This window comes from Fuerstiella sp., assembly GCA_022447225.1.
Taxonomy (GTDB): Bacteria; Planctomycetota; Planctomycetia; order Planctomycetales; family Planctomycetaceae; genus S139-18.
Genome location: JAKVAZ010000014.1, coordinates 115343 through 173013, shown reverse-complemented (window position 1 = coordinate 173013; position 57671 = coordinate 115343). Strand labels below are relative to the sequence as shown.

Annotated in this window: 38 protein-coding genes (2 of these 38 running past the window's edge); 20 read left to right on the top strand and 18 right to left on the bottom strand. The window is 55.0% G+C overall.

Annotated features, from left to right (window positions below):
• Positions 1–617: the beginning of a hypothetical protein gene (locus tag MK110_16480; GenBank protein MCH2212900.1), read on the bottom strand. Its footprint begins 895 nt before the window's first position; only the first 617 of its 1512 coding nucleotides appear in the window; it begins with the start codon at positions 615–617; the stop codon falls past the left edge of the window.
• Positions 618–655: 38 nt separating this feature from the next.
• Positions 656–1021 (bottom strand): cupin domain-containing protein, encoded by a 366-nt coding sequence (locus MK110_16475; GenBank protein MCH2212899.1) that lies wholly within the window; start codon positions 1019–1021, stop codon positions 656–658.
• Positions 1022–1433: 412 nt separating this feature from the next.
• Here MK110_16475 and leuC point away from each other — a divergent pair, with 412 nt between their 5' ends.
• The 5 genes from leuC to MK110_16450 all read left to right on the top strand — a co-directional run bounded on the left by leuC (position 1434) and on the right by MK110_16450 (position 9599).
• Positions 1434–2852, top strand: a complete 1419-nt coding sequence (leuC, locus tag MK110_16470; protein MCH2212898.1) for a 3-isopropylmalate dehydratase large subunit — start codon at positions 1434–1436, stop codon at positions 2850–2852.
• Between the two features lie 103 nt (positions 2853–2955).
• Positions 2956–3555: a 3-isopropylmalate dehydratase small subunit gene (leuD, locus tag MK110_16465; protein MCH2212897.1), complete on the top strand. Its 600-nt coding sequence runs from the start codon at positions 2956–2958 to the stop codon at positions 3553–3555.
• A gap of 13 nt (positions 3556–3568) precedes the next feature.
• The gene (locus tag MK110_16460; GenBank protein MCH2212896.1) at positions 3569–4546 is read left to right on the top strand and encodes a dihydrodipicolinate synthase family protein; all 978 of its coding nucleotides are present in this window, start codon (positions 3569–3571) and stop codon (positions 4544–4546) included.
• A gap of 49 nt (positions 4547–4595) precedes the next feature.
• Positions 4596–7919, top strand: a complete 3324-nt coding sequence (locus MK110_16455) for a PSD1 and planctomycete cytochrome C domain-containing protein (protein MCH2212895.1) — start codon at positions 4596–4598, stop codon at positions 7917–7919.
• 441 nt (positions 7920–8360) lie between these two features.
• Complete coding sequence (locus tag MK110_16450) at positions 8361–9599, top strand: DUF1501 domain-containing protein (protein ID MCH2212894.1); 1239 nt, start codon at positions 8361–8363, stop codon at positions 9597–9599.
• Positions 9600–9705: 106 nt separating this feature from the next.
• Here MK110_16450 and MK110_16445 read toward each other — a convergent pair whose 3' ends face one another.
• Positions 9706–12705, bottom strand: a complete 3000-nt coding sequence (locus tag MK110_16445) for a PSD1 and planctomycete cytochrome C domain-containing protein (GenBank protein MCH2212893.1) — start codon at positions 12703–12705, stop codon at positions 9706–9708.
• A gap of 433 nt (positions 12706–13138) precedes the next feature.
• Here MK110_16445 and MK110_16440 point away from each other — a divergent pair, with 433 nt between their 5' ends.
• From MK110_16440 to MK110_16425, 4 genes are all read left to right on the top strand, one after another.
• On the top strand, positions 13139–14146 hold the full coding sequence (locus MK110_16440; protein ID MCH2212892.1) for an NAD-dependent epimerase/dehydratase family protein: 1008 nt from the start codon (positions 13139–13141) through the stop codon (positions 14144–14146).
• 26 nt (positions 14147–14172) lie between these two features.
• Complete coding sequence (locus tag MK110_16435; GenBank protein MCH2212891.1) at positions 14173–15048, top strand: NAD-dependent epimerase/dehydratase family protein; 876 nt, start codon at positions 14173–14175, stop codon at positions 15046–15048.
• A gap of 232 nt (positions 15049–15280) precedes the next feature.
• Complete coding sequence (locus MK110_16430; protein MCH2212890.1) at positions 15281–16267, top strand: amidohydrolase; 987 nt, start codon at positions 15281–15283, stop codon at positions 16265–16267.
• A gap of 164 nt (positions 16268–16431) precedes the next feature.
• Positions 16432–18210: an MFS transporter gene (locus MK110_16425; GenBank protein ID MCH2212889.1), complete on the top strand. Its 1779-nt coding sequence runs from the start codon at positions 16432–16434 to the stop codon at positions 18208–18210.
• A gap of 186 nt (positions 18211–18396) precedes the next feature.
• On the opposite strand, the gene MK110_16420 is transcribed toward MK110_16425, so the two are convergent.
• The 3 genes from MK110_16420 to MK110_16410 form a co-directional block, all read right to left on the bottom strand.
• Positions 18397–21867, bottom strand: coding sequence for an efflux RND transporter permease subunit (locus MK110_16420; GenBank protein ID MCH2212888.1), 3471 nt, complete (start codon positions 21865–21867; stop codon positions 18397–18399).
• A 2-nt stretch (positions 21868–21869) separates the two neighbouring features.
• Entirely contained in the window at positions 21870–23144 is a 1275-nt protein-coding gene (locus tag MK110_16415) for an efflux RND transporter periplasmic adaptor subunit (GenBank protein MCH2212887.1), read from the bottom strand.
• Positions 23145–23599: 455 nt separating this feature from the next.
• The gene (locus MK110_16410; protein ID MCH2212886.1) at positions 23600–24592 is read right to left on the bottom strand and encodes a hypothetical protein; all 993 of its coding nucleotides are present in this window, start codon (positions 24590–24592) and stop codon (positions 23600–23602) included.
• A gap of 498 nt (positions 24593–25090) precedes the next feature.
• Here MK110_16410 and MK110_16405 point away from each other — a divergent pair, with 498 nt between their 5' ends.
• Positions 25091–25513, top strand: a complete 423-nt coding sequence (locus tag MK110_16405; GenBank protein ID MCH2212885.1) for a secondary thiamine-phosphate synthase enzyme YjbQ — start codon at positions 25091–25093, stop codon at positions 25511–25513.
• 31 nt (positions 25514–25544) lie between these two features.
• On the opposite strand, the gene MK110_16400 is transcribed toward MK110_16405, so the two are convergent.
• On the bottom strand, positions 25545–25730 hold the full coding sequence (locus tag MK110_16400; GenBank protein MCH2212884.1) for a hypothetical protein: 186 nt from the start codon (positions 25728–25730) through the stop codon (positions 25545–25547).
• Positions 25731–25789: 59 nt separating this feature from the next.
• On the opposite strand from MK110_16400, the gene MK110_16395 reads away from it, so the two are divergent.
• Positions 25790–27049 (top strand): sulfate adenylyltransferase, encoded by a 1260-nt coding sequence (locus MK110_16395; GenBank protein ID MCH2212883.1) that lies wholly within the window; start codon positions 25790–25792, stop codon positions 27047–27049.
• A 39-nt stretch (positions 27050–27088) separates the two neighbouring features.
• A complete protein-coding gene (locus MK110_16390) occupies positions 27089–27619 on the top strand; it encodes a UvrB/UvrC motif-containing protein (protein MCH2212882.1) in 531 nt (176 codons plus the stop codon).
• A gap of 146 nt (positions 27620–27765) precedes the next feature.
• Here MK110_16390 and MK110_16385 read toward each other — a convergent pair whose 3' ends face one another.
• On the bottom strand, positions 27766–28794 hold the full coding sequence (locus tag MK110_16385) for an NAD(P)-dependent oxidoreductase (GenBank protein ID MCH2212881.1): 1029 nt from the start codon (positions 28792–28794) through the stop codon (positions 27766–27768).
• 291 nt (positions 28795–29085) lie between these two features.
• On the opposite strand from MK110_16385, the gene MK110_16380 reads away from it, so the two are divergent.
• A complete protein-coding gene (locus MK110_16380; protein MCH2212880.1) occupies positions 29086–29847 on the top strand; it encodes a hypothetical protein in 762 nt (253 codons plus the stop codon).
• Between the two features lie 133 nt (positions 29848–29980).
• On the opposite strand, the gene MK110_16375 is transcribed toward MK110_16380, so the two are convergent.
• Complete coding sequence (locus MK110_16375) at positions 29981–32017, bottom strand: TolC family protein (protein ID MCH2212879.1); 2037 nt, start codon at positions 32015–32017, stop codon at positions 29981–29983.
• A 425-nt stretch (positions 32018–32442) separates the two neighbouring features.
• Between MK110_16375 and MK110_16370 the strand changes: the two genes are divergently transcribed.
• The gene (locus MK110_16370; protein ID MCH2212878.1) at positions 32443–34380 is read left to right on the top strand and encodes a translocase; all 1938 of its coding nucleotides are present in this window, start codon (positions 32443–32445) and stop codon (positions 34378–34380) included.
• Positions 34381–34521: 141 nt separating this feature from the next.
• Here MK110_16370 and MK110_16365 read toward each other — a convergent pair whose 3' ends face one another.
• The 7 genes from MK110_16365 to MK110_16335 form a co-directional block, all read right to left on the bottom strand.
• Entirely contained in the window at positions 34522–35337 is an 816-nt protein-coding gene (locus tag MK110_16365; GenBank protein ID MCH2212877.1) for a rhomboid family intramembrane serine protease, read from the bottom strand.
• Between the two features lie 172 nt (positions 35338–35509).
• Complete coding sequence (locus tag MK110_16360) at positions 35510–36607, bottom strand: hypothetical protein (protein ID MCH2212876.1); 1098 nt, start codon at positions 36605–36607, stop codon at positions 35510–35512.
• On the bottom strand, positions 36607–37128 hold the full coding sequence (locus MK110_16355; GenBank protein ID MCH2212875.1) for a zf-HC2 domain-containing protein: 522 nt from the start codon (positions 37126–37128) through the stop codon (positions 36607–36609). The genes MK110_16360 and MK110_16355 overlap by 1 nt, the downstream gene beginning before the upstream one ends.
• Before the next feature lie 297 nt (positions 37129–37425).
• The gene (locus MK110_16350; protein ID MCH2212874.1) at positions 37426–38898 is read right to left on the bottom strand and encodes a DUF1501 domain-containing protein; all 1473 of its coding nucleotides are present in this window, start codon (positions 38896–38898) and stop codon (positions 37426–37428) included.
• 65 nt (positions 38899–38963) lie between these two features.
• Positions 38964–41342: a DUF1549 and DUF1553 domain-containing protein gene (locus tag MK110_16345; GenBank protein ID MCH2212873.1), complete on the bottom strand. Its 2379-nt coding sequence runs from the start codon at positions 41340–41342 to the stop codon at positions 38964–38966.
• A gap of 185 nt (positions 41343–41527) precedes the next feature.
• The gene (locus tag MK110_16340; GenBank protein MCH2212872.1) at positions 41528–42958 is read right to left on the bottom strand and encodes a DUF1501 domain-containing protein; all 1431 of its coding nucleotides are present in this window, start codon (positions 42956–42958) and stop codon (positions 41528–41530) included.
• Positions 42959–43387: 429 nt separating this feature from the next.
• On the bottom strand, positions 43388–44689 hold the full coding sequence (locus tag MK110_16335) for a PQQ-binding-like beta-propeller repeat protein (GenBank protein MCH2212871.1): 1302 nt from the start codon (positions 44687–44689) through the stop codon (positions 43388–43390).
• Positions 44690–44891: 202 nt separating this feature from the next.
• On the opposite strand from MK110_16335, the gene MK110_16330 reads away from it, so the two are divergent.
• From MK110_16330 to MK110_16320, 3 genes are all read left to right on the top strand, one after another.
• Entirely contained in the window at positions 44892–45902 is a 1011-nt protein-coding gene (locus MK110_16330; protein ID MCH2212870.1) for a M14 family metallopeptidase, read from the top strand.
• Positions 45903–45955: 53 nt separating this feature from the next.
• Complete coding sequence (gene solA, locus MK110_16325) at positions 45956–47071, top strand: N-methyl-L-tryptophan oxidase (protein ID MCH2212869.1); 1116 nt, start codon at positions 45956–45958, stop codon at positions 47069–47071.
• A 323-nt stretch (positions 47072–47394) separates the two neighbouring features.
• Complete coding sequence (locus MK110_16320; protein ID MCH2212868.1) at positions 47395–48372, top strand: quinone oxidoreductase; 978 nt, start codon at positions 47395–47397, stop codon at positions 48370–48372.
• 21 nt (positions 48373–48393) lie between these two features.
• On the opposite strand, the gene MK110_16315 is transcribed toward MK110_16320, so the two are convergent.
• Complete coding sequence (locus MK110_16315; protein MCH2212867.1) at positions 48394–51228, bottom strand: PSD1 and planctomycete cytochrome C domain-containing protein; 2835 nt, start codon at positions 51226–51228, stop codon at positions 48394–48396.
• Between the two features lie 516 nt (positions 51229–51744).
• On the opposite strand from MK110_16315, the gene MK110_16310 reads away from it, so the two are divergent.
• From MK110_16310 to MK110_16300, 3 genes are all read left to right on the top strand, one after another.
• The gene (locus tag MK110_16310; protein ID MCH2212866.1) at positions 51745–52689 is read left to right on the top strand and encodes a sugar phosphate isomerase/epimerase; all 945 of its coding nucleotides are present in this window, start codon (positions 51745–51747) and stop codon (positions 52687–52689) included.
• 347 nt (positions 52690–53036) lie between these two features.
• Entirely contained in the window at positions 53037–54935 is a 1899-nt protein-coding gene (locus MK110_16305) for a DUF1549 and DUF1553 domain-containing protein (GenBank protein MCH2212865.1), read from the top strand.
• Positions 54936–54995: 60 nt separating this feature from the next.
• Positions 54996–56411 (top strand): DUF1501 domain-containing protein, encoded by a 1416-nt coding sequence (locus tag MK110_16300; GenBank protein MCH2212864.1) that lies wholly within the window; start codon positions 54996–54998, stop codon positions 56409–56411.
• Between the two features lie 126 nt (positions 56412–56537).
• Here MK110_16300 and MK110_16295 read toward each other — a convergent pair whose 3' ends face one another.
• Positions 56538–57671, bottom strand: the 3' portion of a protein-coding gene (locus MK110_16295) for a hypothetical protein (GenBank protein MCH2212863.1). 348 nt of this gene lie beyond the right edge of the window; 1134 of the gene's 1482 nt are visible here — the last part of the coding sequence; its start codon lies off the right edge, out of view; the stop codon is at positions 56538–56540.

The window sequence follows — 57671 nt, the reverse complement described above, 5'->3', positions numbered from 1 at the left end:
TCCCGCGCGGCGTAGCGTGCAAATGATTCAAAGACTTCCGTGGCCCCCGTAAACCGGACGAGTCCCGCGGCAGCGGCGTCAACCTTCACTTCGTCCCAGTTGTGCATGGCAGCATGAAAATCTTCACGAGCCCTGCTGACATTGGGTACGGCGGCCTCATCCACCGCACGCATTGTCCAGTCGTTTTCCTGAACGTCGCGTACCTGAGAACTCTTAAATTCGTCCAGAGCCCAGAATATCGGCAACCAGCGATCAGCATTGGGAGAAGAAATGCTGGCCAGATGCGACGCATGAACAACCAGCACCGCATGGAATTTGAATCCCACCGCAGGTCTGGGCTGGACATTGCGAATCGCTGCCAGAAACAGCGCGGTGAGAACTTCGCGGTAACCCGTCCCCGCACGAACACGCTGACCAACTTCTTCCATTAATCGCGAGCGAGGTGTGTCCTCGATCAGTCTCACCAGCGGCTCCACCTCCGGCTGAAACTTCACAACTCCGTCGTCAAGACTCATCCCGGCACGAGAAACCTCGCCAAGCCCGGGCAGCAGTGATACGGAAGAAAGTGAACCGACCGTCTGTGTCAGAAATCGACGACGCGGGTGGTTTACGGCCATGACAGTTACTCCAGCCTGCAGTGGATTCATTCCAGGCTTTAATCGAACCATTCATCAGCAGGATCAAATTCAGGCAGTACCACAATCAGGACTTTCATTTTACCGACAGCTCGATGCCGTGTTCCCGGAGGAATCACCACACTCCATCCCGGTCGGACGTCCTGTCTTTTGCCGTCCAGTTCCATCGCCGCATCAGGTCCGCATTCCAGAATGTAGTAAGTTTCGGTCAGTGTTTTATGGTAGTGGATGCGGGCATCTTCACTGATGTCGGTCACATGAATCGTCCCTGGAAACTCCGGCACATCCGCGTATCCGCGTCGGGCCTGACCGCAGGGACAGGCAACCGCAGCAACCTCAGCAAAGTCCACCGTGGGACATCCGGCAATTCGATCGATTTCTGACATCAGTCACAGTCCGTCAATTTCAAAGCGAATCAGACTGGGCGTTATTCTCATGACTGGCATTCTGCATCGCAAGCCGACGGCGGCAGTTGCCGCCGTTCAACCTGTTTTGCTTACTCAGTTCATCACCGGGGACCAATGAAATTCCGGCGACATGTCCCAAATTCAAGTCGACAGGGTTCATGGCTCAAAACTCACCAAAACAGCGTTATACTGCACCGTTCTCATGCATTCGTCTGAATTCCGGACGGGTGTGCCAGGTTATGGAGATGGGCGGGGCGTAATCGACGGATGCTTCTCTGTCAGATTGGCACCGGATCTCAATCACCTTTTCAAAACACACAACAATTACACACCTCATTTAAAAACTCAGAGGACACCAGTCCCGTTCGAATTTTAACACTGAATGATTCCTATGTCTGATCATCGCAATCTATTCAACAAAGTCTGGGATCTGCATACAGTCCGTACGTTGCCGAACGGACAGACTCAATTGTTCGTGGGTCTGCACCTGATTCACGAAGTCACCAGCCCTCAGGCATTTGAAATTCTGCGGGACCGGGGACTGAAAGTCAGCTGTCCGAAACAAACCGTGGCCACGGTGGACCATATCATTCCCACAGCCGGTCAGGCTCGACCGTTTCAGGATGATCTGGCCGAACAGATGATGTCCGCCATCGAACGCAACTGCGATGAGTTCGGTGTCACATTGCTGAACCTGGATGACAATCGGCAGGGAATCGTACATGTGGTCGGCCCCGAGCAGGGTCTGACGCAACCTGGCATGACGATCGTTTGTGGTGACAGTCACACCAGCACGCATGGTGCGTTTGGCAGTATCGCGATCGGAATCGGCACCAGCAATGTGGCTCAGGTCCTGGCCACTCAAACAATGTTTCTGAGACGACCGAAAGTTCGTCGAATCATTGTCAACGGCGATTTGACTCCAGGTGTCTATGCCAAAGACGTGATCCTGTACATCATTCAGCAGCTGGGTGTCGAAGGTGGAGTGGGATACGCCTATGAATATGCCGGATCGGTATTCGAGAAGATGTCGATGGAAGAACGAATGACGGTCTGCAATATGAGTATCGAAGGAGGAGCTCGTTGCGGTTACATCAATCCGGACAGGAAAACAGTTGAGTACCTTCGCGGACGTCCGTTTGTGCCCGCCGGAGAAGAATTCGAACGGGCAGCGGCGTGGTGGTTGAGCATAGCCTCCCCCGATGGTGCCGAATTCGATGATGAAGTCGTTTTCGATGCGGACGCGATCGAACCAACGGTCACCTGGGGTATCACACCGGCTCAGTCCGTGGGCGTCAGTCGGCAACTTCCCAGGGTCAAAGACAGTGCGCCCGGTGAACAAACATTGATTCAGGAAGCCATACAGTTCATGGGACTGTCTGAAGGTTCCCCGATCGAAGGCACAAAGATCGATGTTGCCTTTATCGGATCATGTACGAACTCCCGAATCTCTGATATTCGCGAGGCGGCACAGGTCGTCAAAGGTCACTCAGTGGCCGAAGGGGTCAAGGCCATTGTGGTGCCGGGCTCACAACTGGTTCGTGAGCAGGCCATGGACGAAGGCCTGCATGAAGTTTTCGAAACCGCCGGATTCGAATGGCGGGAGGCAGGCTGCTCCATGTGTCTTGCCATGAATCCGGACAAGCTGCAGGGTCGTGAAGTCTGTGCCTCCTCCAGTAACCGCAATTTCAAGGGCAGACAGGGCAGTCCCACCGGACGCACACTGCTCATGAGTCCGGCCATGGTTGCCGCTGCGGCGATCAAGGGTCGCGTGACTGATATCCGGCAGTTTGCCACGGCCGGAGTCTGAATTTCTCTTCCCGGCAAACGGTCTTTGTCAGGCTATAGCGAAGTGTCCGTTTCCTGGCTCTCCACACAATCATCTCCATCCCCCACACAGATTTGCAAACGCAATGTCCAACACTGAAATCAAAACGGTTACCGGCACCGGTATTCCCCTGATGTTCGACGATATTGATACCGATCGCATCATTCCTGCTCGGTTTCTTCGCTGCGTGACCTTTGACGGTCTGGGCGAGCACGCCTTCGAAGACGATCGCCAGCAGGACCCCAATCATCCGTTCAATCAGTCACAGTATCAGGGGGCGTCAATTCTGGTGGCCGGACGTAACTTCGGATGTGGGTCTTCACGCGAACATGCACCGCAGTCTCTGATGAGATGGGGTATCCGGGCGATTGTTGCGGAATCGTTTGCCGAAATCTTCTTTGGCAACTGCGGATCTTTGGGCGTCGCGGCAGTGTGTGCCACCCGTGATGACCTGAAAATACTGGCGGATGCCGTCGAACATGATCCGTCCACCCGTTTAACTGTGGACCTGCAGACTCTTACGGCAACCGCAGGAGACAATTCAGTGTCTGTGGAAATGCCCGACAGTGTGCGCGACGCCCTGGTCACCGGAGAATGGGATTTTCTGGCCCAGCTGCTGAGTGCTCAGGATCAGATCACGGCCCATTCGGCCACAGTACCGTACCTGAACGGTTTCCATTCCTGAAGGATCCCCCCAGATGTCATCGGAAACGCTGCTCGCGCCGGCACTCACATCGGTCCCTGCGATAATTCCCGGCCGAAAAATCACCGGAATCTCAGCGGTTCTACTGCCGTTTCTGGAGGGCGCAACTATTGACTGGGATTCATTCGAAACTCACGTTTCACGAACCCTGGATGCCGGTCTGATTCCTGCCGTCAACATGGACACCGGGTACATCAACCTGATTGATGCACCCACGCAGCTGGAAGTCCTGCAAAGAACTCAACGACTGACCGGAGACCGCAGATTCGTGGCCGGCGCCTTCGTATCCGATCAGCCTGAATCGTCATTCAATGCCGGAACCTACCAACAACAGACGGATCTGATCCATCAGCATGGAGGCACGCCGGTCATCTTTCCGTCTTACGGACTCACTCAGCAGTCCGACGAGGACATCGTGGACGCCTACCGACAGATTGCAGCCGGCTGCGATCACTTCATCGGATTTGAACTCAGCAAAGCATTTGCTCCCTTCGGAAAAATCTATTCTCTGAATGTGTACCGGGAGCTACTGCAGATTTCACAATGTGAGGGGGCAAAACATTCGTCCCTGCAAAGAATTCCGGAATGGGAACGTCTGCAGCTCCGCGACCAAATCCGTCCCGATTTCAAGGTGTTTACCGGTAACGATCTCGCCATCGATATGGTGAAGTACGGCAGCGATTACCTGCTGGGACTCAGTAGTTTTGCACCTGATCTGTTCGCTCTCCGCGATTCCTGGTGGCAGTCCGGTGACTGTCGGTTCTATGAACTAAACGATGCCCTGCAGTATCTGGGCGAATTCACATTCCGGTCGCCCGTGCCTGCCTACCGACACTCCTGTGCTCAGTTTCTCAAGCTGCGCGGTCAGATCACCGACAGTGAACCCCCACAGGGAGCCCCATCCCGACCGGCCGGCGATCTGGAGACTCTGCAAAAGCTGCTGACCCGGCTGAAGGACGTCAGCAACCGCTGAATTCAAACTGTGTATACAATCAGCGTGCAAACTTTGACATAATCAAAGGATGACCCGACACCTCTTTACCTTTGGTTTGTTCACCGTCCTTGCGTGTCTTGCCCCGCACACGGTTGCCGACGTTCAGGATACGCATCCCGCGGCCGCCGACATTGCCTTCTTTGAATCCCGTATCCGACCGAAGCTGATCAAACACTGTTACGAATGTCATTCGACCGCCTCTGCCGAGGCCAAAGGCGGTTTGCTTTTAGACTCTCGTGACGGACTGCTGAAAGGCGGTGAATCCGGAGCCGTCGTTGTGCCAGGAAAACCGGCCGAAAGCCTGCTGCTGGAATCCCTCAAGTACGAATCACTGGAAATGCCGCCGGCAGCTCAGTTGCCGGATGCCGTCATCGCGGACTTTGAGGAATGGATTCGAAGAGGAGCCGCCGATCCTCGTGATACGTTGCCAACCGCCTCCGAAGCGGCCGCAGCAGCATGGAAAATTCAGTTTGAAGAGCGTCGCAGCTGGTGGAGCCTTCAGCCCCTCCGACCGGTGACTCCCCCGGAACCTGACAATCCTCAGTGGTCCGGCGAGCCCATCGACCAGTTCATCCTCGCCAGGCTCCGGAAGGCCGACCTTCCACCTTCCGAACCCGCCACGCCCCAGGTTCTGCTGCGACGTCTGTCGTTTGTGCTCACCGGACTGCCGCCGAAACCGGAAGTTGTGATTGAATTTCCGGCTCGGTACGCAGCGGATCCCCGACGGGCGCTCACCGAACTGGTGGATACGCTGCTGCAGTCACCGCACTATGGAGAACGGTTTGCCCGACACTGGATGGACGCGGTGCGCTATACCGATACGTACGGCTACGAGTGGGACAACCCGGCAAGGGGTTCCTGGGAATATCGGGATTATCTTATTCGCGCATTCAACAATGATATCGGCTTTGACCAGTTGATTCGCGAACAGCTTGCCGGCGACCTGCTGCACGAATCCCGAATCAACGAACGGGCTGGTGTGAATGAGAGTCTGATCGGTCCCATGTTTTATCATCTGGGTGAACATCGACACGGCAGCAGTCTGGATTTTAACGGCCTGCACCAGGACATGGTCGATAACAAGATTGATGCATTTTCCAAAGCATTTCTGGCCACGACCGTCTCCTGCGCTCGCTGCCACGATCACAAGCTGGATGCCGTTTCACAAAAAGACTACTACGCTCTGGCCGGCATTTTCATGTCGCCTCGATGGACGTCTCGCGTTATCGATGCGCCGCACAAACACGATTCGGCCATCGCCGCCCTTGCGAAACTTCGAGACCAAATCCATCGTAAGCTTGTGACGTTGTGGTCGTCAGCTGACCGCCGACCGCTGGTCGCGTCAGCGGCGCTCAGACAGTGGGCCGTCGATCACGCAGACGAAATCAAAACCTCGGACATGAATCAGGTTGTGTTCCCGATCGCCCGTCTGGCGGCCTCAACCGACACGTCAGTCACTTCAGACTGGACGACACTGGAACATCAGTGGAGGTCAGCAAGGACAGAGCGACTCACCGACAACAAACAAAACCACACGCTCCTGTCCGATTTCAGCCAACCCGGTTTTCCTGACGGCTGGACGACCGAAGGTGACGGAATCACCCACGGCTATGTCAAGTCCGGAACACCGCTCGTCAGCCTCTCGGGTGACTCACTGATCCGGGAATTGCTGCCGCAGGGTTATCACACTCACGCGCTGTCATCGAAACTTCCCGGAGCCGTTCGCCTGCCGCCGCAGCATCGTGTTGATCGCAAATACGTGAGTCTCCGGCTGCGTGGTGGTGAATGGGCCGGACGGCTGACGATGCCTCAGAATGCATTCCAGTCGGAAGCCGTGAAGTTCTTCAATTCCGGATTGCAGAGCGAATGGGATACGATTGCAGACAACGCACTCAAGAATGGTGTCAGTCGCGTGATGACGGAATTCATGACAGCGTCGCTGAATCCGAATTTTCCGCCGAGAACCGGTCTGGCCAGCGCCGGCAAAATAAAACTGGACACCAGCGATGACGGCTTCGACAAACGCAGCTGGTTGAGCATCACCGGCATTGTTGTTCACGATGTGTCCGACGCACCGGCCGATCCGCTGGATCACTTCCGGTCGCTGTACGAATCTTCCGGTCCGCCAGCCACATGTCATGACGCCTGGAACCGAATTGCTGACTGGTTCAACAGATCAGTCCTGCGGTGGACTTCAAACGACCTGACTCCGGGCGATATCCGACTGATCAACTGGCTGATTGAATACGAGTTTCTGCCAAACGACCCGACGGACGCTCCGGAGGTCTTCGCACTCGTGAAGGACTATCGCAAAATTGAAGCGGCAATTGATTTTCCGCGTACAGCCAACAGTATGGACGAACGTAATGTGGCCGCGATGGATTATCGGTTGAACGTCCGCGGGAGTCCGGACGAAGACGGCCCAGCCGTAGCGCGAGGTTTTCTGTCGGTGTTCAACGGAAAACATCGAGTGAACGACAGTCCGCACAGCGGAAGACTGGAACTGGCCGAATACCTCAGCAGTCGCCACAACCCTCAAACAGCCCGTGTGTACGTGAATCGAGTGTGGCAGTGGGTGTTTGGACAGGGAATTGTGGCCACTCCGGACGACTTCGGACAACTGGGTGACCAGCCGTCGCATCCCGAATTGCTGGACTGGCTGGCCACCGAATTCATGGACAACCGCTGGTCCACAAAACGGCTGGTGCGCCGCCTGGTGCTGAGTCAAACGTTTCGACAGTCGGGCCTCCACCCGCAGTCCGCTGCGGACCAGGATCCGGACAACCGACTGCTGCATCATTATCCGACGCGCCGACTGGAAGCAGAAGCTGTCCGCGACAGCATGTTGATGGTTTCCGGAACACTGGATCCCAAACTCTACGGCCGCCCGATCAATCCTCCGCGTCTGGTCGAAGACGGTGCCAAACGGTTGTATTCCGGTCCGGTTGACAGCCACGGTCGGCGGTCGTTGTACATGGAAATGTCCATTATGGACCCGCCCAAATTTCTGGTGGCATTCAACCTGCCTGAACTCAAACTGCCGGCAGGACGTCGCGACGTCACCAACGTACCCGCTCAGGCTCTGGCTCTGCTGAACGACCCGCTGGTGATTCAGCTGGCAAATGCCTGGGGACAGCGAGTCATTCAGGACGGTCATACAAATCTATCCGATCGCGTACAGGCAATGTTTATCAGCGCCGTCGGACGCAGACCGGCCCCGGCGGAAGTCGAACGGTGGACGAAAGCTGTGCTCAGTTTTTCGGCGGGCGATGATCCGATGACCGATGAACGGGCCTGGTCCAATCTGGGTCACGCCTTCTTCAATGCCAAAGAGTTCCTGTATTATCGATAGGTCAACAGCCAAATCGATCATGTGAGTGTGGTTGTTAACCGGCCCGGTGGTTGTTTCAGCTGCGTTTATTGGGCGGTACTGTAATCGGGATAAAAAAGCCCTCCTGTCTGAGTCGACTGCATCAACTGTCAGCCGCCTTTTGCCAACGGAACGGTGGATGCGGCCTGGAAGCAGTAGACAACCGACCTGTTTCACGGCCACAATACACGGGTAACGTTTCAGAAACAGGAATTGTGAAAACCCTGTCAGCGGGTGTCTCTTGTGACTCATTCCAGTCAAAACTTCTGTAACGTGTTTTCGCGTCGGTCGTGGCTGAGTGCTGCCGCAGCGAGTGTCGCGGGTCAGTCAGTTTTGCACGGCAGTCCTGTGCAAACGAAGTCACCTCGGTCAGTCATCTACATCTTTCTTTCGGGCGGTCTGGGTCAACAGGACTCATTCGACATGAAGCCCGCAGCGCCGCTGAAAATTCGAGGTGAATTCAACCCCATTGCCACTCAGACCCCGGGGCTGAAAATCTGTGAGCACATGCCTCTGCTGGCCGCCCGCAGTCACATGTGGAGTGTTGTGCGCAGTCTGAGTCATCCGTACAACGAACATTCTCAGGGACACATGGTAATGCTGTCCGGGCGGACGGATTTACCGGCCGGCTTCAACGAATTGTTGCCACAGCCCACCGATCACCCTTCGATCGCGGCATTGCTGGGAGCGCTGCTTCCGGAACGCGGAGGACTGCCTTCGTCGGTTGTGCTGCCGGAGAAACTGATTCATCGATCGGGGCGTGTCCTTCCCGGACAATTCGCGGGAGTAATGGGCAGCCGGCAGGAGCCCTGGTTTCTGGCGTCCAGTCGTTTCAACGCCACCACCTACGGTGCCTGGCCGGAGTATGAATTTCATCACGCGCGCGGCGCAGAGAATTCGGATAATCTGGAGTTCCGCACACCCGGTCTGGCCCTTCCCGGGGGACTCACAGAGTCTCAGTTCAATCAGCGACTCAACCTGCTGAACCGGTTTGAGAATCAGACCGGATCGCTCGCCGCAGTGGATGATGTCCGTGCGTACGACCGTTATCGCGAACGAGCGGTCTCCATGCTGGGCGATGGTAAACTCAGTCGGCTGTTCGACATTCATAACGCGGCCCCGGAGACACAGGATCGCTACGGTCGGAATTCGTTTGGCTGGTCACTGATGCTGGCGCGACGGCTGGTGGAAGCAGGTGTGAGTTACGTCCAGGTCAACCTCGGCAATAATGAAACCTGGGACACCCACGGCAACGCATTTCCTAATCTGAAAAACTATCTGCTGCCACCCATGGACCGATCGGTTTCCGCCCTGCTGGACGATCTGGCTCAGCAGGGCCTGCTGAGCTCGACCCTGGTGGTGATGGCCGGTGAGTTTGGGCGAACACCCAACATCACCCGTCTGCCGTCTCACTATGACAAACCAGGCCGCGATCACTGGGGTGCGGTGCAGTCGGTCATACTGGCCGGTTGCGGATTCGACAGTGGAAAAATCATTGGTTCGTCAGACAGTCAGGGAGGCCAGCCTCTGGACGACCGTCAGTCTGCCGAAAATCTGGCAGCCACGATGTACTCGGCCCTAGGAATACCGCGCGATACCCACTGGTATGACCTGCAGGAACGTCCGATCGGCCTGTACGGTGCGGATCCGATCCCTGCATAGTCGTATCCGTCGCCGGCAACGGAGCCAGGATGAAAGCTTTCATGTTCAAACGTAACCCCTGGCTTACGGAACACCGGTCATCTTCGTCGGAGTAATTTGCTTCCGGTCAGTCGACAAAAACAAATTCGTTGAGATTGAACAGCAGCCGGGCCAGGGCCGCGGTTCCGTATTCTTCTGTATAGTTCACCAGGGCCGTATGTTCTGCATCAGCAGGATGTCGCCCGGTACACAACTGAAACGCATAGTGAACCGCATCACTGACTTTGTCGAAATCCTGTTGCAGCCGCATGCTGAAGGATTCAGCCATCACCAGAGTGAAATCGTTGTTCATCAGTGAGAGTGCCTGAAGCGGCGTAAAGGTTTCCGTTCGTCTGGGAGTGCTTTGTGATGAATCTGCACAGTCCAGTGTGGTCATAAACGGATCAGGCTGAGACCGCACAATGAAGCGATAAACTGACCGCCTGTGCGATGATTCATCGGCCGGATCGAACTTGTGATACTCATAGTGAGGCGAATGCTCGGTCTTCTCCAGAGCAAACAGGTAGAACCCCGGCCCTCCCATGGCCGGATTGAGACGGCCACTGACCGCAAGCACCGAATCGCGTAATTCCTCAGCAGACAAACGACGCCGGCTCTGCCGCCACAGAAAACGATTGGAACTATCGATCTGTGCATGACCGTCATGGTGTGCAGACGCCTGCTGCCAGACGGCACTCCGGAGTATCAGTCGGTGCAGATGTTTAAACGACTGACCGTTGTCTCGAAATTCCGTGGCCAGCCAGTCCAGCAATTCCGGATGCGTCGGCAGCTGTCCCATTCGGCCGAAATCATTGGGCGTTGAAACAATCGGCAAACCGAAATGATACTGCCAGATTCGGTTCACCACCGAACGCCAGGTCAGCGGGTTACTTTTGTCCGACAGCCAGTGAGCCAGGGCCGCTCGTCGATCTGCTTCGGTGTGATCCGGATCCAGCCGCACATGCCAGTCCGCGTCGGAACTCAGTGGAACAACGCCGGGTGTGACTTCCTCCAGCGGTTGTGTCACGTTGCCGCGATGCAGAACCCGGACCGTTCGCGGCCGTCCCTTCGTTGGCTTGAACTTTCCCCTGGTTTTGAAGTGTGTAGCAGCCGCGTAGACCATTTTTCTTTGAGGCAGATCATTGAGTTCCTGCTGCGTGTTTTCAATGGTTTCGGTGAATTCGCGGCGTCGGGACTTCCATTCTGCGGTCTGCAGACCGGCAAGAATTCCAGCCAGACGGATTTCAGCTTCCAGCAGCCGTTCAGCCGCTTCCGGATCCCTGGCAACCGGAAATAATCCGTCGGTCAGGTTGGCTTTGGCCCAGCGTACCGGTGCCTGGAAGGAGTCTTTGGCGGTGACGGTGGAGTGCAGCGCTACGTTGACTCCCTCATTGTCAATTGCTTCCAGCTCTGACAATGCAAAAATATAATCTTTACGGCGAACCGCCAGTCGCGTGGCGGTGACTCGAATAAACCGGACAGCCAGATCGTTGGCCGGAATTCGCAGCGGCGCCAAACGTGGATTTGTAACATCGGCCGCTTCAAAACTCACCAGCCGTGTCTTTGACGAGTCATCGATCGGAGAAGTGGAAACTTCAACATGGAAACGCAGCGGAAATCCGAATCCGGCTCCGATGTCGGAAAAATCATCGGCACACGCCCGCAGTCGGACTTCTTTCAAAGACACCACTCGCCCGAGATCCACTTCGACCCACTTCTCAATATCGGCATTTGTTTCAATCTGACTGTGGTATCCGTATTGAGGCGGTCGTAATTGTTCCCTGCGCCCGGCCTCAAAACCGCCCGCCAACTCCTGAGCCTGCTTCAGTTCGTCGCCGCCGGCGGTCCGGATTTCTTTCTGCAAAGCCCGAAGTGATTTGCGGGCCTGGTCATGTCGGGCCGTCAGACTCCGATACTGCTGTTCACTTTCCGGAGTCATATTGAACGGACGGTCAGCTTTGTCCACCGCAGCAAACACAGACTGCAGGCTGTAATAATGTTCCTGAGTGAACGGGTCGAACTTGTGATTGTGGCAGCGAGCACACTGAACGGTCAAACTGCAGAAAGTATTGAGCGTATTGGACACCATGTCGTCACGGTCCAGATTACGGGCAACCTGGCCGTCTATCCTGTCCTCAGACACTTCGGCATGACCAATAAAGTCCCACGGTCCGGCAGCGATAAATCCCAGTGCCCGAATACCGTCAGCCGTACCCGGAAACAAAATATCACCGGCAATTTGCTCCTGGACAAACTGCGAGTAAGGCTTGTCTGCATTAAACGACTCAATGACGTAGTCCCGATACGGCCACGCATTCGGCCTCAGCTTGTCCTTATCGTAGCCACAGGTGTCAGCATACTTGACGACATCCAGCCAGTGACGTGCCCAGCGTTCGCCGTAACCATCCGAGTCCAGCAATTTTTCGATCAGCAGGTCCCATGCTCCGGGATCGGTGTCGTGCATGAAATCCTGAACGGCTTCCGGGGACGGCGGCAACCCGGTCAGATCGTAGTACAAACGTCGAATGAGTGTCCGACGGTCAGCCGGATCAGAGTGAGTCAGGCCCTGCTCAACATGTTTAGCCGCAATAAAGGCATCGATGGGGTTCCGGATCCATCGGGCTTCTGCTGAATCGGCATCGAATTGGGGTATATCGGGTCGACGGAGAGACTGAAATGACCACCAGTCGAAGTCGTAGGCGGCCGTCGGCTTCAGACGGTAATCCTTCGGCCATTTTGCTCCCTGAACGATCCACTGACGCAGGATGCGTCGTTCCGTGTCAGTCAGCGGGTCGGCATTTTTGGGCATTGCCGGTGATTCGCCGTCCACTGGAGACACGGCAGTCAGTAAAGGACTGTCCAGCGGAAGCTCGTCATCAATCACAGCAGCAGCCCGAACCGCGCCTTGGGTTTCCAGGGACAAATCACCTTTGCGGTCGACATCGTTGTGGCAGCTAAGACAACGACGTTCCAGAATTTTGAGAGCCTGCTGAGTCACTTCACCGGCAGCGTCACAGGTCGGAAGTGTAAAATGGGCTGCCGTAACTGCGGCCGTCAGGAAAGTCACGTTGATTGCAGTGCGTATCATTTCGTACTCAGACCTGTGGAATCATACAGCTTCAAACAGTCCGGCTCGCGGCTTCCACAAAGGAAAATCAGCCGGAATCACGTCAACGTGTGTCCCACAATTACAATCACAATCCGGTGCCCTGTCGAGTGAATCTGCACCGAGCAGACAATGAGTCGTCAGGTTGCGCAAAATGCTTATTGGCCATCTGAGGCCTCAGCCGGGACAACACCGGAGACCGCTGCATCCGCAAACACAGGTAAATCCCAGCATTCACAGAGTGCCGGACGAGTTTCCGGCCACCTGGCCAAAGACGGTCGGACGAAAGGTCTCCGGACAGCCTGGCTGATAAATCAATCCTGAATTGGTGTTCACGGCTTGTGTGTGGCAACGCCTCGCGTAGGATGGGCTCTGCAGAAACCGTGGACTCAGGGCGATCAGAAAAGAAACGACCGTGCAGCTGACCGATAGTGACTTAATTCTTGTAACGGGTGCCACCGGCCTTGTGGGCAGCCACTTTGCCGAGCAGGCACGGCAGCAGGGTTTTCGGGTTCGAGCGCTTTGTCGATCGTCCGCCGCCACAGATCTGCTTAACGAATGGCAGGTACAGATCATCGATGGTGACCTGAGCGATACAGAAAGTCTGGCACGGGCCTGCGAGGGAGCAACCGTCATCGTTCACTGCGCCGCCAAAGTGGGTGACTGGGGACCGACCGAAGACTATCGTCGAATCAATGTGGACGGGACGCGTTCACTGCTGGACGCAGCACTCAATGCCGGATCACTTCAGCGATGGATCCAGATCAGTTCACTGGGAGTCTACGAAGGCACTGATCACTACGGAACGGATGAAACAACTCCTCCGAATACCGCAGGCATCGACGGATACACGCTGACCAAAGTGGAGTCCGAACAGCTGGTGACGGACTATATCCGCGATCACACACTGCCGGGTGTCGTGCTGAGACCAGGCTTCATCTATGGTCCGCGGGATCGGACGGTTCTCCCACGACTGATGGAACGACTATCATCAAAGAAGTTTGCTTACCTGGGAGCAACAGACAAACTGATGAACAACACTTTTGTGGGAAATCTTTGTGAAGCCATCTGGTTGGGAATCGAACAGGACGACCAGGTCGGTGAAACCTTCAACATTCGTGACCCCAGAGCAGTGAGTAAGAAAGAGTTCATGGACACAATCTGCACCGCAGCAGGCTATGAGATTCCGGCGAAGGTTGTCCCCCTGCCGGTTGCGAGACTGCTTGCGGCAACGATGGAAGGACTCTGGAAATTGCGGGGAAAGAAAACGGCTCCGCTGGTCAACAGCGCCCGAATCAAATTTCTGGGGCTGAATCTGGACTTCAGTATTGATAAAGCAGTGCAACAACTGGACTACAGTCCATCAGTGGATTTCACCGATGCGATGAAGCTGACAGTCGAGTGGTTTCAGAATCAGGAATAGCCGTCGGCGTCCTGAATGGTTCCGTCTTGAACGAACTGCCCAAACACGTTTTGATCGCCGGATGTGGATATCTTGGCCGACGCGCCGCCGGTCGATGGCAGAGTATCGGAGCGAAGGTCACTGTCATCACTCGCAGCCCGGCGAAAGCCGATGAACTGCGTGCCGACGGCATTGAAGCTCTGGTGGGCGACCTGGCCACAGGACAACTGCCGTCACTTCCGGCTGCTGATACTTTCCTCTGGTCGGTCGGCCTTGATCGGTCGTCTGTCCAGTCACGGGAAACCGTCTGGATCGACGGGCTGCAGTTTCTGTTGAAGCAGCTCCCGACATCAGTCCGACGATTTCTGTATGTATCCAGCACGTCGGTCTACGGGCAGAAGCATGGTGAAACCGTGACCGAATCCACTGTGTCTCACCCGGTCACCGAAAGTGGGAGTTGCTGTCTTCGGGCCGAACAGATGCTGCAGCAGTCGTTTGCTGACAGGGATTGTGCTGAATCGCTTACCGTTCTCAGAATGGCAGGTTTGTACGGACCGAACCGCCTACTGCGACGCATCTCGGACCTCAAAGCCGGCATATCCGTTCCCGGACAGCCCGACAGTTTCCTCAACCTGATCCATATCGATGATGCCGTAACGGCTGTTGTGGAGCTGTCATCTTTGCGTGACGTTTCGCTGCTGAACGTTGTAAACACTGACACGCTGACGCGCCGACAGTATTACTCTGAGCTGGCACGCCTGGTGGACCTCCCGACACCGGAATTTGACACCGCATCCACGAAAATTCGTGGTGGAAACAAGCGAGTTATTAGTGAAGTGCGTGCATCACTGCCGATCAGATTCCAGTTCGACCAGGTCAGACTCGGACTTCGAGACGCCGTTCGTCGTACCGAAACCGCCTGAAATCTCTCGCGGAACTTCAACGGCCGCTCCCTGCGAGCCCGGACGTTGTTTTTAGATTGTGAGCATAGAGTTTAACGGCAATAAGTCATGGGGATGAGTCCCCGGAATCAGAAACGGTCCGGAGATGCGGCGAATTGTCGATTGACCGCAAAGCCGGTATGTTGACGAGGAAATAAACGTTATCCGTTACTGAGAAATTTCCCCGGTTGCGGTACCTGCGGAAAGCGATGTTATGAATTCCACCAGTGAGTGCACCGTTGATCGTGAGTTCTTTGCCCGGGAACTCGATTCATTCCTGCCCGATCGCATCTACGACGCGCACACACATCTGTGGCGTAAAGACTGTGTTCGCTGGTCTGTTGGCAGCGAACCGGAAGACTGCGGTTATGAAAAATACATGTCCGCAATGGACCTGATCCATCCGGGGCGTGAAACAAAAGCGCTGTTCATTCCCTTCCTGACCGCTGATAACAAGGCCAGGATGCAGTTCGCCAATGAATGGGTTTCACAGGAGATGGCCAACGATCGTGAATGCCGGGGCATCTTTTTCATAAAACCGGAAGACGACCCCGAATGGGTGCGTCAGGAGGTCCGTCGTCTGGGGCTTCACGGGCTCAAGTGCTATCACACCATGGCATCCTCTCAGCCGACATTTGAGGCTGATATTGAAGATTTCCTGCCGGAACCTTTGGTTAAAGTTGCCGACGAAGAAGGCTGGTGGATCACGCTGCACATGGTCAAATCACGAGCGGTGGCCGACCCGGCCAACATCGCGTGTATTCGCCGTTACTGCGAATCGTATCCGAATATAAAGATGGTCCTCGCTCATTCGGCTCGCGGATTTCAGCCGGCCCACAATCTGGAAGGACTTCCGCATCTGCGGGGTCTGGACAACCTGTATTTTGATACCAGTGCCAACTGCGAACCAATTGCCCATCAGGCGGTGATACGCATCATCGGACACGACAGGTTAATGTACGGTTCAGATTTGCCGATCAGCCACCAGCGCGGACGCTCACTGTCGGCTGGCGATTCATTTGTGTGGCTATATGAGCAGACACCCGTCTGGGGCGAAAAGCATACGCAAATTGATCCGGTTCTGGTTGGTCTGGAACATCTGCGTTCGCTCAAATGGGCCTGCTGGTCAGAGCGACTGTCTGACCGGCAGGTCGAGGATATTTTTTGGAACAACGCGGCCAGCCTGCTGGGTGTGGGCTGAACGGACCTGTTTCCTGTCTGCCGTTCGCCCGGGCACCGGTACGATGATTGCTGTCAGACAGATCCTGTAACACCGGATCGTATGAGTACTGCTCGTCCGGAACTTGTTTATTTGAAGCACATAAGTGTTCGTCACCCGATTTATCCACTGGACACGAACGTAGCATGGCCACGCATTTGACATCGAACGATAAGCCAACCCGCATTCGACACCTCGTCATCGGGTCGACGTCGCTGATGGCTGTTTTGCTCTACCTGGATCGCTTTTGCATTTCGTTTGTCGAAATGTACATCCAGGAAGATCTGGGACTGACGAACAGACAGGTCGGCTGGATGCTGAGCGCCTTCTTCTGGACATATGCTCTGGGTCAGGTGCCTTCCGGATGGCTGACCGACCTGTTTGGGTCGCGAAAGATGCTGACGCTGTACGTCCTGGCATGGTCCCTGTTTACCGGACTGACAGGTGCGGTCTCCTCATTTGTCGCTGTGCTCGTGCTGCGACTGGGCTTCGGATTTGGACAGGCCGGAGCATACCCCACCGCTTCCAGCATCGTCAGTAAATGGATTCCGTTCTCCAAACGCGGGACCGCAAGCGGGGTCATTGCTCTGGGAGGTCGTTTTGGAGGATTTTTGGCTCTGTTCGCCAGTGGCTATTTGCTGGTCGCACTGACACCTGTCGACACGCGCACGACATTGACTCCTGATGAGATATTGAACGGACCACTGCTTTGCCAGGAACTGAATCGTTCATCACAAAGCACCGAACCCGTCGATGAATTGCGGCAGCGGTGTCTGGAAACGTTTTCGACCTTCAGCCGGAACATCGTGATTCGTCATGCTGAGAAGTATGCTGACGCGATGGACAATGCTCGCCAACAGCTTGAACTGGCAGGAAGCAATCCGGATGAAGCCGTTCCGGAATTAACAGTGATCCCTGTCAGCGAAGCGGAAATCGTGGCGAATGAGCTGAACACAATCATTCTGTCACCCGGTTTTTTTGAGTTGGATGATTTAAACGGGAAAGGAATCTCAGTCGAAAAAGAAGCTCGACGGCTGCTAAACCTCTCCGGCGATATCAGTGACCTTCAGAGCCAGAGGGTCAACCGGCTGGTGCTGGAAGCCCTGCATCGCAGGAGTATCAAAAAAATTTACGGAAACGGCTGGCGACGGATGATGTTCCTGTACGGATCGCTGGGCATTTTTGTGGCCGGCCTGATCTGGTGGAATTGTCGCACAACACCGGCCGAACATCCCCGCTGCAATGATGCTGAAGCTGCCCTGATCGCCGATTCGGCGGTGATCGATCCAGGCAGGAAGTCGTCCGGAGTGCCGCTGCGGGGTTTGGTGTCCAGTGGCAGTATGTGGTGCGCATGTGTCACCCAGTTTTTCACCAATATTGGCTGGGTCTTCCTGCTGACCTGGGCACCACGTTACTACACCAGCGTTCATCTTGTCTCGGTTGAGCAGCGGGCCCTGTTCGTATCAATTCCTCCGCTGCTGGGCTGGGCCGGTATGCTGGCAGGTGGAGTCCTGACCGATACGGCCGTTCGATATCTGGGATTACGATGGGGACGCGCTTTACCGATTTCGTTGTCTCGTTTCGTTGCAATGGGCGCCTACATTGTGTGTTTGTTTGACCCAGGTGTTACCCTCTGCGTGATTCTGTTTTCCACGGTCGCGTTCGCCACGGCTTTGGGCAACCCGGCAAGCTGGGCATTCACTCAGGATGTGGGAGGTCAGCACGTAGGATCTGTCCTCGGCTGGGGAAACATGTGGGGTAATCTGGGTGCCGCCATCGCACCACCAATCGTGATCTGGCTCGTTGGGGGTGCCGACAACTGGAACAACGCATTTATTGCCTGCGGTGCGGCGTTCTTCGCGGCCGGAATCAGTGCCCTGGGGATCAACGCGGCAAAACCAATCAAGTCAGCAGCAACCGACTGATTGAATTCGGAAACAGCTCACCTCCGGCCGTCGGTGACATGTAGCAAATCCCGGCAGATGACCGGTAATCGCTGTCGATGCCTGGTGACGACCGCTGTGTACAACAGGAATCTTTCGACAGTCCGGCACGGATGCCATGCCCATGAAAACCGGAAAGCGACTTTTGGCCCGTCCGGTACGGCCACATTAACGATGGTCGGCCATTAAAGGCATTCGAAGCCCGGACAACAAAGCAGCCAAACGATTTTTGGCGTCCAGGGTGAGTACAAACACGGTCGGCACCAGAAACAGCGTAAAGACTGTTGACACCAGCAGGCCACCCAGCACAACGCTTCCCAGACCTCGATAGAGCTCGCTGCCCGCTCCCGGAAACACGACCAGTGGCATCAATCCGAGAACCGTGGTCAGTGTCGTAATAAAGATCGGTCGTACGCGAGTCTGAATACTCAGCGGAATCGCATCACGGGGGTCCATCTCCTGTTCACGAATATAATTTAAAGACTGATGCACAATTAAAATCGCGTTGTTCACAACTGTTCCGATCAGAATCACGAAACCCAGCATCGTAAGTACGTCCAGCGACTGAAACACAAACAGATTCAGTACAGTCAGGCCCAGGATTCCACCAACGGCACCCAACGGTACGCTGAAAATAATCACAAAGGGATACAGCCAGCTTTCGAACAGCGCAGCCATCAGCAGGTAGGTAATGGCCAGTGCCAGCAACAGATTCCATTTGAGTGCCGCCCAGGTCTGCCGCAGTTTGTCGGCCGTTCCGGAGAGGCGGATCAAGTAGCCTCCATCGAGCGCATCGGATGATACGAGCGGGTTCACGATCGAATCATTGATGCGGTCCATGGCATCTTCAAGAGGCATGGTGATCGGTGGAGTCACCTGAATCGTGATCGCCCGCTGGCGTTCGCGTCGACTGATTTGTTCGGGGCCGCTGTTGAGACTGATTTCGGCAACAGATGATAACGGCACCAGCTGGCCGTAGGCCGTGGAAATCGGCAGCGAATCAAGATCCTGCGTTCGGCGGGCGAATGACTCATCACCGATGATCGTCAGATCGACCCGGTCGCCATCAACAAAAAAGTCTCCCGCATAGGCCCCGTCAACCAATGCATCAACAGTGTATCCAAGTTCGGATGCGTTGATTCCCATTTCGGATGATTCCATCAGCCGCGGTTCAATGTGAATCTCGGGCCCCGACAGATCCAGGCCGGGTCGCGACATGGCCTGCGCAGCCGGCAGCAGATTCCTGACGTCCTCCAAAACCCGCCCCCCGATAGCTACCAGCCGTTCGAGATCCGGTCCGGTGATTTCGATGTCGATCGTTCGTCCGGCACTCAGGCCGCGTTCAAACAGACTCGACTGCTTGGCAACAGCATTTGTCCCCGGAAACTGAGACCCAATGTTCTTCAGCAGAGGAATTAGTTCGGCCGCACGACTGCCATCCTTCGCGAGACATCCCATAAAAACCCGGCGACCACGCACGACATAAAAGTAATAACTGATCACCGGGTATTCGAGTTTTGCGGCTTCAGCAGTACCCGGATCCGCATTCCAGTAGGGTTTCAGGTCTTCTTCGATCTTGACACCCATCTCCGCCAGCTGATTGATATTGTAGCCGGGGGGAGGCGATACCCTGCAAAAGACAAAATTGCGGTCCCCGGACGGCAGGTACTCCACCTTGGGCCAAAACCAGTAACTCAATCCAACAGAGCCTCCGACCATCAGAATGACAACGGACACCGAACGAAAGGTTCCCCGCTGAATCCACCGGTTAATGCCTGTCACCACTGCAACCAGCAGCACACCGCCCCGGCTCAGAAGTCGAGGAAGCCAGCCGGTTGCAGGCAGTGTCTTTGCCGCATCTGCAGCCTGACCTTGCCTGAAGAGTCGTGAAGCGGCGGTGGGAACCACTGTCAGGGAAACGATCAGGGACAGACCAACCGCTGAGCTAATGGCCAGGGCAATGTCCCGGAACAACTGACCCGCCGTTTCCTGCACAAATAACACGGGCACAAAAACGGCGATGGTCGTGAGCGTGGATGCGATCACGGCACCCCAGACCTCATGGGTCCCGTTGATCGCTGCTGCAAACGGCGATTCCCCGGACTGGTAACGGCGAAATATGTTCTCCAGGACAACAACCGCATTATCGACCAGCATGCCAACAGCAAACGCCAGTCCAGCCAGACTAATCACATTCAAAGAACGCCCCAGCAGCCCCAGCAGCAGAAAGGTACCGATGACACTCACCGGAATCGCCAGTCCAACCACCAGTGCTCCGCGGCCAAACCAGAATCCGGCGATGATCACCAGCAGCAACGTGATCAGAACAAACTCCGAAGAAAGATAGGCCGCAGCCAGCGCCGAGGCAGCAATCATTGGTACGAACAGTAGTGTGCGACGTCCCAGATGCAGAAACATCAGCAGCGCGATCATCGTCAGTGCCCCGCCGACGAGGATATTCTGCTGCACCAGACCAATCGCCGAATGGATATAATCCGTTTCGTCGTAATACAGATAGAGTTCCATCCCGCGCTGTTTAAGAATTCCTTCGTTCAGTTCCTCCGTAGCTGCGCGAACTCCGGCCATGACTGACAGCACATTCGATCCTGAAACCCGGCGAACCCCCAGTCCGTTGCTGGAGACCCCGTAGCGTCTGGACACGCTGTCCATCTTCTTGAAGCCGATCTTGACGTCGGCCACATCACCCACATAGATCGGTGCTCCGTCCCGCACAGCCAGTACCTGTCGCCGTACCTGCTCCGGAGTTCGAAACTGACTCAGCGTTCGAATAACCCAGCGACGTTTCCCTTCCCGGAAGTCGCCACCGGAAGTATCTTTATTTTGACTGTTGAACGCATTACGAACGTCGGCAACAGTCAGCTGACGGGCCGCCAGACGTTCGGGATCGACAACAACCTGAAGTTCTTCCTGCCGACCGCCGTACGTATACGCATCTGACACACCAGGAATTCGTTCCAGCCGCGTCTCAATCACATCTTCAGAGAATCTGCGTACCTGCTCGAGATTCAGGTCGGGAGGCAGCAGTTCTTTCAACTGCGGAAAACGATCACCTTGTTCCTGCCACACCTGCTGCAGGCGGTAAACACGCAGTCCACTGTTCATGGCTCTGAGAGATGACGCAAGTAATTCAGCACACTCCGGATGTTTCTGCTGAAATTCCGCAATCCGCTGACGCTCCGGTGGTCGGGCGGTCAGCACCATTCGTCCAATGGCACGATCGGAAACATTCTCCGCCCGAATTACGGGTTGCTGCGCATCGATCGGATAATCCCGCACCTGTTGAAGACGCGTATTCACGCGAAGCATGGCGTCTTCAACGTTGGTACCAACGGAGAATTCCAGGGTGATTTCACCGCGTGAATCGTGGCATTCGGAAGACATCTTCACGAGGCCCTCCACACTTTGCAGCTGTTCCTCCTGTTCCTGAACGATTTCCCTTTCAACTTCCTGGGGACTTCCGCCGGGCCAGCGTGTGTCGACTGTCAAAACCGGGTTCTCAACAGATGGCGCCAGCTGCTTGGGCATCTGAATCAGCGAGATGGCACCAAACAGCACGGTAAGCACTACGCCCACCGACACCTTAACCGGGTTCTGAATGAAGGATCCAATCAGCTGCACAGTCAGTCCGCCGCGATTTCTTTTGGAACTTCAGCAACCGCGATTGAGACATCCTGACCGTCCTTCAGGCGTTCGTTGCCTCGCACCACGACAAGGTCGCCGGCATTGAGATCGCCATCAACCTGAACAAGTCCGGCATCCGCCACACCCAGTATGACGGAAACCGACTGAACCGTATGACCGGCCTGTCCGCTGCCTGCACGAACAACGAACACATACCGCCGACTTCCGTTCAGTACGAGCGCATCCTTCGGGACCAGCGGCATAACGGCCCGGCCCCCTGTGGGAAGCACTGCACGAGCCAGCATACCGGCCATCAGGACCGGGCGCTGATCTTCCACCCGGTTCTGCAGACGAATATTAACGGGAAACGTGCGTGTTCTGCTGTCTGCAATCGGCACAACACGTTCGACCATCCCTGTGAAAACCTCACCGGGCAATTCCTGAAATTCCACTCGAATTTCAGCACCCCGTTTCAGCCTCACAGCCTGTTCTGCCGGAACCCCCGACAATATCTCCACGCGTTCGAGTGCGATGATTTCAGCAATCGGATCGGCGCTGCTGACCCACTCCCCAACCTCTGTATGCTCCGCAGTGACGTATCCGTTAAACGGAGCAAAGATGGTGAACTTCCTGATTCGATCCTCAATCAGATCCACCCGAGATTCCTGCAGAGTAACACGTGCCCGCGCCTGAGCAATCGTTTCCACACGCGGACCGGCTTCGATCCGCTGCAAACTGCTCTCCCGTGCCTGCAGAACCTGGTTTGCAGCTTCGGACTGTTCCCGGGCATTGTCCAGGTCTGTTTCGTTTACAGCCTGTCGCTGAAACAACTGCTGTAGGCGGTTCAGACGCGTCAGTGCGTTTTTTTGAATGGCTTCAGCAGCACGCATACGAGCCCGGGCTTCGGAAATTTCCTCCGGCCTGGAACCGTTCTGAAGTTCGCGAAGTTCTTCCTGACGAAGCGTGAGCTCTGCCTGAGCTGCTTTCAGTTCAATTTCCAGAGTTCCGGTCCGCAGTTTTGCCAGGGGCTGGTTCGCCCGAACATAGTCGCCAACATTGACCAGATATTCGAGCACTCGACCATCCACAGCCGTGCCAACCGTACTCTTGCGGATCGGCATCACCGTCCCCACAACGCGATGGCCACTGTTGACCTCACGTTCAATCACTTCAGCCACCACCACAGAACTTCCCTGTGCAACCACGCTCGAGGGCACCTGAGCAAGAACCAGCAAAACCAGAATTGATGTTGGAGACGTTTGGAGCGGCCGCATGAAGACGGATCGTTGTTCGAGGCAAAGGACATATTTCAAAGGCGGAACAGGCCCTGTCCGCCAGTCTCTGTATTTTGACCATACAGTTCAACACTTTTGATTATTCCCTGAGTCACCCGTATTTGCACGCGCATAGCGATGCCCATATGAAGAGTTTCGCACTGTCTGCCCGTCCCAAATGTAACGTTCCCCCCAATCCGCCGATCGTTCCGGACATCACAATAACTTTTTACACGTTAGATATGAGCGCCAAATCTTTCAGGAAATGTTGGGCTGCACATGTCCTGTGAAAAAATCAATGCCGTCTGTCCGGAACGGATTTCCTGTCCTTGCGGCAACATGGTTCATCTTTGCGGATCCTTCCGGCACAGGACAAGTCGCCCTGATGGGACGACCGGGAAGCTGATTGCCGGCCAGGACGCTGGTTCAGCCTCCCTGCCCTTTCCGGTTCGGTTTCATGTTGATTTTGAAGGATTTTCCAGATCCGGAAATACCCGAGTTACCTTTCTGAGAAGGTATTCACCATAGGTGCCGGTCCAGTCATGGATGCGGGCACCGTCCCAGCGATCTGCAGAATCGTCACTGACGGTCATGTTTGGATCAATCGGTTTGACAACAACATCCCAGCCGGGGTCGAAGAAGAAGGGAAATGACAGTCTGCCGGACAATGCAGCATTGCGGACTCGGTGCGGGGTTGACCGATAAACTCCACCCGTCATTCGATCCAGCATATCACCCAGATTGCAGATAAAGGAATCTTCCACAATTGGCGCGTCGATCCAGCCGGACTGCGTTCTGATCTGCAAACCGCCAGTGTGATCCTGTTTCAGAATCGTCAGCAGTCCATAGTCCGTATGTTCACCAACACTCCACAATTCGTCCAGGTTTTCGCCCAGAGGCGGATAATGAAAAATCCGGAACAGAACGAGTGGGTCGTTGGTGTATCGCTCATGGAAATATCCGGATGTTAGCCCGAGACTGCGGGCAATCGCGTTCATGAGTGAGTGGCCAAGCTGCGTCATCTGTTCAATCCAGCTCAACACGGTTTCACGAAAACCGTCAATGGCAGGAAACAGATTGCGACCGTGCATCGGAACAGCAGCTTTGACTTTGGGATGGTGGTCTTCCAGTTCTGTTCCGAAATAAAGACCTTCCTTTTGATCCGGTTTTCCCGAGGTCAGTTCATCACCAACCGGAAAATAGCCACGCCACGCCGTTCCTCCCCGTGTCATCGCAATGGACATCCTGTCGGACTCATCGAGACAGAAAAACTGCCGACTGAGATCTTCCAGACTTTTCTGAAGACCACGGGAGATTCCATGGCCGGTGACATAGAAGAATCCGAACTCCCGGCAGGCCTTTCCAATCCGGTCCGACACCAGCTGCACAGACGTTTCTGTGGCCTCAGTTCTGAGTGCGGTGATGTCAACAACCGGAATGAAATTCATCTAAAAGGTCCTGTCGGCACAAAGCCGAACGTGCCGGGCACCCGGCAACAGTTTCACGGTCCCGCTCTCAGCCCGCTGACAGCCCCGCGATGTCGGTGACTTCGTCATCTGAGAAACGGCGACTGAAACTTGGCGGATACAGTTCTTCAAACGCTGCAGGCGGAATTTCCGCATCGATGATGCATTGCATTTCCTCCGAACGAAGTCAACGAGTCATTCAGTCCCCTGGAACTTTACATACAGCTGAAGTGTGAATCTCAAGCATCATGCATCGTTTGGTCCGTCAGCTGTTCACATGCTGCAGGTCGTTGCCCTTCATCTTTGCGTTTGTGCGTCAGCGGGCTTGATATGACCGGTCCGTTTCAGCAGTACGGTGACCTGTTGTAAACTCCCGTACCGGTTCACTGCCACGGACACCCCCGGCCCGGAACGGCCTGAATAACTTCGACACCCCTCCGAACTCACCCGGCACGAGAGCATGCGTATCAAAATCTTATCATGAAAACACTCACCAAAGAACTTTGGATGGACATTCCACAGCGGCGTCAGATTGTTTCAATTCATGACGAGATCGAACGACTGGTGAACGAAAGCGGAGTCCAGGAAGGTCTGGTCCTGGTCAATGCCATGCATATTACCGCCAGCGTGTTCATCAATGACAATGAACCAGGACTGCATCGGGATTACGATAAATGGCTGGAAGATCTGGCTCCGTTCAATCCGTCAGCGGAACGATATCACCACAACCGAACCGGTGAAGATAACGCTGACGCTCATCATAAGCGTCAGATCATGGGTCGCGAAGTTGTTGTTGCTGTCACCCAGGGTCAACTGCACCTGGGACCATGGGAACACATCTTTTACTACGAATTCGACGGGCGCCGACGGAAACGAATTCTGATCAAGATCATTGGCAAGTAGAAGACTGCGTACGAACCTGAGGGATACAATCTCAATTCTTCGTGATGAGAAGTGCTTGACGCACCGCTGCGGTTCCTCTACGTTCGCGTTTCAGGTTGAGTCCGGTGATTCCCGGTAACTGTCCGTCAGTCTTGTCTGCTTTCAGCTGCCGGATCGAGGACATGAACTTCGTCGAGGATTCAACCTGCAGATCAACCGTCCGTTCGTGTCGTGTCATTCCGGCAGACTCGACGTTCCGGAGTCCTGAACACGTCCCACCTGTATGGAAAGACATCGATGGTCGACCTCATTGCCCCTCACGGCGGGCTTACCGAACCTGTTTGCTGTACCGTGCCGGAAGCAGATCGCGAATCTTTTCTGGCAGACGCAGGTGGACTGACAGGCGTCCCCGTTTCGGCTGCCGATCTGTCCGGTGTGTATCGATTTGCCGACGGTACACTCAGCCCGCTGACAGGTCCGATGACGTCCGCTCAATGGAATCAGGTCCTCCAGGATTCAACGGTAGATTCTGCCGGCGACAAATACGCATGGACGATTCCGGTCGCCCTGCCGGTCACTTCAGAACTTGCCGGGCAGCTGTCAACAGGGCAAAAGGTTGCCCTGACGTCCCCGGACGGAAATATTGTGGCAACCGTCGACATCAAAGACGTTTATGAGTGGGACAAGCCATATTACCTCAAAAGTGTATATGGAACAGAACGCACCGATCACCCCGGCGCCGATATGGTACTGGTCAATGACGCTGAAAAGACACATCTGATCGGCGGAGAAATTCAGGCGCTCCCGCAACCCAGGAACCCGTCATTCGGACAGTACGTCCTGACACCACGTGAAGTTCGCGCCACTCTGGCAAAGACAGGCTGGGAAGCTGTTGTCGCATTCCAGACGCGCAATCCCCTGCACCGGGCTCACGAATATGCCATGGTCTACGCACTGGAAGAACTACTTCGTGCGGGAAAAAATGCAGGAGCGGTTTTAAATCCACTGATTGGAGAAACCAAGGGTGACGATGTGAGTGCTGAGATCCGTATGCGGACTTACGAAGCTCTCATCGAAGGTCGTGGACTGGGAGAGGGAGACAGCGACACCGATCTATGGGCACATCGTAGTGAAAGTGTGCCTGACCGCGTCAGGCTGCTGGGTCTGGATATCAAAATGTTCTACGGAGGTCCCAGGGAAGCTGTGATGCACGGCATCTACCGCCAAAACATGGGTTACACACACATTGTAATTGGGAGAAAGCATGCCGATGCCCCATTCAAAGACGGATCAGCTATCTGGGGTGATTTCGATGCACAGGAAATCTTTGGACAACTCAATGGTGATCTGAAAATTCAGCCGGTGAATGTCGGATTTGCTGCGTATTATGAATCACTGGGCCGAGTCGACCTGATGTCGAATCATGACGAAGAAAAGCCGGTCTTCATTTCCGGCAAGGCAGTTCGTGAAACATTGCAAAAAGGTGAAATGGTTGATCCAAGGATCATGAGAGAAAGCACGTCTGAAATACTGGCTGCAGCTATGAAGCAGGAGTAACGGAACGGTGGACTGGCGTCCCGGTAAAGGAATTGAGCAATGAAGAAATGCCGACAGTGTGCCAACCAGTCCACATTGCATATCACGGAGGTGATCGAAGGTCAGGCCAGTGAAATTCACCTGTGTGAAAAATGTGCCCGCGACTATCTGGATGATTCAGAATCGCACGAATCTGATTCTATTGCAGCCGACCTGGCTGCCAAGCTGGAAGAACTGCATGTCGCTACCGACGGGGAACTGGATCAGCTGACGTGTTCCGGATGCGGAATCAAGATGAGTGAATTCCGGGAACTCGGTCGGCTGGGCTGTCCCTTCTGTTATGATGAGTTTCGTGAACACCTGCGTCCATTGCTGGAAAATATCCACGAAGAGCCGACTCACTCGGGTAAACGACCTTCGCGCACGTCAGCGTCACTAGATGATCAGTCACGTGTCCTGCAGTTAAGAAACAGGCAGCGTGAAGCGATTCGTCAGGAAGACTACGAATCAGCCGCGACACTTCGTGATGAGATCACCGAACTGGAAGCCTTGCTTCGAGGCGAAGAAATCACCACGCCCGACGAAGACTGAAGCTGTCAGCAGTTAATGACACCGGCTGTTTCACAGTCTGTCAACGCATCAACCGGCAGCGTGCTGTGGTACCGGAAACGATTTTATTCACAGGTCTTCAATGCACGAAAACGTCTGTACGGACTGTTCTGAACATCGGCGACAGGTCAAAATTTCCCGTCTCGTGCATCGAAATGTGTCGGCTTGCCAAGAGTAACACCGTCGTGTTTCAGCCAGTCAGCAGTCCAGTCGATCATTTGTGCGATCGAAGTCTGCGGAACGCCGAAAAGTCCACACGCCTTTTCCGAGCTGGCGAGCCATGCCGTATCAGCTTCTGTACCCTGGAATGTCACTTTACGATTAAACTTCCGGCCAAAAGATTCAGCCAGATCACGAATCCGCACAACCTCGGGGCCGGTCACGTTCAACACAAACGGCGGTGCCGACGAATGACGCAGTGTCTGAATGATATGTGACACCGCGTCTCGCTGCCAAATCACGTTCACGTATCCCGTGTCCAGCCCGACCGGTTTTCCTGCCAGCACCTTCTGTGCAATGTCCACCAGCACGCCGTACCGCAAATCGATTGAATAGTTGAGCCGAATCAGACTGGATTGAGTTCCCCAGCGCTCGGCCGCATCAACGCAGGCCTGTTCGCGGCCCAGACATGATCGCGCGTAGTCACCCGGAGCATCCGTTGGCGTCTCCTCCGCAGCGCCTCCGGATTCCGGTCGGACGAAAGGATACACACATCCTGTCGACAGCGCAACAATACGTGAATGCCGGTAACGTTCGGTGACCAGACGCGGCATCTGAATGTTATATTGTTCCAGCAGGTCCGGTCGATTCTGTGTGCCAAATTTCACCCCGGCCAGATAGAAGACGCCGGCAGCATCCGGAAGTTCACAAAGCTGCTCCGGATCACTCAGATCGACCTGAAAGACATCAAAACCTGCCTGCACGAACTGAACCCGGGTTTTCTGACGGCGAAATCGGGAGACCGTGATAACTCGATCAGACCTCCCCAGTGACATCAGTGATCGCTGGAGCATTCGGCTGAGATGGAAGCCCATCTTTCCTCCGGCCCCCAGCACAATCAGGTCACCAGGGGAGTGTTCGACGGCATCCAGAACCCCTGTGTCGGGCTCCGAAAGTCGATCATCAAGCTGAGCTTCCGTATGGGGTGTGATTCGCACAAAACCAACTCAAAGAAAAACGCGCAAAGACGATTTCATGTCTGCATTCAACCGCTTTCGCGGTTCAAACCGGAGGTTTCAGTAACCGGCTTCCCTTGATGTTAATCAAAATTGAGCACCGGTGCGGCAATCTAAAGGTTGGTTTTCCCTGGACATCTGACCACGGCAGTCTCCTGATACAATTATTGTTTTTTAGCGATGTTTTCGAAGGTGCGTTAAACAATCAGCTCTCCGAAATACAGCAGTCGAGACGGCAACTTCAATAATCCAGACGGATTTAATCGTGGACACGTGACTCAGCCACTTGATGAACGACAGTGGCTGACCAAAATTTCGCTGCCGCTGTCCAGCACGGTCGCGGCACTGCGTCAGCTCCCGTATCACGAGTCAGCCGCAGAATCCGCAAAACAGAGTGCAGGATTTATGATTCGGCTTCCCGACAGCCGTTTGATCAGCGACAAATGTATCAATCAGCGTACCGGGTGCGAGTCACAACAGCATGCATCACTTTGCCGATACAGACGGGAGATCAATATGGCAGTAACACAACCACGTAACAATATGGTGCTCTTGCTTCGAATTGTTTTGTGCGGTCTGGTTCTGCCCGGTATTTCGGGATGTCAGAAGACAAACACAACCGGCCTGAACGAAGAAACCACGACTACAGCCTCCGACGACACGACAGGCACCGGTCAGGCCAGCCTGGCCGACGTCATCAAAGAAAACTCAAGAGGCATCGATGAACTGGGAAAGGCCGCAGCATTAATGACCGAATGCTCGGACATCATCATGCGATACAGTCACTTTACTGACAATCATACAGAGCAGGTGGTTTTATGTCCGGAGTGCGCCACAGGCAGTCCGATCGGCGAAGAACCGACATTTGAGGATCCGGAAGAAGAATACCCGGCGACCATCAATCAGTTGCTCACCGACTCCCGTGAATTACGCAAAGGAATTGGAAGCATCAACATCGGTTTGCAAATTCAGCTGACCGCACTTCGGCGTCACCTGAACAGACTGCGGGAAAACGCGGCACAGACATTGCAGTAAATCCGCAAAACGCATCGATAGCTGCGAGACAGGACAACAAGCCGGAAACCTCGTGAACCAGGTCTGTTTTACGACTCAAACTGCCAGACAGCGGCGACGTCCTGTTCCCCGCCGGAGGTACTGTTACTCCGGTTCAGCTGCTGACTGTTTCTGACTCATCCTGTGTTCCGGTTTCAGCTGCTTTGGCATCAGAAACGGGAAGAGACAGGGGATCGTGGATACTGATATTGAGATCTTCGAGCAGTGTTCCTCGACGGAAACGAATTTCTGAATTGGCTTTGTTGTATTCTGTCATCGCCTGGGCATATTGAGTTTCGGCAATCGCCAGTGTGGAATGAGCGCGAACCAGCAGATCCACGATGTCGCGTCCGGCCACGGAAGCCGCATCCAGGGCACTGACCTGTCGCCGTGCCGCCTGAACACGACGCTCGTTTTCGCTCACGATCTCAGACCAGCGTTCTGCCGAACGAAATGCATGCCACAATTCGTGTGAGATTTCTTTCTTCTGAGCCTTCAGTGTGGCACGTGTCTTCGCCAGTCGATATTCAAGCTGATGCTGGAGACTGCGATACAATCGTCGGTCCAGCGGCACGGAAAACTGCACCCCGGCAAACCAGCCGGTCTGTTCCGCATTCAGAAGATTCTGCGCATAACTGTCACTTCGTGCAGGACCTCCCCGGCCCGACTCATCGAATGCATGATCACCAAACCCGTTCGTGTGGATATTTGACACCAGATCCAGACGCGGCTTCGACAGACTCATGGAAGCGGAACGCTGCAGTTCCAGGCTCTGCATCGTCAGGATGGTTTCGTTCAGCTCGGACCGTCGTGAGAACGCGGTCTGCAGCGAGTGTTCCCAGTCATCGGCAATCGGATCAACTGTCGGAGCCTGAATGGGCTGCATGATGAGCCCGTGTCCGGGATCCCTGCCAATCAGCCGACGCAGCCGGTTCTCTGCCGTAATGATTTCCCGGGATGCATCTTTGACCCGGGCTGAAGTTGCATAAACATTTTCTTCGGCCTGCGCTTCTGATGCCAGTCCGCGTCCGGTGCCGGCTTCAGATTTTGCCTTGAGCTGCTTCCAGACTTTCTCTGCAGCCTCTTGTGTTTTTGTCTCAATTTCATACCTTCGGTGGGCAAAGTGCAGATCCTGATAGACATCCGCGACATCCTTGACCAGCTGTTGCAGCGCAATATGAAATTGATTGTTTGAAATCTTTTCGTTAAGTCGCGTGATCACAATTCCCTGATCGACACTTGGGGCGCGCGTGGCAATCAGATCGATCGGTCCGGCAACTGACGTAAAGAAGTCACCGGCACCGCTCCACAGGGGCTGTGTGAATTCGACAGCCAACTGCCCCTGATACACATTTGGAAACAGGTTCGTGCCAACGTTATTGTCATCAAACCTGATATTGTGGGATAATTCAAGAAGACCACCGGTCATCAGCCGCTGCTGCAGACTGATATCAAGATTTCCTGTGTCACTTTCAAGCACACCGCCCGCGGGAAGACCGGCTGATACCAGATTGTTCTGAATAACACTGTCCTGGCCAATTGTGGAACGAGCGGTCAGCACAGGGACGAAATCTGAAGTCGCGGCCAGGCTTCCACGTGCGGCTGCCACACTGGTTGCCTGAATGGCCGGATCATAGATTGACGCCACCGCCTGCGGAGCATTGAGCAGAGTGCTTCCACTGGAAAGGAACTGGACATCAACGGGAATGACTTCATTATTATCCAGGGCCAGCTGAACAGCCTCCAGCAGTGACACGGGCCAGACTTGCTCCTCTGAAATCTCATCAAAAGTCTGTTCGGTAACCATCCCTGTCAGATAAACGGCAGACGCCCCGGACGATTCTGAGTCTGCGTCGTTGTCCATGAAATTGGCATAGTCTGCAGTGTGTCCATAGCCTGCGGATTCCTCTATTTGCCGTTCAGCCGTCAGCCGCCCCTCAGCAGGGGTATAAAGATTTGTGGCAAAATCGTCCGACGAACCCGTGAGCGCGCAACCCGGCAGAATCTGCAGGACGATCAGCAAACATCGCCGCAAACCGTCAAAGTTCGCACTTTGGTGAGTGATCCGTTTCATCGGAAACGTCATCAGGCCGTGAAGGATTGAGTTACCAGCGTCTCGACCGTTCGGCAACAGTGACGATACGCCTCGCATCGATCCAGCCCAGGTGGAGCGGCAGAAAACCGCAGGGGAACATTCCCGGCAGGACGAATGTGCGCGAATCGAAACAAAAGCATGGGAAAATGGTGCCGACTGGACGGAGAAACCGGTGATTTGAGCCGAAGTTTCAGAGGCTATGGCAATCAGATCTGCGCGCCTATACGACTTAGCCGGCATTCAGGGCGTTCGTAACACGCACATTTCGGTCACCGGCAGAACGTGCCGATTAGTCGGTAATTTCGGTGCAAATCGCTGTTTCGGCATGCTCTGCACAGAACACACCGATGCCGGCATGTCGGTCACTCCGTGAAGATTCGTGGCAGCAGACCGAACACGTCCGTCATACACTGTGGACCAGACGGACATCTTCGTTTTGAAAGCATACAATCAACGTGCAGCAGTTTGTTGAGGAACTGACGTTGGCAAATTCACTTTGGCACTGGTTAAAAACTGGCGGAAGGACACAGGTATCGCGTGTCTCGCGTTGGCAGGCAATGGCCCAGGTCATTGACCGTCGAACCGGTCAGCTTCGTGAAAAATCCGATGAGGAGATTCGCGGACAGGCTCTCGAACTTGCGTGGAAAATCCGGACGGGCTTTCCACTGCAAAGTGCAATAACAGACGTGTTTGGGCTGGTTTGTGAGGCAGCACGCCGCACGGTGAATATGACACCTTATCCGGTGCAGATAATTGGAGGAATTGCTCTGGCCGAACGATGGATTGCTGAAATGCAGACAGGCGAGGGCAAGACACTGACCGCAACGATGCCGACGACACTGTATGCAATGGTCGGCCGCGGATGTCATGTCGTCACGGTCAACGACTATCTGGCTCAGCGCGATGCCGCAGCAATGAAGCCAATATACAGCATGATGGGACTGTCCGTTGGTTGCGTGATATCAGAATCAGAAGATGAAGAACGACAGGAAGCCTACAATTGCGATATCACCTACGGGACCGCCACAGAGATCGGATTCGATTTTCTTCGTGATCGTCTGAAATCGGACACCGTTGGGACACAAAACAGCCTGCCGCGCTACACGTCGCTGTCGTCGGGCAGTGGCCGGAACCGGGTTCAGCGTGGTCAGTACTTCGCACTGATCGATGAGGCTGACAGTGTCCTCATCGACGAAGCTGTCACACCTCTGATCATCGGTCTTCCGGAACCAAATTCGATCTCTGATGTCAGCCTGCTGCACTGGGCGTACTCACGGGTCAATGATCTCCAGGAACACGAGGATTTTGTTTGTGAGCCGGACCGCCGACTGGTAACACTTACCGAGCCGGGAAGCCTTCGCGTCCTGATGTCCGACCGTCCGCAGTGGCTCGGAAGCTTCAGTAATGAGAAATTGCTGTCGCAGGTTGAGACGGCACTGGCTGCGAATCTGTTCTATCAACTCGACCGCGAGTATGTCATGAAGGACGGTGAAGTGACGATCGTGGACGAATCCACAGGTCGTATGATGGATGGTCGTAAGTGGCAGCGAGGCCTACATCAGGCGATAGAGGTTAAAGAAGGAACAGCGGTTTCGGAACTCACCCAGCATGCCGCACAAATCACAATTCAGTCTCTGTTCAGACACTACAGGTATCTGGCCGGAATGACGGGGACTGCAGCGCTGGCGAAAAACGAGTTGTGGAATGCCTATCGCATCGGTGTCGCGGAGATCCCTACAAATCGTCCGTGTCTGCGGCAGGAGCTTCCAACCCGGATCTATGCGACACATTCACAACGCAATCAGGTGCTCACAGAAACTGTGGTTGAACTGGTTCGTCAAAAACGCGCGGTGCTGATTGGTACTCCCTCTGTGAGTGAATCGGAGGCGCTGGGAAATATGCTGAATGCTGCCGGTACCCGATACGTGATACTGAATGCTCGGCACGAGGCCGAAGAAGCCGAAATTGTGGAACTGGCAGGACAACCTGGCCGAGTAACGATCGCGACCAATATGGCAGGTCGGGGCACCGACATTATTCCTCATCAGGAGGTTATCCGGAACGGCGGTGTGCACGTGATTGCCACGTCCGTCCACAGTTCAGCCCGAATTGACCGTCAGCTTGTGGGCCGAACGGCCCGTCAGGGCGACCCGGGAACATTTCAATTCCTGTTGTCTCTGGAAGATCCGTTTCTGAACATCCTGTCGCCCCGGGCCCGGCGGCAGCTGCGAACTCTGATTGAACATCAACAGGGCGAAATCACGGGGCTGAACGTGAAAACTTATTTTCGAAAAGCACAGAGGCAGCTGGAAAAAAATTATGCTCGACAGCGAAAACAGCTGCTCAAAAGTGAGCGCCGGCAAAGTGAAACATTTCGCCGGATTGGTCTGGACCCCTACCTCGAATGTGCCGCGGACTGACGAACGGAAACAGCGCCCGAAGCAGTCGGAAATTTCCGGACCTGTCGGTCGGCAGACTCCGCACGGCACCGGTATTCGATATATGGCCACAGCCAATCTTCTAAAGAACACCAAAGTCGCTCGTTAAAGTCACGACAAACATCAGCGTCGCCGGTCGTTCACGTAGATCCTATAAGTGGTGGAACGTTGGTTCCGGGGATCAATGACTTTGACGGCCGGTGTGGTCGAACCGGACTGTTTGAACAACCAGGCGATCAAAAACCCGGTAACGAATCCTCCAATGTGAGCCCACCAGGCCACTCCCGCGCTTTGTATGCTGATGACCGCAAATGTTCCCTGAAAGAACTGCAGCAGAAACCAGATGCCCAGAAAAACAGGTGCCGGCAACACGATCATCTGGATGAAAAAGAAAATCGGAACGATCGAGAGTACCTGCGCCCGCGGATACAGCACCATATAGGCTCCCATGACTCCGGCAATCGCTCCACTGGCACCAATCGTCGGGACTGTGGAACCGGTATCGATCAGCATGTGAGACGCACTGGCCACCATTCCACAGAAAACGTAGAACAACAGGTACCAGCGGTGTCCCATACGGTCCTCGACGTTGTCCCCGAATATCCAAAGCATCCACATGTTGCCGATGATGTGCATCCAGCCGCCGTGAAGAAAGATACAGGTGAGAGTTGTCAGCCACGGTATGACTCCCGCAGGAGCAACCGGTCGGGAGATTTCGCGAATCCGATCACCAAACGGGGTTTGAACAATCACCCGATCAATCACATCGACCGTCTGATCGGGGTTCACAATACGCGTCGGAATCATGCCGTATCGTTCGACCAGCAAAGATTTTTGGTCCTGCAGCTGAAAATAGAAGACCAGACAGCAGACAGCAATGATGGTGTAATTAATCCAGGGTGTGGTACGTGACCGAATATTGTCGCGAAGAGGAATCATAGAATTTAGTGTATTGTTCCGTTGAAATGATGTTGATCAGATCAGAAACCCGGACACCGAACACATCCCGGGAATTCACGGAAATCAGTGCTCACACGAAGCTGCACACGGCGGCGGTAACAGTCATCGGGTGGAAAAGCGTAGTTGAATGACTGAACAAAAGAACTCCCGGCTACTGCCCGCCGCGACGTTTGATGATACGATCGTTGCCTGGGCCGCGATTTCTGATCTGCCGTGCATCGCCGTCGCGCGGCCTGACCGGGCGCGGACGACCACCTTCCCTGACAGCACCTCGTCGGTACTTATCCCGCAGCTGGTTACCAATTCGGTCAAACGCGGCCAGTCGGGCAGCCAGCTGACCGACTGGAGTATTTCGATCCTGAGATTTCAGACGAACCTGAATCGAATATGTGGCAACTTCGGGAGCCATCATCATGTGTCTGATTCGATCGGGAGTGTCCAGATCGGCAAATTCCTTCTCAATGGCTTCGGGTCCAACAGAATTCCGACGATAAAAATCGACAGAAAGATAGTCGGCCACAGACCTGAGTACAGAAACGCAGATCAGAGCCTGTCGGCGTAAGTCGGCCGGGCGCGGAGGAAGACGATCATCAAAGAGGTCTGCCGTGACCGCATTGTATGTCCGAACCAAGGCATCTTCATTCGGGCTCAGCCTGGGATTTCCTGACGTCCGGCGAACCAGCCCCTTGGCAATAATTAATACCTTCGCCAGCGAACGATCCCCGACATCCACCGAATCCAGCAACTTCTGATCGTCGTTCGGAATCCCCTCCACAGGCAAAGCGTGCTGAAGAAACTGATCAACCTGCTTTCGAGACACCCGAATGGAGCCGCGCGGCCCCGCGACTCGAACAAGAAAGCTGTCCGGGGGAGACGTGTCTGAGAGCTGGTGCTGCGTTTCCTTCAGCCATTCATTCGGAGACAACGTTCGCAACTCCTGACGCTGCGCGTCGTCACGGGTTTCCCACCACAGGTACAGCAGTTTCAGCCGACGGTCGAGATCCTCATCGTCGGTAACTGCATGGTGAACTGCCATAATCTGCTGTCGTTCTTCAGGTCGGTTTTGCAGACGTTCAAACGTCGCCTGAATTCGATGCGCCTCTGAGTATTCCAGATTCGCAAATCGACGTTGTGCAGCAGACAGTCCGGCATCGCTTTGCACAAGCTGTGACGCCACCACGAGTGTGATTGCGACGCCTGCCGTCGCTGACAGACCGGCGACAAAAACATTCGACGTTCTCGAAGACATCATTGTTGCTCCTGTGACAATGATGGCCCGACACTCGGAAATTTCAATTCCCGAAGGAGTTCAACGTCGGGCACGATCGAGTATTCAGGATACCGCTGCAGAACATCGATATCCCGCAACAGTTCGGCAGCCTGAGTCGACTCCGGAGATGCTCCGCTGAGCAGGCTGATTGCCAGTCCGCACGATGTTCCGATCACTCCAATTCCAAACCAGGTCAAAGCGTGGCTGTTGAACCATGATCCGGCGAACCTGCTGACCAGTGCAGAGAATCGCTGCTGCGAATCCATGTCGGCTGCGGCTACCGTTTTCATCGTCTGAGCTGAAAATTCCTGACTGGCTTCGACAGATTCCAGGGCGTCGAGCATTCCCCAGGTGCGGTCCAGTTCTTCAGCCAGCTGCCGCAGTTTTGGATCTTCGCTGAGATGTTTTTCAATTCCTGCAGACTGTTCACCGTCCAGTTCACCGTCAAGATAGGCGACCAGCTGTTCGATGACATTCGGTTTGCGGGGTGCATCGGTCACGAAAATGATTCTGCAAATGGACAGGACATTCAGGTGTTGAACATCAAACAGTGTACCTCAGTGACAGATGAACCAACCACTCTGCGCACTGAATTCCGTGCGGTCAGGAAATTCCGTGAAAACGACTTATCAAACGAATCAACAGCATCATCGTGCATCCCGCGATTCGCAGTCCCACAGCCGTGGTTTCTGCTGCGGAGAGTGTACTTCCTGTGCACTACGGGACTCATCAACTCGCCACCCAAAGTTCCAGCCTGGATTCAGTCACCAAAGTCAGCCTGCGACATCAACATCAGATTAAGCGATGAGCCCGTCATGAACGTATGCTCCGGTAACATCTGAATCGGTCATATTTTCCTCACGCCCCAGATGCAAATAGCTGACCCGGGTGTGATCAAGCCCCATTTGGTGTGCGAACGTGGCGAACAAGTCCGGGACAGTCACCGGGTTCTCGTCGGCAGCGTACCCCACATCGTCAGTACTCCCGTAGACGTGACCTGACCGAAATCCCCCACCGGCAATCCAGCAACTGCCGGCATTTTTGTTGTGATCACGTCCGTCACGTCCGTTACCTCCGTCCCCCTGAGCCACCGGCATTCGACCGAATTCTCCGGCCCAAAAGACAATCGTACTGTCCAGCAGCCCACGGTCCCTGAGATCCTGTATGAGTGCCGCTGAAGGGGCATCACCGGCGCTCATCGTTTGCAGGCCGGAATTCAGTTTGTTGTGATGATCCCAGGGCTGCCCCCGTCCGATGAAGACCTGCACAAAACGCACACCGGCTTCCACCAGTCGCCGAGCCATCAAGCAGCGGGTGCCGTAACCGGCCGTATGAGGCTGATCCAGACCATACAGGCGCTGCGTCGCCTGGGACTCACGGGAAATGTCCACCACATTCGTCGCACTCAGCTGCATCCGGGCTGCCAGTTCATAGTTTCGAATACGTGCATCAAGATCTGATTCTCGCGGATACTTCTGCTGATGTGCCTCGTTCAGGCGTTCAAGCAGTGCTAATCGCTGACGCTGCATACCTTCCGGCAGCGGGACAGACGGCTGAAGATTGTGAACCGGCATTCCGCTCGAATGGAACTCCGTGCTGGAATAGACGGACGGCAGCCAGCCGCTTCGAACCATCAACATACCGCTGGTGGCATACCCAATCGGATCGCGCAGGACCACATAGGCCGGAAGGTCCTGATTCTCCGTTCCCAGGGCGTAGCTGAACCACGAACCGAGTGACGGATGGCCGATAAACATCTTACCGGTTCCCAGATTGACAATTGCCTCAGTGTGATTGTTGTGGACGCTGACCATGGAACGGACCAGACAAATGTCGTCCGCGACTTTACTGTAGTGCGGAATCAGCTCGGAAAGCTCCATTCCGCACTCACCATGACGCCTAAACCGAAACGGAGTCCCAAGCAGCTTGTTGGCCTGACTTTGCATCTGAAAGTCATGGATATCGATTTCAAACACCTGTCCGTCGCGACGGTTGAGTTCCGGTTTAGGATCAAACAGATCCATCTGACTGGGGCCACCGGTCTGAACAAGCTGAATAAAGGACGTTGCCCGTGGCGGGAAATGGGGCCGTTTTCGTCGCAGGTCAAAGGGTTCGCGGTCATGCAGTGAGGCATCTGATTGCCGGTTAGCTGAATGAGCCGCACCGGCGTTGCTGTCATCCAGGAGCGGCAAAGCCAACATCCCAAATCCCATACCGGTTTGGCTGAGAATCCGACGACGAGTCAACAAAGAGGGGGAAAATGAATTCATGCGAACTCCCGTGCCATTCCGGACTGATCGACACTGGCAAACCTGTTCCGAAAAAAAACCTGCTGTCATTCGATGTATAGAAACTGACTCGAATTGAGCAGCACGTGACACAAACCGGACAAAGCCTGGCGATTCGGGTCTTCCACTGCGACTTCGGACGTTCGGTAGCCTTCCAGGTGCTCATGAAGGAACTCTTCGCTCCATTCGAATTCCTGTTGAGTCGGCTGACGGACTAAAATCAGTCGGTACGCAAGGTCAATCACCTCACTGACATCACGCACACCGGCTAAGCCAATCCGCCTGGCAACAGCATCGGCCTGTTCCATAACAAAATCATCGTTCAACATAGTCAGGGACTGCAGTACGCCGGCGGAGTGGTTTCGCTGGTGGCAGTTGGTAGCCATCATGGGATGGTCAAAAACAGAAAAAAAGGTGAGGCTGTAGTTTCGTCGACAGAGCAGATAAACACTTCGGCGGAATGGACTCGAATCCGCCGGCAGATCTTCGGTAGCCACAACAAATTTTTCACCCGCTAACACCTTTTGAGGCAGCGGTGGCCCGCCCATCGAGAGATCCAGCTTACCACTGGCACACAATATCGTGTCACGAATGATTTCCGATTCCAGTCGCCTCAGCCGCATTCGCCACAGCAGTTTGTTCTCCGGATCAATTTTGGTGGCCACAATTTCAGACGTCTCAAAAGACGACGGTCGAAACGAAGCCTGGCGGTAAACGGTTGATGACATCAGCATTCGAATCACGGGCTTGATCCGCCAACCACTGCGGATGAACTCAAACGCCAGCCAATCGATCAGTTCAGGATGAGTGGGTGGTGATCCGCCCATGCCCAAATTACCCGGTGTATCCACGATTCCCCGACCGAACAGGTGCTGCCAGATTCGATTGACCATTACTCGGGCGGCCATTGCCCCCGCGGCAGAATCCGGCCTCGTCACCCATTCCGCCAGAGCCAGACGCCGACCACTGGTTTCCCCCTGGACTCGTGATGATTTTTCGCCCGACAGCACCTGCCCGGACTGTGACAGGACTGTCAAAAAACCAGGCGACACTTCGTCACCCTTTTCCTCATAGCTGCCACCTTCGTAGATGTGACGCGTCTGCGGCGGCCCGGTATCATACATTGCCTGAATCACTCCCCAGGTACGTCGCCGGCCCTGAAGCTGAGTGATACGATCAGTAAGGTCCGATACCGTGGCTCTGTCTTCCGCAGTGAATTCCGCCTGTACTTCCTCATCTGTCGGCCGGACATTCGCCTCGAAACTCTTGGCCAGTTTGCGCTGGGTTTGATTACGCTGCGCGACAGGCGTCAGCAGAGCCTGTTTGACGTTCTCCCGCATTCCCTCAGGAACCTGAATGAGTTTGCGGTCCAGAATCTGGAGCTCAACGGGACTAACAATCGCTGTTTTGTCCTCTTCCAGAGCTGAAATCTGGCGGTCAAGCACCTGGTTTTCCTGCTGCCATCGGGACCTGCGCTGAGGAGAAATGTCAGCCAGATCCCGTTCCGGCAGCGGGACCCAGTGATCAGGGTTGTAGGCCGGGGTCAGCAGCGACATCAACTGGTAATAATCTCTTTGAGGAATCGGATCGAATTTGTGACTGTGACACTGAGCACACTGCAGCGTGATCCCCAACAGACTGGTGCCCAGCATTTGCAGGGTGTCGTAAATTGTGGCGTGACGATTGGACGGAATATCGAGCACTGCCTGATTGGTATCATCGATCGCCAGCCGCAGAAAACCGGTTGCCACCAGCAACTCTTTGATTTCAGGTGTAAAAACGTCACTGGCACGCCAGTCGACCAGTTCGTCTCCGGCCAGCTGCTCAGTCAAAAAGCGGTCGTACGGTTTGTCCTCATTGAACGCCCGGATCACATAATCGCGGTACTTCCATTTCCCCGGAGACATCCGGATTGCCGTGGCATTCTCATCGGAACCAAGAACATCGACAAACCCCGCTACATCCAGCCAGTGCCGTCCCCAGCGCTCCCCGAACTGCGACGAACTCAGCAGACGATCGATCAGCCGGTCAAAAGCGACATCCATCCCCTCTGCCTCCGCATTCGCCAGCAGAGCGTCGACTTCTGCAGGAGAGGGAAGAAGTCCGGTCAGATCCAGATAAACCCTGCGCAACAAGGTGTGGGGATCAGCATCCGGTGAAAAGCTCAGATCCACGTTTTCAAGTCGTCGCAGGACAAAATTGTCAACCGGAGTTCTGATGCGATCCGCTTTTGCAGTCTGCGGAACCCGGATCGGCGCCAAGCGTTGAAACGACCAGAATTGCCGGTCCGCAGCAGTCACGTCTTCCGAGTAGCGAATTTCGGGTGCCGTATCGGGTGTTTCGGCGGACAGTCGTGCAATTGTTGCGGCAGAGAGACCCGCAAGAATCAACGCGGCTGTGACATGTCTCCCAATACTGTTGTTCATCGCTGCTACCCGACACACCAGTCATCTGGCGCAATTTTCACAATCAAAAACAAGTCCCGTCTCAGCGCATCGTCCGCCGCCGGTCCATCCCCCGATCGATACGGTTTACCCGTACAGACAGGTTATCCGATTCACACACACTTAACCGCTCAACATTTCACGCCGGTATCGGCAGGAAGCTGGAGTTAAATGAGTTCAGCAATTGGCTCGCCGTAGGGCAGGATGTGCATCGGTCGACCACTGTAGTCGGGGAATGTGCTGGTATAATCCACACCGAGATGTCGAAAAACGGTGGCCCACAGATCGTTGGGGGTCATGGCGCGTTGAACCGGTTCCTCACCCAGACTGTTGGTGGACCCAATGATTTGCCCTGTCCTCATGCCCCCACCGGAAACCAAAACACTCATCGCAGCGGGCCAGTGATCACGTCCAGGCTGATTGACTTTGGTCTGAGTTCCTGGACGGACCGTGATCCGCGGCGTGCGACCGAATTCACCGGTAACCACCAGCAACACTTTCCGGTCGAGTCCGCGGTCGTACAGATCTTCGATCATGGCTGTGACCGTGCGGTCGTAGATGGGAAATCGAATTTCAGCATCTTTGAACAGGTGACAATTCACCGCGTGAGAATCCCAGTTGTAGACCCCGTATTTGGGCATCAAAACACCGGACTGATACGGATTCTCCATAACAACGGTGACCCACGGCACACCGCGTTCGACCAGGCGTCTCGCCAGGATGGCACGCTGCCCCCATCCATGCCGACCAAATCGCTCACGGACTTCCGGAGCTTCCTGAGTAATATCAAACGCACTGCGGACGTCAGGGGAGGTCAGCATATCTACGGCGCGCTGATTGAATACGTCCATACTCTGTCTCATCGCCACGTTGTCCAGTTCGCGACGCATGCCGTCAAATCCGTTCAGCAGCGCCACGCGATCTTCCAGACGATCGGACATCGACTTGTCGACACCCACGTTCTGCACTGCAAAGTCGTCACGACTGGGATCCGCTGAAATCCGGAACGGGTGTGTGTGCGCACCCAGATATGCCGAACCAAAGCTGAACGTATCTATACTGTCTACACGACTGCTTCCCAGCACAATATAATTTGGCAGCCCTCGTGTATCACGGTGTCCTTTAAGCGCTAGCGAAGCCATCGATCCCACGCAGGGTTTGTCATTAACAAACCCAGTTGGTGTTTCCGGATCGCGCCCTGTCATAAATCGCTTGTGCCCGCCACCATGGTCTGCAAAATCATGGCGAATGGAGCGAATGATGTTGTAGCGGTCCGCAACCTGCGTGTGCATTGGCAACAGTTCGCAGACATCCATCCCGGGAACATTTGTCTCAATCGGAGAAAACACACCCCGGTAATCGCTCGGGGCATCCGGCTTCATATCGTACGTTTCCATGTGCGGAGGACCGCCTGCCAGCCACACGAAAATCACCGCAGTATCCTGCGGACTTTGGTTGCCGGAAGCTGCAGCATCACGGGCACGCAACAAATCGGCCAGACCGGCACCAGATCCTGCCACGGCGCCGTATTCCAGAAAATTGCGACGGGATACCGGACCGGAACAATGATGAGCGTGTGGGTTGTTGGGCACTGACATGACAGGTACCTGCGACTGAGTTCCAGGAACGGTCCGGACAGGGCCACCTGTCCGTAACGTGAACTTGATCGACGATCGACGCACCGCACACAACATTCGACACCGTGTGTGGAAGCCTTACGAGTGTCTTCGTCTCGATCTCCGAGGATCAAACACCGTATTTAATCTGATTCACGGCGATCCGGCAAACACAAACCATGGGACAAACGCGAGACACTATTATGAGAAAATACCGACAAATTGCCAATATTTCCCGGCGGATCAGCCAGCAACTGAATTCCCAGGAACCGATAATCCGCAATTTTTGTGCGTCGTGCACAAAGCAACGTGCGAATCGAGGCCGGTCCGCAGTAAATTCCGGTCCGCAGTAAATTCCGGTCCGATTGTTTCAGTCGTTCAGAATTCTGAACCGGTGCAGACGTGTGTCCCCTAGCTGCCGCGATCTCCCGTCGCCACGGAAAACACCTGCATATGCCCCTGCTTGTCCTTCACGACGAGTATCCCGTTGCCCAGGGCGAGATGCGGATACGAATCGTCTTTCGCCTGTCCGATGCCATCAAGCAGCTTCGACCGATAAAGCCGATCATGGGTGTCCGATGCTGCATCAAACAGCTGCAGCCGTCCAAGTCCAAACGCGACCAGTTTTCCGTCACCGGTGGCAATGACAGAGCCAAATCCGAATCGTCCGCCCTTCCATAAAGTCCTGTCCGGCGCTTCCAGGTCAAGACACTTCAAAGTCGTATCGATCGCATAGATACGACCCTGCCACAACGCAGGACTGGACACCCGGCTGCCAATAAGCCGTGAGCTAAATTCTTCGGTCAGCCCGTCAAGTTTCACCTTCAGCAGCGCACAACGATTCTGATCGTAGGCAGACGTGATGAAGACCCGATCGTCAAGCACAATGGGTGTCGCAATATTGCAGCTGTGTTCGGTTTTCCAGTCGTACTGCCCAATGGTCCGTCCCGCCTGATCACCGTCAAGCCGCATGACGACCAGATGTTCTTCCGTGAATGTAGCAAGACAGGGCTTGCCTGAAACCTTAAACACAGCTGACGGACCACTGGTTTGGCCCTGACAATCCTGACATTCCGAGCTCCAGACCTTTCTCCCTGTACGCTTGTCGAATGCAACCACAGTCCCCCGTTCACCACCGATTTCCACGATCAGCAGATCGCGGTGAATCAGCGGGGATGTCACGAAACCGCAACTGTACGTTCCGGGACGGGTTGGCGGGTTGAAATCGTCGTACAGGTTTCGTTCCCACAGCAATACACCATTTTTCCGCGAGTCTCGACAATGCAGATCTCCATCGGAACCAAGCGTATACAGCAGGCCGGTAGACCGATCCAGGTTTGGTGTGGAACTGGGACCGCTGTAGTGACTCTTACTCCCCCTGAAGTCTCTCGCATGTTCGGGTGATTCGTACGATTCGGACCAGACGAGTCGACCATCGCGGGCATCATAACACTGCACACGATCGTTTCCGTTTGCCCAACCCATGACGTAGACACGTCGACCTGCAATGATCGGTGAACTTGTCCCCTGACCGGTATCCTGCTGCCAGATTTTTTGAGGTGGCCACGCGTTCGGCCAGCCGGATTCCTCCGTGGTGGAACCGTTGCGATGTTCGCCAAGCCATCCGGACCAGTCGGCCGCTGCAACAACATTGATTTGCAGCAGCATGCAGCAAACGGTCACCGGAACAAACAGTTTGTTTTGCAGGGCCATAAAGGTGTGATCCTGTGCCGAAGTGTTCAATTATCTGCAAAGTCAGCGTTCATTTTACCGACGGCATGATGAATGCCGCAACCGGAACGACAGTCGCGACTCAGTATTCCCGGGGGTCATGCCCGGGCAGTCGGCCTGCAGGTAACGGATGTGAAGGATCCGCTGATTGACTTCAACAGTGTTTGGCAGGACGATAGAAGTCATGATTTCAATACCGCAACAGATTTCCGCTGCAGAATTTCGTATTGAGAACGTCAGCCCCGGAACCAAACTAAAACTGGAACTCATCGTCGACAGCCTGCCGGACGGCCAGCCGCTTGTGTTTTCCACGGTGATCGTCCGGGGCCGTCATCCCGGGAAAACCTTACTGACAACCGGAGGTGTCCACGGCGATGAATACGAAGGTCCGGTCGCGATTCAGGACGTGTTTGATGAGCTGAACCCCGAATCACTCCGCGGAACGTTTATCGGCATCCCTATTCTCAACACACCGGCGTATACAGCCGCCACACGTGAGGGAGGCTGGGATCATCAGAATTTGGCAAGGATCTTTCCAGGCAGTCCGACGGGAACGATCAGTGAACGCATCGCCAGCGCTTTTGCGAATCACATCGTCGGTCAGGCCGATTTTTATGCGGACCTGCATGCCGGCGGAAACGCTTATCGGATCAGACGATTTGCCGGCTACCAGGTTCTGAATTCAGAATTGAATGAACTGCAACGCGCGGCTGCCATCGCCTGGGGATTCGAACTGGTCTGGGGAACTGCCGCGTTGCCGGGGAGATCGCTGTCTGCGGCAAGAGAATGCGGCGTACCGGCGATTTATGTCGAAATGTCAGGTGAAGGTCGTTGCCGACCGGACGACCGAATGCTGGCTCAACAGGGCCTGCGAAATCTGTTGTCGTTTCTCGAAATGATGCCTGGTGATTTTCCGAGGACTCCACCGGAACACTGCTTCGAAACAAACAGCGAAGGTTCGGGGCATCTGCAGATCGACCATCCAAGTCCGGCGTCCGGATTATTTGTCCCGGCTGTGGGCGTCTGGGATTCTGTGGAACAGGGACAGACTCTTGGTGAGATCCGCCATCCGAACGGGACCGTTCTTGCAGAAATTCGGAGCCAACGCGCCGGACGGGTCCTGTTTCTGCGAACACTCCCCAGAGTGTTCGCAGGTGACTTTCTTGTCTTCGTGCTGGAACTCCCCGCAGGATGACGTTTCGTCAACCTGCTGCTAAACAGACTTCCATAAACTGTGAGACGATCAGCATGAACGACGTGGACTGCCTGGTACTTGGGCTTGGGGCCATGGGAAGCGCCACTCTGTACCACCTGGCCCGCCTGCAACAGAATGTTGTCGGTCTCGAGCAATTCGAGACCGGTCATGGATTCGGCAGTTCGCACGGACATTCCCGCGCATTCCGCGTGTTCTACCACGATCCGCTGTACACCGAACTGGCAGAAGCCGCATTGCCTCTGTGGCAGGAATTGCAGACGGTGTCAGGTGAATCACTGCTTCATCTGTGCGGGTTTCTGGGGTATGGCGGCCCCGACTGCACGTTGTTCGAACAGAACCTGCGGGCCATTCGACGCAGTCGTGCCGAATTCGAACAGCTCACACCGGAAGACGTTTCGTCGCAGTTTCCCGATCTGCAGTTGCCGAAACAGAGCATGGCCTGCTTCACCCCCCGCGCCGGGTTCCTTGATGCATCACGTTGCGTGAGGACACATCTTGCTGAAGCCCGCAGACTCGGTGCGGCCGTCCATCAACAGGTTCATGTGGAGAACGTAGAATTTACCGGTGACCGGCCCGGCATCGTACGCACATCAGCCGGTGACTTCAGGGCTGATCGCCTTGTGGTGACCGCAGGTCCGTGGACCGCAGATGTTTTGAGCGAGCTTCGTCTTCCTCTGACTGTCACACGCCAGCAGAAATTTTATTTCCGTGCGAACAGTCCACAGTCACCAGGGCCAACGGGTCTGCCGGTCTACGCCGACTACGACACGCGATTCTACGGTTTCCCGATGCACGGTCCGGGCATCAAAGTCGCCGATGATACACGTGGCGACACGACACATCCTGATCGCATCGACCGCACCTTTGAACGGGCCACACACGAATCACTGAATAACTGGCTGAAGGCACTGATGCCGAAATATTCATTTCAGTTCCACGAAGCTTCAACATGCATGTATACCGAAACTCCGGATCAGGATTTTCTGATTGGTCCGCATCCACAGCACCCGAACATCCTGGTGGGTGGCGGCTTCTCGGGACATGGTTTCAAATTTTCAACACTGATCGGCCTGATCCTGGCGCAACTCGTGGTCGAAGGATCCACTCCCTGGCCAATTGCACGGTTCGCACTGAATCGATTCGGATAACGGATTAATTCTGTTCAGTCACTGTGAACACGATGTCCGACAACAGCAACGTGGTCACACATCCGGCAGCCAGGCGCACGGGCGTCTGGCAACTCCGTGACCTCATCAGCACGTCAGATACAGTCGGACCGGAGCGGCCCCGCCGCCGACGGTCTGTGTTGCTCTTTCGTGCAGGACGGTCAACAATTGTTTCCGATCGAATGAAGCCGACCGGTCACACACCCGGAATTCAGACAGGCAGCACAGGGCCTCAAAATGCCGGCCAGACCTGGCACGTTCAGCCACTCAGCACTGCATATCCTCAAACATCGACCAGATAACCAATGAGCAAAGCAATCCGAATCCACGAAACAGGCGGCCCTGAAGTCTTACGCTGGGAAGACGTCGAAGTCGCCAGTCCGGCTGCCGGTGAGATCCGTTTGCGACAAACGGCGGTGGGACTCAACTTCATCGATACGTACCACCGTACCGGACTGTATCCCGTCGATTCGCTGCCAACGGCAATCGGCGTGGAAGGGGCAGGTATTGTTGAAGAAACCGGAGAAGATGTGCACGACCTGCAGATTGGCGACCGCGTCGCCTATGCCGGTGGACCAATCGGCAGCTACGCCGAAGAGCGGATCATGCCCGCTGCACGCCTCGTCAAACTGCCAAACGGCGTCGATGACCGGCAGGGCGCAGCGTTGATGCTCAAGGGACTCACCACACATTATCTGATCCGACGCTGCTATCCGGTCAAGTCAGGTGACACAATCCTGATACACGCCGCGGCGGGCGGAGTCGGACTGCTGGTCTGTCAATGGGCAAAACACCTGGGCGCCACAGTAATCGGAACAGTCAGCACACCGGAAAAAGCAGACCTGGCCAGTTCACACGGCTGCGATCACCCGATCCTGTACGGTGAAGAAAACTTTGTCGATCGAGTCCGCGAACTGACAAATGGTGAGGGGGTACCGGTCGTCTACGATTCGGTTGGACGCGATACGTTTGACAACTCCCTCGCCTGCCTGCGGCCGCTCGGTTTGATGGTCACGTTCGGACAGTCGTCGGGTTCGGTCCCTCCTTTGGCTGTCCACGAACTGACATCTCACGGTTCGTTGTTTCTTACCCGCCCAACCCTGGCAACTTACACCGCGACCCGCGAACAGCTGACAACCAACGCCGATGAATTATTTTCCGTTGTTGAGAGCGGCGCCGTCAGGATCGAAATCAATCAGACGTATGCCCTGCAGGAGGCGGCACAGGCTCATCGTGATCTGGAAAACCGAAAGACGACCGGGGCAACGGTGCTGCTTCCGTGAATCGGACAGAGAGCAGAGAATTTACCGAAGAAACAGAAATTCACTGGTATTGAACAATACTCGGCAAACCTGCTGCAGTCCGTGAAACTGTGCCAGCTGCATCATGTGCCGGCGCTCACCATCGGACGGCCGCCGAGACAGTGCGATCAGAAAGCTGTGGTCAATCTGAGCTAAGATCTCCGGACCGGCTTCGTCCCGAACGCGTTGAGCAAAGAACTCGGCATGCCGGTTGGCAAAAGGACTGTTCATCAGACTGAGCGACTGCAGAGGTGTGATCGACCGAGTGCGCTGAGGTGTCATCTGCCCGGCGTCCGGGCAGTCGAAGGTGCCAAAAATGTCGATCGCCTGCATGCGGATTTTGTGAGCGTAAACCATGCGACGCCATCCGGATTCATCAAATGTTTCCCTGGGGATATAATCCGAAAGTCCGCCCCGCTGATTGAAGAAATCGAATCCAGGGCCGCCCATTTTCAGATTCAGCCGGCCACTGACACTTAACATCGTGTCACGAATGGCCTCAGCTTCCAGACGCCTTGGCGGAAATCTCCACAGCAGTCGCGCCCCCGCGTCAACACGCAATGCCTCGGCCCGCGGACGACTGGACTGCTGATACGTTTGCGATGTCACTATTTGCCGATGAAGCCGCTTAACAGACCAGCCGTGTTCCACAAAATCCGATGCCAGCCAGTCCAGCAGTTCGGGGTGTGTGGGCTTGGATCCCATCCTGCCAAAGTCGGACGGAGAATCGACAATTCCGGTGCCGAAGTGATGCTGCCAGATTCGATTGACGATCACCCGGGCCGTCAACGGATGGTCCGAACGTGTAACGTGCGCGGCAAGGACCAGCCGCCGGTCCCGTTCAGATGTCTTTGACACACTGACCGGAATGATGTGCCCTCCGCCACCACGCGCCATGCCTGCTGACTTGAGAGCACGTTGCAAAACCGTGGGTACCGCAGGTTCAACAATGTCCACTCGCTGCATGGGGTCGCCCCGACGCAGCAGCCAGGTGGGATTCGGTTCGGCCAGAAACCTCGCAGCATAGACCTGCGGTCCGGCAGACAGTCTGTTGAACTGCTGTTGTGTATCGCGAATGGCACCTGTGAGTGCGATGATCTGTTTCACAGCTTCTGTGTCCGGTCCGCTGAGGCGTATATCTTCGGCCTGACGTGTGTCATCGGAACGTGGCAGGCGACTGCGGGAATCAGCAACCACTGTCCATTCATCACTATTCAGTGGCAGAATGTCGATGTCGTAATCAGCTGGAAGGGTCGCCCCGCGATGCCACGTCACGCTGTCAATTCGAACAGGGTGAGGAAAATCGACCTGAATCCATGCCGGTCCCCCGGACGCTGAAACCCACGGAAACGCCTGACGCTGATCAATCGAACCATCAACAAGGTTGTCGAAATGACGGGTTTGATTGGCCAGGGCAAAACTGGAAGCAGACGGTGTGCTGCCGCTGCTGGCCAGGGCAACATTCGTACGTTGACCGGACTGGTCAACTGCAGCCCAGACTTCAATTTCATAAAGTGAAGCCGGACCGCCGTTTCCGGTCGCATGGATTCGCATTCGAACGGACCGCGCATCAACGGCCTCAAACAAATCCGTGTGAACATTCTTCTGAGGATGTTCCAACTGATGCCGAACTCGCAGCGACTCCAGCCGGGTCTGCAACTCGTCCAGTTGTCGCTGAACTTCAGGAACCCGATTTGTCCATTCGTCGTTTTGAGTTCCTCTCCATCGTCGATCTCCATAATGCAGTCCCGCGAACACGGCCTGCATCGCATAATAATCACGCTGTGTCAGTGGATCGAATTTGTGGCTGTGGCAGCGAGCACAATCCAGTGTGAGTCCAAAGATGCTCTGACTGACCGTGCGAATCACTTCGTCCAGTTCGTCCTGACGAGCCTGTCTCATGGCTTCCTCGTCCCGACCGATCTGGCCCGGCAGGTTCGCCGGTCCGGCCACCAGAAAACCAAGTGCTGCATCCTGTCCAACCGTGTCACCTGCGATTTGTTCAAACAGAAATGTGTTGTAAGGCTTGTCTTCATTCAGCGAGGAAATCACCCAGTCGCGATACGGCCAGGCATTTGATCGCGGAAAATTGGTTTCAAATCCCACGGTTTCCGCCCAGCGAACGACGTCCAGCCAGTGCTGGGCCCACCGCTCTCCGTATCGTGGTGATTTCAGCAAAGTGTCAACGAGGCGTTCATAAGCGGCACGAGCCTCCGGTCCTGATTTCACAAAAGCTTCAACATCAGCAGGCGAAGGCGGCAGACCTGTCAGATCCAGCGTGACTCGACGAATCAGTGTGCGTCGAGTGGCCGCAGCGGACAGCTGCAAATCGGATTCAGCCAGCCTGCGCCGAATAAATGCGTCAATGGGATTCACGCCCGATGAATGGTCACCAGGCACATCAGGTCTGGCCAACGGCTGAAATGACCAGTGATCAAGTCCGGCAGGCTGGTGACTGTCCGGCAGATGATTAAATTCTGCACCCTCGCGAATCCACCGCTCCAGAACATCGATTTGCTTAGCAGACAGCAGATCTCCTTCAGGAGGCATCCGCAGGTCCGGTCTGTCACCACGAACCAGCTGCAACAGGAAACTTTTGTCCGGATCTCCGGGAACGACCGCTGCTCGACCGTGATCACCACCCTGCAGCAGGTTGTCGGGATCATCAATTCGCAGTCCGGATTCTCTCAGATCTGCACCGTGACATTCACTGCAGTGTTCAGCCAGGATTGGCAGAATATCACGGCCGAAATCCACATAATCATCTGCGGCAAAAAGATGGCCGGTCATCATGGTCAGGACCACAGCAATCAGGTTCATCATTCCCGGACGCCTCATTTGGAATTCCCCCTGTGTCACACGACTCCGATGCGTCCTCGTACAGACCACCAGTCGATTGCATCTCACTCACAGACAGACCGGGTGTCCCCCACAATTTCGTAATGGACAGTTGCGCAACGAATTTCTTAGTCTGACCGGATTGCTGCAGATTACTGTCCCGACGCCGGAATGCACAAGTGGCGACAAACGGTTCCACCACAATCACTGCTGCAGGACGGCCCGCTCAGACGTACCACGAGATAACACCGGGACACCGACCTTCCAGCCATCACGAATCCGAATCACCGCGGGTTCAGCCAAACGTGGTGATTGTCCGAAGCAACGAGTTGTTCTTAAACAGCTGCTCACCAAATATGGGGAACCTGGCTGGACATGCCGGCGCAAAGAACCACAGAAAAACCCGAAACCCAATCGTTGGACGACGGTTTGTACAGTCGTAGGATGTACAGCAACGGGGTCGGGCAGGACATGCCAGGACCAGTCGACCTTGTGCTCCTCCACAGGACAGACCGTATGACCCAATTCAATCGACGTTGTTTTTTAAACGCGGCCGCCGCTTCGTGTGTGCTTCGTAAAGTCCGAGCCGACGGGGAAGTCGGTGCTTCGAACATCGGGTTTGCATTCGGAACTTACGGGATGAAGAGCCTGACCACTGCCAGGGCGCTTGGCGTCTGTGCTAAAATCGGCTACGACGGCATCGAACTGGCATTGATGCCGGGATGGCCAACGCAGCCAGGCCTGCTGACGAAACAGCATCGGTCTGAAATTCGACAACAATTGGCCGATCTTCGGCTGACCGTGCCTTCACTTCTGGAAAACCTGAGTTGTCTGGGAACCGATGAGCAACACCGTATTAATCTTCAAAAACTGAAACACGCAACCGAACTTGCTCATGATCTTTCACCTTCAAGTCCGCCTTCCGTGCAGTCCACCACCGGAGGCACTGTTGCAGAGTGGGAACAGTCAAAGCACCGGCTTGCAAAGCAGATTTCAGATTTTGCAAAAATCGGTGAGTCAACCAGGACTGTGGTCTGCTTTAAGCCACACGTGGCACAGGCCGTGCACGATGCCGATCGGGCCGTCTGGCTTCATCGTCAGGTTGGCAGTCGCTGGCTGAAGATTGTTTATGACTACAGTCATCTGTTCCTGGAAGGGTTAACTTTGGCCAACAGCTTAAAACAGTTACTGCCGATTGCCCATCACCTCCAGATTAAAGACAGCAGGGGAACTCCCGAAAAATATGAGTATCTACTGCCAGGAGATGGTCAGACCAACTACGTCGAACTGTTTTCCATTCTGAAGAACGCGCACTTCAGTGGCTTTGTTGGAGTGGAAGTCAGCGCAATGGTGCACAACAAACCAGGCTATGATCCGGAAGCAACTGCCCGACTTTGCTACAGGCGATTCGCACCTTTACTGGATGATCTCGGCATCCGTCGTCCCCGTCCCTCGAGCTAAGATATGTATAACTCCGGGGTTTGTATCTGTGGACAAGTGTCCGGCAGGACCCGTTTCAGCCGACACGGTCGTCAGCCGCGTCATCTGAATAACCCCAAGATGATTAAAACACCGTTGGCCACCTGCGGTATGGATCGCTAAAATCAATGCTGTGTGATCTGTATTTTTTTCACATCCTGCCCTCTGCTGAGAGATCTCGTGTGTCCCGTGTTTTCGAATTGCTCGCGTTTTCCTCTCTCTGTTTAGTCGGCATCTGTACAGCCGCCGCAGACGGGGCACTCCCGACAGACAGTGCAAACCGTTCAACCGATGAGTACAGCGTATCAGAACGGAACCACTGGTCCTTCGTGAAACGATCGAAACCCGTTGCTCCGATGTTTTCAGACGAATCTGACAGGAACTGGATTCGCAGTCCGATTGATTCATTCGTTCTGCGACAGCTCAAAGTGATCGGACTGCGGCCGGCACCTCCGGCTGACCGGCGAACATTGATTCGTCGTATCTCCTTTGACCTCACCGGGCTTCCCCCCACCGCACGTGCGGTACGTCAATTTGTCCACGACGAATCCCCCGGTGCTTATGAGAACCTGGTCGATGAATTACTCACCCGTCCGGAATACGGGGAGAGATGGGGACAACACTGGCTGGATGTGGTCCGATTTGCAGAAACGGAAGGCTTTGAATACGACCGCCATCACGCCGATGCCTGGAGATTCCGCGACTATGTGATTGACGCCTTCAACGCCGACAAACCCTACAACCGGTTCATCACAGAACAGCTGGCCGGCGACGAAATGAAGTTCTCTGCCGCAGACGAAACCGGCCGGCGAACAGCGCAGATTGCCGCGGGATTTCACCGGCTTGGCCCCATCCGGCGCAACGCCGGCAATCCCGAAGTCGCTTTCAGCCGCAACGAAGTCCTGACTGAAATGACAAATATTGTGGGAACAACATTTCTGGGATTAACACTGGGTTGCGCGCGGTGTCACGACCATATGTACGATCCGATCCGTCAAAAGGAGTATTATCAGCTGCAGGCATTCATGGCAGCGACTCATGACGCAGACATTCCGCTGGCCGACGAACCCGCTCGAAATCGATGGCAGGAAAAAACCAAACAGGTGGAACAGGAACTCGAGCGCCTGAACGCAGCAATCGAAGCAGCGGATGAACAGGATCGTGACAGGCTCAATCAAGAGCTGAAGCAACTGCGGACTCAGTTGCCAGCGCAACTGCCGACACTATTCAGCGTGAAGAATGACTTCGCCGGTCAAACTGTGATTCATTTACTGGAAGCCGGAGACGAATTTAAAAAAGGTGTTCCTGTAGGGATGCGAACACTGGGAATTGTTAGCCGTGTCGATGAATCAGTGTATCCGTCGGACGTGTCGCGTCCCCGGTCAGGACTTGCCGACTGGATCACTGCCCCCGCCCATCCGCTGCCTGCTCGAGTGATGGTCAATCGAATCTGGCATTATCACTTTGGTCGAGGCATCGTCTCCACCGTAAATGACTTCGGGTTCAACGGAGCCGAACCCAGCCATCCGGAACTTCTCGACTTTCTGGCCGAACGATTTGTTAGTGAAGGATGGAGCGTCAAGTCCATCCATCGACTGATATTAATGAGCAGTACTTATCAGCAATCCTCAATTCATCCGGCGGAACATCACGCCAAAACCATCGATGCACAAAATCGTCTGTTATGGCGTTTTCGTCGGCGACGTCTGGAAGCAGAAGAAATTCGGGACGCCATGCTGGCTGTCTCAAATCGATTGAATCGTCAGATCGGAGGCCCCGGCATCATGGTTCCGGTCGAACAGGAGATGATCGATTTGCTGTACAAACCCACACAGTGGCAGGTCACTGAAGATTCCAGTCAGCACGATCGTCGGTCAATTTATCTGGTCGCCAAACGTAACCTGCGTCTGCCGTTTCTTGAAGTCTTCGATCAGCCTGACCTGCAGACCAGTTGCGGAACCCGGGTTGCCAGTACGCATGCGCCACAGGCTCTGGAGATGCTCAACGGCAAATTATCCAATGAACTATCAGCAGCATTTGCCGAACGACTGCGAATCGAAGCCGGTGACAACATCGCTGACCGGATTCAGCTGGCATTTCTGATCACAACCGGATGTCCTCCCACCGAACAACAGGAAGCAGTGGCTGCGAAATTTCTGAAAACGGAACCACTCGAAGAATTTGCGTTAGCAATGTTCAGTCTGAACGGTTTTTTATACGTCGATTGACGGGAACTCAAAACCGGCCTGTTTACTGCGCCGTATTGAAGGAAGTGTGTGTTGTTAAACGTGTCTGAGAACAGACTTGATTCCGGTCGGCGGGAATTCCTGCGGGATTCATATTGCGGATTCGGTTCTGTCGCACTGGCGACGATGCTGGAAGCAGAGCAGGTGCAGGCCGGCGGAACCAACCCGCTGTCGGCAAAACCGTCCCATTTTGCTCCCAGGGCAACGTCGGTCATTTTTTTGTTCATGTCCGGCGGGCCGAGTCAGATTGAAACATTTGATCCCAAGCCACTGCTGAACAAACTTGACGGACAAACGCGCCCGGCCGAATTTCAGGAAGCGAAGTACCAGCGGATCAGAAAAGACGCCCGGCTACTTGGTTCGAAGAGGAGATTCCGGCAGCACGGTGAAAGCGGAATTGAGGTTTCGGATCTGTTCCCTTACACCGCACGCTGTATCGATGACATCGCTGTACTGCGAGGTTGTTACGGAGACAAAGTCGTGCATTCGGCGGCACAATATGAATTGTTCAGCGGACGGACATTTCCCGGTTTTCCGGCGATGGGATCGTGGGGACTGTATGGCCTGGGATCGGAAAGTGAATCGCTGCCCGCTTACGTGGTGATGCCCGATCCCGATGGTGCGCTCGAGGCAGGTCAGCCGATGTACGCCAACGGGTTTTTGCCGGCCACCTATCAACCAACGATGTTTGGTTCAGGTGCATCACCCGTGCGCAACCTGGAAAGACCGCCAGGGGTCACTTCATCGCGACGCCGCAAGACCGTGAATCTGATCCGCCAACTCAATCAGGCTGATACAAACCCGGGAGACGATGAATTAGCAGCACGAATTCGCGCGTATGATCTGGCGTTTCGCATGCAGACACAGGCACCCGAAGTCTTCGATCTTTCCGGCGAGACAAAGGAAACTCTGGAGTTGTACGGCGTGGGTGTCGAACCAACGGACGACTACGGACGACGCTGCTTACTGGCACGGCGTCTGGTGGAACAGGGAGTACGTTTTACTGTTGTCGTTTCGGGTGGCGGCCCTGGCAATCTGCAGTGGGACGCCCACAATGACATTGAAGAAAACCACCTGCGGATGGCGGCCCAGACTGATCAGCCGGTTGCGGCTTTGCTTACCGATCTGCACCGTCGCGGTCTGCTGGAAACCACGCTGATCCTGTGGGGAGGTGAGTTCGGCCGGTCACCGGAAGCACAGGGGCGCAAAGGTCGTGATCACCACAATGTTGGATTCACTATGTGGATGGCGGGCGGCGGCATCAAAGGTGGTCAGGTACTGGGAGCCACCGACGCCATCGGTATGCATGCGGTCGAAGACCGCTGCCACTTCCGTGATATCCACACTACGATTCTGCATCAACTCGGTCTGGAGCAGGAAGAACTCACATACCTGCATGAAGGCCGTCAGGAACGTCTGACACTTATTGAAGGCCGGGTCCTCGAGCAGATCCTCTGATCAGATGCCGGCAAACAGCTGATGTCCCCGGCAGGTGAGTTGGTGTGGCTTAACTGACGTCTGCGGCCTGCCTTTCCTGATGATTTCACGGCGACCGTACCAGTTAAGGTCAGCGACATATGCCGTTCATTTCTTTTTCATACGGACGGTGACACGAGCTGTTTGCCCGCTGTACAGGGGAGCACGAGAGCTCCCCTGATCCCCCAACCCTCCGCGGCTGGCCCCAAAGTAATCCGGATGCGTGACGACAAAACTGGTCATCGCCGGACTGCCCGCAGGACCACCGGGAAGCGACCTGACTTCTGTGACACCATCGGCACCGGTCAGGGAGATATAGTGACTCTTCCGGTCTCGCTCGATCCCCAGTTCAATGCGTCGCTGAATCGACAGGCTGACGGAGCCGGACAGCAGTCGTCGTCTGCTGCTTTCGCCGTGGCCGAACACATGGGAACGGCCTTCAAATGATCCCTGATAAGGAATCAGCCGGACTCGAGCTCCCTCAACCGGAGCCCCGCTGGTCTCAAGCACAGTCACGCGACATGTGGTGGCCGGTTCCATTCGGATCGTGGGTTGCACCACATCCCGATCCAGACGCACTACCTGCGGATAAACACGTGATCGCTGCAGTCGGGAGGCCTGTTCTTTCATTCCCACGGTCTCAAGTTCGGCCAGGGTAGGGTCAGAAGAAACCCAGCCGGTACAGGACGCTGTCAGCTGCAGAATCTCGCCGCGGGGTACCGAATCAATCATAAATGTTCCGTCTTCACGGATGCCGGCCATGTCGTGCCATTCGTTGCGACCGTTTACCACAAACGCACTGACAATCCCGTCTCGAACCGGGCGCGACACCTGGTCATCCAGTTGCCCCTCAACACGAGTTCCGGGGTGAATTTCGACGTTCCGCACCAGAATTCGCGGCTGATCATCGTATTTGCTGAGATCGATTGCGGCACTAAAACGAGCAGGCCTGTCCGACTGAAGATGAATGATTCGCAGTATACGACGATTGATGGCCACACCATCCGAAACAAGAACCCCGCTTTGCATGTGGTTCCAGTGATCCAGAGCCCCGAAACCGCTCAGGACTGCAAACAGGCCGGATCGCAGCGGCCGGCCTGTCAGACCATCAATCACGGAAACCGCGATTCTCCGTCCTTTCTTCAGCCGGCAGGCCAGATTCCGCTGAGCAGCATCCGATTTGACGACCAGGGCCACGTAGTCTTCATGACTTACGGCCCAGTGGATCCTGCTGATTCGCTG

Coding starts and splice junctions, on each gene's coding strand:
- MK110_16475 (MCH2212899.1), bottom strand. CDS start 1,021: ATGTCAGAAATCGATCGAATTGCCGGATGTCCCACGGTGGACTTTGCT.
- leuC (MCH2212898.1), top strand. CDS start 1,434: ATGTCTGATCATCGCAATCTATTCAACAAAGTCTGGGATCTGCATACA.
- leuD (MCH2212897.1), top strand. CDS start 2,956: ATGTCCAACACTGAAATCAAAACGGTTACCGGCACCGGTATTCCCCTG.
- MK110_16460 (MCH2212896.1), top strand. CDS start 3,569: ATGTCATCGGAAACGCTGCTCGCGCCGGCACTCACATCGGTCCCTGCG.
- MK110_16455 (MCH2212895.1), top strand. CDS start 4,596: ATGACCCGACACCTCTTTACCTTTGGTTTGTTCACCGTCCTTGCGTGT.
- MK110_16450 (MCH2212894.1), top strand. CDS start 8,361: ATGAAGCCCGCAGCGCCGCTGAAAATTCGAGGTGAATTCAACCCCATT.
- MK110_16445 (MCH2212893.1), bottom strand. CDS start 12,705: ATGATACGCACTGCAATCAACGTGACTTTCCTGACGGCCGCAGTTACG.
- MK110_16430 (MCH2212890.1), top strand. CDS start 15,281: ATGAATTCCACCAGTGAGTGCACCGTTGATCGTGAGTTCTTTGCCCGG.
- MK110_16425 (MCH2212889.1), top strand. CDS start 16,432: ATGGCCACGCATTTGACATCGAACGATAAGCCAACCCGCATTCGACAC.
- MK110_16415 (MCH2212887.1), bottom strand. CDS start 23,144: ATGCGGCCGCTCCAAACGTCTCCAACATCAATTCTGGTTTTGCTGGTT.
- MK110_16410 (MCH2212886.1), bottom strand. CDS start 24,592: ATGAATTTCATTCCGGTTGTTGACATCACCGCACTCAGAACTGAGGCC.
- MK110_16405 (MCH2212885.1), top strand. CDS start 25,091: ATGAAAACACTCACCAAAGAACTTTGGATGGACATTCCACAGCGGCGT.
- MK110_16400 (MCH2212884.1), bottom strand. CDS start 25,730: ATGACACGACACGAACGGACGGTTGATCTGCAGGTTGAATCCTCGACG.
- MK110_16395 (MCH2212883.1), top strand. CDS start 25,790: ATGGTCGACCTCATTGCCCCTCACGGCGGGCTTACCGAACCTGTTTGC.
- MK110_16390 (MCH2212882.1), top strand. CDS start 27,089: ATGAAGAAATGCCGACAGTGTGCCAACCAGTCCACATTGCATATCACG.
- MK110_16375 (MCH2212879.1), bottom strand. CDS start 32,017: ATGCGAGGCGTATCGTCACTGTTGCCGAACGGTCGAGACGCTGGTAAC.
- MK110_16365 (MCH2212877.1), bottom strand. CDS start 35,337: ATGATTCCTCTTCGCGACAATATTCGGTCACGTACCACACCCTGGATT.
- MK110_16360 (MCH2212876.1), bottom strand. CDS start 36,607: ATGTCTTCGAGAACGTCGAATGTTTTTGTCGCCGGTCTGTCAGCGACG.
- MK110_16350 (MCH2212874.1), bottom strand. CDS start 38,898: ATGAATTCATTTTCCCCCTCTTTGTTGACTCGTCGTCGGATTCTCAGC.
- MK110_16345 (MCH2212873.1), bottom strand. CDS start 41,342: ATGAACAACAGTATTGGGAGACATGTCACAGCCGCGTTGATTCTTGCG.
- MK110_16340 (MCH2212872.1), bottom strand. CDS start 42,958: ATGTCAGTGCCCAACAACCCACACGCTCATCATTGTTCCGGTCCGGTA.
- MK110_16335 (MCH2212871.1), bottom strand. CDS start 44,689: ATGGCCCTGCAAAACAAACTGTTTGTTCCGGTGACCGTTTGCTGCATG.
- MK110_16330 (MCH2212870.1), top strand. CDS start 44,892: ATGATTTCAATACCGCAACAGATTTCCGCTGCAGAATTTCGTATTGAG.
- solA (MCH2212869.1), top strand. CDS start 45,956: ATGAACGACGTGGACTGCCTGGTACTTGGGCTTGGGGCCATGGGAAGC.
- MK110_16320 (MCH2212868.1), top strand. CDS start 47,395: ATGAGCAAAGCAATCCGAATCCACGAAACAGGCGGCCCTGAAGTCTTA.
- MK110_16315 (MCH2212867.1), bottom strand. CDS start 51,228: ATGAGGCGTCCGGGAATGATGAACCTGATTGCTGTGGTCCTGACCATG.
- MK110_16310 (MCH2212866.1), top strand. CDS start 51,745: ATGACCCAATTCAATCGACGTTGTTTTTTAAACGCGGCCGCCGCTTCG.